Annotated in this window: 52 protein-coding genes and 1 riboswitch (2 of these 53 running past the window's edge); of the genes, 28 read left to right on the top strand and 24 right to left on the bottom strand. The window is 67.1% G+C overall.

Annotation, left to right across the window (positions count from 1 at the left end; all coding sequences use genetic code 11):
- Positions 1-207, bottom strand: the 5' end (the start) of a protein-coding gene (locus AUCHE_RS11810) for a hypothetical protein (RefSeq protein WP_006503542.1). 423 nt of this gene lie to the left of the window's left edge; 207 of the gene's 630 nt are visible here — the first part of the coding sequence; it begins with the start codon at positions 205-207; its stop codon lies beyond the left edge, outside the window.
- A 327-nt stretch (positions 208-534) separates the two neighbouring features.
- Entirely contained in the window at positions 535-1,959 is a 1,425-nt protein-coding gene (locus AUCHE_RS11805) for a YihY/virulence factor BrkB family protein (protein ID WP_143115161.1), read from the bottom strand.
- Positions 1,960-2,215: 256 nt separating this feature from the next.
- Here AUCHE_RS11805 and AUCHE_RS11800 point away from each other — a divergent pair, with 256 nt between their 5' ends.
- The 3 genes from AUCHE_RS11800 (at position 2,216) to AUCHE_RS11790 (ending at position 5,016) form a co-directional block, all read left to right on the top strand.
- Positions 2,216-3,286, top strand: coding sequence for an App1 family protein (locus AUCHE_RS11800; RefSeq protein ID WP_006503540.1), 1,071 nt, complete (start codon positions 2,216-2,218; stop codon positions 3,284-3,286).
- Between the two features lie 102 nt (positions 3,287-3,388).
- Positions 3,389-3,739 (top strand): rhodanese-like domain-containing protein, encoded by a 351-nt coding sequence (locus tag AUCHE_RS11795; protein ID WP_040322361.1) that lies wholly within the window; start codon positions 3,389-3,391, stop codon positions 3,737-3,739.
- Between the two features lie 65 nt (positions 3,740-3,804).
- Positions 3,805-5,016, top strand: a complete 1,212-nt coding sequence (locus AUCHE_RS11790; RefSeq protein WP_006503538.1) for an ATP-binding protein — start codon at positions 3,805-3,807, stop codon at positions 5,014-5,016.
- 134 nt (positions 5,017-5,150) lie between these two features.
- On the opposite strand, the gene AUCHE_RS11785 is transcribed toward AUCHE_RS11790, so the two are convergent.
- Together AUCHE_RS11785 and AUCHE_RS11780 are read right to left on the bottom strand one after the other, a co-directional pair.
- Positions 5,151-6,251: a HigA family addiction module antitoxin gene (locus AUCHE_RS11785; protein WP_006503537.1), complete on the bottom strand. Its 1,101-nt coding sequence runs from the start codon at positions 6,249-6,251 to the stop codon at positions 5,151-5,153.
- Positions 6,252-6,266: 15 nt separating this feature from the next.
- Positions 6,267-6,566, bottom strand: coding sequence for a type II toxin-antitoxin system RelE/ParE family toxin (locus tag AUCHE_RS11780; protein WP_006503536.1), 300 nt, complete (start codon positions 6,564-6,566; stop codon positions 6,267-6,269).
- Positions 6,567-6,838: 272 nt separating this feature from the next.
- On the opposite strand from AUCHE_RS11780, the gene AUCHE_RS11775 reads away from it, so the two are divergent.
- Positions 6,839-7,108, top strand: a complete 270-nt coding sequence (locus tag AUCHE_RS11775; protein ID WP_006503535.1) for a hypothetical protein — start codon at positions 6,839-6,841, stop codon at positions 7,106-7,108.
- A 249-nt stretch (positions 7,109-7,357) separates the two neighbouring features.
- On the opposite strand, the gene AUCHE_RS11770 is transcribed toward AUCHE_RS11775, so the two are convergent.
- Complete coding sequence (locus AUCHE_RS11770; RefSeq protein WP_006503534.1) at positions 7,358-7,942, bottom strand: RES family NAD+ phosphorylase; 585 nt, start codon at positions 7,940-7,942, stop codon at positions 7,358-7,360.
- 1 nt (position 7,943) lies between these two features.
- The gene (locus tag AUCHE_RS16740) at positions 7,944-8,096 is read right to left on the bottom strand and encodes a hypothetical protein (protein ID WP_155889065.1); all 153 of its coding nucleotides are present in this window, start codon (positions 8,094-8,096) and stop codon (positions 7,944-7,946) included.
- 122 nt (positions 8,097-8,218) lie between these two features.
- Between AUCHE_RS16740 and AUCHE_RS11765 the strand changes: the two genes are divergently transcribed.
- Positions 8,219-8,836, top strand: a complete 618-nt coding sequence (locus AUCHE_RS11765) for a GNAT family N-acetyltransferase (protein WP_245706862.1) — start codon at positions 8,219-8,221, stop codon at positions 8,834-8,836.
- A 161-nt stretch (positions 8,837-8,997) separates the two neighbouring features.
- Here the strand turns inward: AUCHE_RS11765 and AUCHE_RS17795 are convergent, their stop codons facing one another.
- From AUCHE_RS17795 to AUCHE_RS11750, 3 genes are all read right to left on the bottom strand, one after another.
- Entirely contained in the window at positions 8,998-9,591 is a 594-nt protein-coding gene (locus AUCHE_RS17795; RefSeq protein ID WP_006503531.1) for an MFS transporter, read from the bottom strand.
- Positions 9,588-10,262 carry an MFS transporter gene (locus AUCHE_RS17790; RefSeq protein WP_006503530.1) on the bottom strand — a complete coding sequence of 225 codons (675 nt, stop codon included), beginning with the start codon at positions 10,260-10,262 and terminating at the stop codon, positions 9,588-9,590. Before AUCHE_RS17790 ends, AUCHE_RS17795 begins: the two co-directional genes overlap by 4 nt.
- 269 nt (positions 10,263-10,531) lie before the next feature.
- Positions 10,532-11,803 (bottom strand): MFS transporter, encoded by a 1,272-nt coding sequence (locus AUCHE_RS11750; RefSeq protein ID WP_006503529.1) that lies wholly within the window; start codon positions 11,801-11,803, stop codon positions 10,532-10,534.
- 679 nt (positions 11,804-12,482) lie between these two features.
- On the opposite strand from AUCHE_RS11750, the gene AUCHE_RS11745 reads away from it, so the two are divergent.
- The 5 genes from AUCHE_RS11745 to AUCHE_RS11725 all read left to right on the top strand — a co-directional run bounded on the left by AUCHE_RS11745 (position 12,483) and on the right by AUCHE_RS11725 (position 18,732).
- The gene (locus AUCHE_RS11745; RefSeq protein WP_006503528.1) at positions 12,483-13,751 is read left to right on the top strand and encodes a hypothetical protein; all 1,269 of its coding nucleotides are present in this window, start codon (positions 12,483-12,485) and stop codon (positions 13,749-13,751) included.
- Positions 13,748-15,124 carry a DUF4041 domain-containing protein gene (locus tag AUCHE_RS11740; protein WP_006503527.1) on the top strand — a complete coding sequence of 459 codons (1,377 nt, stop codon included), beginning with the start codon at positions 13,748-13,750 and terminating at the stop codon, positions 15,122-15,124. The genes AUCHE_RS11745 and AUCHE_RS11740 overlap by 4 nt, the downstream gene beginning before the upstream one ends.
- A gap of 121 nt (positions 15,125-15,245) precedes the next feature.
- Positions 15,246-15,824: a DUF302 domain-containing protein gene (locus AUCHE_RS11735; RefSeq protein WP_006503526.1), complete on the top strand. Its 579-nt coding sequence runs from the start codon at positions 15,246-15,248 to the stop codon at positions 15,822-15,824.
- A 199-nt stretch (positions 15,825-16,023) separates the two neighbouring features.
- The gene (locus AUCHE_RS15845; protein WP_006503525.1) at positions 16,024-17,469 is read left to right on the top strand and encodes a 3'-5' exonuclease; all 1,446 of its coding nucleotides are present in this window, start codon (positions 16,024-16,026) and stop codon (positions 17,467-17,469) included.
- Positions 17,470-17,568: 99 nt separating this feature from the next.
- The gene (locus AUCHE_RS11725) at positions 17,569-18,732 is read left to right on the top strand and encodes a metallophosphoesterase (RefSeq protein ID WP_006503524.1); all 1,164 of its coding nucleotides are present in this window, start codon (positions 17,569-17,571) and stop codon (positions 18,730-18,732) included.
- Between the two features lie 283 nt (positions 18,733-19,015).
- Here AUCHE_RS11725 and AUCHE_RS11720 read toward each other — a convergent pair whose 3' ends face one another.
- The 3 genes from AUCHE_RS11720 to AUCHE_RS11710 form a co-directional block, all read right to left on the bottom strand.
- Positions 19,016-19,588, bottom strand: a complete 573-nt coding sequence (locus AUCHE_RS11720; RefSeq protein WP_006503523.1) for a DUF417 family protein — start codon at positions 19,586-19,588, stop codon at positions 19,016-19,018.
- 769 nt (positions 19,589-20,357) lie between these two features.
- Entirely contained in the window at positions 20,358-20,678 is a 321-nt protein-coding gene (locus tag AUCHE_RS11715; protein WP_217994380.1) for an ASCH domain-containing protein, read from the bottom strand.
- Between the two features lie 124 nt (positions 20,679-20,802).
- The gene (locus AUCHE_RS11710) at positions 20,803-21,591 is read right to left on the bottom strand and encodes a DUF4184 family protein (RefSeq protein ID WP_006503521.1); all 789 of its coding nucleotides are present in this window, start codon (positions 21,589-21,591) and stop codon (positions 20,803-20,805) included.
- A gap of 57 nt (positions 21,592-21,648) precedes the next feature.
- Here AUCHE_RS11710 and AUCHE_RS11705 point away from each other — a divergent pair, with 57 nt between their 5' ends.
- The 3 genes from AUCHE_RS11705 to AUCHE_RS11695 all read left to right on the top strand — a co-directional run bounded on the left by AUCHE_RS11705 (position 21,649) and on the right by AUCHE_RS11695 (position 25,975).
- Positions 21,649-23,508, top strand: coding sequence for an ABC transporter ATP-binding protein (locus tag AUCHE_RS11705; RefSeq protein WP_006503520.1), 1,860 nt, complete (start codon positions 21,649-21,651; stop codon positions 23,506-23,508).
- A gap of 24 nt (positions 23,509-23,532) precedes the next feature.
- Positions 23,533-24,153, top strand: coding sequence for a sugar O-acetyltransferase (locus AUCHE_RS11700; RefSeq protein ID WP_040322285.1), 621 nt, complete (start codon positions 23,533-23,535; stop codon positions 24,151-24,153).
- A 157-nt stretch (positions 24,154-24,310) separates the two neighbouring features.
- On the top strand, positions 24,311-25,975 hold the full coding sequence (locus AUCHE_RS11695; RefSeq protein WP_162137256.1) for an ABC transporter ATP-binding protein: 1,665 nt from the start codon (positions 24,311-24,313) through the stop codon (positions 25,973-25,975).
- 22 nt (positions 25,976-25,997) lie between these two features.
- On the opposite strand, the gene AUCHE_RS11690 is transcribed toward AUCHE_RS11695, so the two are convergent.
- Positions 25,998-26,888, bottom strand: a complete 891-nt coding sequence (locus AUCHE_RS11690; protein WP_006503517.1) for a universal stress protein — start codon at positions 26,886-26,888, stop codon at positions 25,998-26,000.
- Positions 26,889-27,064: 176 nt separating this feature from the next.
- On the opposite strand from AUCHE_RS11690, the gene AUCHE_RS11685 reads away from it, so the two are divergent.
- Positions 27,065-27,214, top strand: coding sequence for a hypothetical protein (locus AUCHE_RS11685; RefSeq protein ID WP_155889063.1), 150 nt, complete (start codon positions 27,065-27,067; stop codon positions 27,212-27,214).
- Between the two features lie 27 nt (positions 27,215-27,241).
- Here the strand turns inward: AUCHE_RS11685 and AUCHE_RS11680 are convergent, their stop codons facing one another.
- Positions 27,242-27,934 carry an aquaporin gene (locus AUCHE_RS11680; RefSeq protein WP_006503515.1) on the bottom strand — a complete coding sequence of 231 codons (693 nt, stop codon included), beginning with the start codon at positions 27,932-27,934 and terminating at the stop codon, positions 27,242-27,244.
- Between the two features lie 187 nt (positions 27,935-28,121).
- On the opposite strand from AUCHE_RS11680, the gene AUCHE_RS11675 reads away from it, so the two are divergent.
- The 5 genes from AUCHE_RS11675 to brnQ all read left to right on the top strand — a co-directional run bounded on the left by AUCHE_RS11675 (position 28,122) and on the right by brnQ (position 34,294).
- Positions 28,122-29,378 carry an AI-2E family transporter gene (locus tag AUCHE_RS11675; RefSeq protein WP_006503514.1) on the top strand — a complete coding sequence of 419 codons (1,257 nt, stop codon included), beginning with the start codon at positions 28,122-28,124 and terminating at the stop codon, positions 29,376-29,378.
- An 86-nt stretch (positions 29,379-29,464) separates the two neighbouring features.
- Entirely contained in the window at positions 29,465-30,520 is a 1,056-nt protein-coding gene (locus AUCHE_RS11670) for an acyl-CoA/acyl-ACP dehydrogenase (protein WP_006503513.1), read from the top strand.
- Positions 30,517-31,953: a PIG-L family deacetylase gene (locus tag AUCHE_RS11665; RefSeq protein ID WP_006503512.1), complete on the top strand. Its 1,437-nt coding sequence runs from the start codon at positions 30,517-30,519 to the stop codon at positions 31,951-31,953. Before AUCHE_RS11670 ends, AUCHE_RS11665 begins: the two co-directional genes overlap by 4 nt.
- Complete coding sequence (locus tag AUCHE_RS11660) at positions 31,950-32,657, top strand: glycosyltransferase family 2 protein (RefSeq protein WP_006503511.1); 708 nt, start codon at positions 31,950-31,952, stop codon at positions 32,655-32,657. Before AUCHE_RS11665 ends, AUCHE_RS11660 begins: the two co-directional genes overlap by 4 nt.
- Positions 32,658-32,731: 74 nt before the next feature.
- Positions 32,732-34,294: a branched-chain amino acid transport system II carrier protein gene (brnQ, locus tag AUCHE_RS11655; RefSeq protein WP_006503510.1), complete on the top strand. Its 1,563-nt coding sequence runs from the start codon at positions 32,732-32,734 to the stop codon at positions 34,292-34,294.
- A 58-nt stretch (positions 34,295-34,352) separates the two neighbouring features.
- On the opposite strand, the gene AUCHE_RS11650 is transcribed toward brnQ, so the two are convergent.
- From AUCHE_RS11650 to AUCHE_RS11630, 5 genes are read right to left on the bottom strand one after another with little or no spacing between them, the layout of a single operon-like run.
- Positions 34,353-35,069 carry an ABC transporter ATP-binding protein gene (locus tag AUCHE_RS11650; protein ID WP_006503509.1) on the bottom strand — a complete coding sequence of 239 codons (717 nt, stop codon included), beginning with the start codon at positions 35,067-35,069 and terminating at the stop codon, positions 34,353-34,355.
- Entirely contained in the window at positions 35,066-35,929 is an 864-nt protein-coding gene (locus tag AUCHE_RS17295) for an ATP-binding cassette domain-containing protein (protein ID WP_006503508.1), read from the bottom strand. Before AUCHE_RS17295 ends, AUCHE_RS11650 begins: the two co-directional genes overlap by 4 nt.
- Positions 35,926-36,885 (bottom strand): ABC transporter permease, encoded by a 960-nt coding sequence (locus tag AUCHE_RS17290; protein ID WP_217994379.1) that lies wholly within the window; start codon positions 36,883-36,885, stop codon positions 35,926-35,928. The genes AUCHE_RS17295 and AUCHE_RS17290 overlap by 4 nt, the downstream gene beginning before the upstream one ends.
- Positions 36,882-37,889: an ABC transporter permease gene (locus tag AUCHE_RS11635; RefSeq protein ID WP_006503506.1), complete on the bottom strand. Its 1,008-nt coding sequence runs from the start codon at positions 37,887-37,889 to the stop codon at positions 36,882-36,884. Before AUCHE_RS11635 ends, AUCHE_RS17290 begins: the two co-directional genes overlap by 4 nt.
- A complete protein-coding gene (locus AUCHE_RS11630) occupies positions 37,886-39,499 on the bottom strand; it encodes an ABC transporter substrate-binding protein (protein ID WP_006503505.1) in 1,614 nt (537 codons plus the stop codon). Before AUCHE_RS11630 ends, AUCHE_RS11635 begins: the two co-directional genes overlap by 4 nt.
- Positions 39,500-39,573: 74 nt before the next feature.
- Positions 39,574-39,698, bottom strand: a riboswitch (cobalamin riboswitch).
- 371 nt (positions 39,699-40,069) lie between these two features.
- On the opposite strand from AUCHE_RS11630, the gene AUCHE_RS11625 reads away from it, so the two are divergent.
- Entirely contained in the window at positions 40,070-40,690 is a 621-nt protein-coding gene (locus AUCHE_RS11625; protein ID WP_006503504.1) for a P-loop NTPase family protein, read from the top strand.
- A complete protein-coding gene (locus AUCHE_RS11620) occupies positions 40,687-42,699 on the top strand; it encodes a YhgE/Pip domain-containing protein (RefSeq protein ID WP_006503503.1) in 2,013 nt (670 codons plus the stop codon). Before AUCHE_RS11625 ends, AUCHE_RS11620 begins: the two co-directional genes overlap by 4 nt.
- Positions 42,700-42,765: 66 nt before the next feature.
- Here the strand turns inward: AUCHE_RS11620 and AUCHE_RS11615 are convergent, their stop codons facing one another.
- Positions 42,766-43,371 (bottom strand): hypothetical protein, encoded by a 606-nt coding sequence (locus AUCHE_RS11615; RefSeq protein ID WP_006503502.1) that lies wholly within the window; start codon positions 43,369-43,371, stop codon positions 42,766-42,768.
- A gap of 294 nt (positions 43,372-43,665) precedes the next feature.
- On the opposite strand from AUCHE_RS11615, the gene AUCHE_RS11610 reads away from it, so the two are divergent.
- Positions 43,666-47,121, top strand: a complete 3,456-nt coding sequence (locus AUCHE_RS11610; protein ID WP_006503501.1) for a S8 family serine peptidase — start codon at positions 43,666-43,668, stop codon at positions 47,119-47,121.
- 116 nt (positions 47,122-47,237) lie between these two features.
- Here the strand turns inward: AUCHE_RS11610 and AUCHE_RS11605 are convergent, their stop codons facing one another.
- A complete protein-coding gene (locus tag AUCHE_RS11605) occupies positions 47,238-47,747 on the bottom strand; it encodes a hypothetical protein (protein WP_006503500.1) in 510 nt (169 codons plus the stop codon).
- Between the two features lie 57 nt (positions 47,748-47,804).
- Here AUCHE_RS11605 and AUCHE_RS11600 point away from each other — a divergent pair, with 57 nt between their 5' ends.
- From AUCHE_RS11600 to AUCHE_RS11590, 3 genes are all read left to right on the top strand, one after another.
- Complete coding sequence (locus tag AUCHE_RS11600; RefSeq protein ID WP_006503499.1) at positions 47,805-48,575, top strand: CPBP family intramembrane glutamic endopeptidase; 771 nt, start codon at positions 47,805-47,807, stop codon at positions 48,573-48,575.
- A gap of 170 nt (positions 48,576-48,745) precedes the next feature.
- Positions 48,746-49,807 (top strand): acyltransferase family protein, encoded by a 1,062-nt coding sequence (locus AUCHE_RS11595; protein WP_162137255.1) that lies wholly within the window; start codon positions 48,746-48,748, stop codon positions 49,805-49,807.
- Positions 49,808-50,014: 207 nt separating this feature from the next.
- Positions 50,015-50,965, top strand: coding sequence for a sugar phosphate isomerase/epimerase family protein (locus tag AUCHE_RS11590; RefSeq protein WP_081578215.1), 951 nt, complete (start codon positions 50,015-50,017; stop codon positions 50,963-50,965).
- Here AUCHE_RS11590 and AUCHE_RS11585 read toward each other — a convergent pair.
- From AUCHE_RS11585 to AUCHE_RS11575, 3 genes are read right to left on the bottom strand one after another with little or no spacing between them, the layout of a single operon-like run.
- Positions 50,926-51,906: an alpha/beta hydrolase gene (locus AUCHE_RS11585; protein ID WP_006503496.1), complete on the bottom strand. Its 981-nt coding sequence runs from the start codon at positions 51,904-51,906 to the stop codon at positions 50,926-50,928. The genes AUCHE_RS11590 and AUCHE_RS11585 overlap by 40 nt on opposite strands.
- A gap of 46 nt (positions 51,907-51,952) precedes the next feature.
- Complete coding sequence (locus AUCHE_RS11580; protein WP_006503495.1) at positions 51,953-52,633, bottom strand: N-acetylmannosamine-6-phosphate 2-epimerase; 681 nt, start codon at positions 52,631-52,633, stop codon at positions 51,953-51,955.
- A 29-nt stretch (positions 52,634-52,662) separates the two neighbouring features.
- Positions 52,663-53,397, bottom strand: a complete 735-nt coding sequence (locus tag AUCHE_RS11575) for a FadR/GntR family transcriptional regulator (protein WP_006503494.1) — start codon at positions 53,395-53,397, stop codon at positions 52,663-52,665.
- A gap of 344 nt (positions 53,398-53,741) precedes the next feature.
- Here AUCHE_RS11575 and AUCHE_RS11570 point away from each other — a divergent pair, with 344 nt between their 5' ends.
- The 3 genes from AUCHE_RS11570 to AUCHE_RS11560 form a co-directional block, all read left to right on the top strand.
- Positions 53,742-55,349 (top strand): ABC transporter substrate-binding protein, encoded by a 1,608-nt coding sequence (locus AUCHE_RS11570; protein WP_006503493.1) that lies wholly within the window; start codon positions 53,742-53,744, stop codon positions 55,347-55,349.
- A 237-nt stretch (positions 55,350-55,586) separates the two neighbouring features.
- Positions 55,587-56,552 carry an ABC transporter permease gene (locus AUCHE_RS11565; protein ID WP_040322284.1) on the top strand — a complete coding sequence of 322 codons (966 nt, stop codon included), beginning with the start codon at positions 55,587-55,589 and terminating at the stop codon, positions 56,550-56,552.
- Positions 56,552-57,671 carry the 5' portion of a dipeptide/oligopeptide/nickel ABC transporter permease/ATP-binding protein gene (locus AUCHE_RS11560; protein WP_006503491.1) on the top strand. 899 nt of this gene lie beyond the right edge of the window, so the window shows 1,120 of its 2,019 coding nt (coding positions 1-1,120); it begins with the start codon at positions 56,552-56,554; its stop codon lies off the right edge, out of view. Before AUCHE_RS11565 ends, AUCHE_RS11560 begins: the two co-directional genes overlap by 1 nt.

The following is a 57,671-nucleotide window of genomic DNA, read 5'->3' as shown; positions in this document are numbered from 1 at the left end:
GGTCAACGCCACCAGCGCGGCCGAATACCAGGCCGGTGTCTCCGGCAGCAGGCAGACGGCATTCCCGACGACCAGAGCACTGGCCACCAACAAGGTCAACTGACGGGCGCGATGTTCCTCGACGGAGGCACCGGTGAGCGGGCTTCCCGCAGCCGCCGCGGCCAGAGCGCAGCAGGACGATGTCAACAGCAACAGGTGAACAGACATCCGTGTGTTCCTTCCCCCTTCACCGAAGGCATCCCCATGCCGTCGATGAATCCCCAGAACCACATCCGGGTTTTTCCCCTTACCGGATATGGCGAACGCCGTGCCATCGATACGAGGTTTCCCGACCCGGTACCGGACGAACGTTCAACAGGAGAGTACAAGGGCGTAGGACGCCCGGGCGAACTCGTGACCTGCTAGGACGAGAGGAAGGACGGGCTGTCCTGGGCCGGGCGGAAACCCGACCGGGCCCGGTCGTCCACGATGTGGATGACCGGGCCCGGCAGGAAAATCGGTGAGACCGTTCGGCGGCCCGCAGGCCGCGGAACTTCAGTTAGCTTCTGCGCGACGGGAATCCCGAGAACGGCCGCTTCCTTCACCATGAGGGTCGACCTGAGCCTGAGCCTGAGCCTCCTCCGACTCCAGACGCAACCGGCGACCCTCCTCGATGCTTCCCTCCAACTTCTCCCCACGCTTCTCGCTGCCGACCACATCCCGCGGCGGCAACTGCAGGCACTCCTCCGCGACGATCCCCGACTGCAACTGCCGGGCCCGCTCCAGCTCCGCGTCCAGCTCCGCACCGAACAACAAGGACACATTCGTCAACCAGAGCCACATCAGGAAGACGATCACACCGGCCAGAGCACCGTAGGTCTTGTTGTAACTGCCGAAGTTCGCCACGTAGAAACCGAAACCCAGGGAGACGACCACCCACGACGCCAGGGCCACCGCGGCACCCACCGAGATCCACCGGAACCGAGGCTGCTGAACGTTCGGGGTGAAGTAGTAGAGCATGGCCACCAACACCATGACGATCAACAGGACGACCGGCAGTTTCGCCAGCTCCCACGCCGTCACCGCGCTGTCGCCCACACCGATCAGATCACCCAAGGTGCGCGCCACCGGCCCGGAGACGACCATCGCCACCATCACCAAGGACACCAGCAGCAACATCACGAAGGTCAACACCAACTGGGTCGGGATCAACTTCCACCAGGGGCGACCCTCGGTGACCCCGTAGACCCGGTTCATCGCCCGGCTGAAAGCACCCACATACCCCGAGGCGGACCACAACGCACCCAACAGGCCGACCGCCAGGGCGAACCCTGCCGCCTGCGCGGTGACCATCTGCTCGATCACCGGCCGGATCAGGTCCAGAGCCTCCTTCGGAGCGAACCGGGACGCCGTCTCCAGGGCCGAGTTGACGGTCCGCTGCCCATCACCAAGCACACCCACGAGAGCCACCAGGGTCAACAACCCGGGGAAGAGCGCCAGCACCGAATAGTAGGTGAGCGCCGCAGCCTGATCCGTGCACTCGTCCTGGCTGAATTCCTGCACCGCTTTCTTCCACGCGAACATCCAGGACGGCTTCGTCAGCTTCTGCGGTGAATCGACTTTCCCGGGAGCGTCCGGAGCCGGCGCGCTCTGCGCCTTGGCCGCAGTCGCGCCCACGATCTTCTTCTCGTTGTTCATGTTCTGCACCTCCCGGTCGGCGGTGACAGTACCCGCATGGCGGGCCGACCACACATCCTCCAGACCGGCAGTGTGTCGACAGGTCGTCCCGACCGGGCGGGTCGGAGCCGTGTGCGAACGGCTCAGCGCCGGACGGTGCGGCCGACGGTCCCGCGGATCGGCCGGCGTGTACTCCCGGGGAGTGGCGTCTGAGGCGTGGCGTCCGTGCCGGTGGGTGATGGTGCAGTGCGTGGGCCGGGGACGGCGGGTGTGCGGACGGTGCACTCGCGTCGAAGGAGTCATGACGCCGTTCCTTGCTGGTCTCGCTCGTCTGGACGAGTCGTCCTCGCGGGCATCCTGCCCTGTTCCACGTCGGTTCCTTCCCGGAGAGCGAGGCCGGTGCTGGTTGCGGTGTTCCCGGCCAGCTGGTGAATCGGCAGGACATACGTCAAGTTGAGCGGGGAACCGGTGGGCTCTGATTCACATCCGGATGAGGTCAGGTCGGCGTCCCTGCTGCCGAGGCGCTCTCGTCCCAGGAAGCCCTGCTAGGTTTGCGCATATGGCTCGCCCCCATATCGCCGCGGTCGTCGAGGACGCCTGGCACAGCCAGGTCAACGGAGTTCTGCAGGTCTGCGGGTGGAAACCGCGAGTCATCGCCCATGCCGGCTACGGTTCGCGCAGCTTCCTGCGGGTCCTGTCCCGGGTGGTGCTCTCCCGGCACGCCCTGGACAGCACGGAGACCAGGGCTGACGAGCACGGGCAGACCATGTTGAAACCTCCACGCGAGTTGCGGGGGTGGCGTGCTTTCGTCACCGCGCAGGCCACCGGGATCGGGGTGCGGGTCGACGTGGGGGGCCGCACCGTGTACACGCAGACCGACCGGAGCGGTTATGTCGACGTCACCGTGGTCGATCACGGCCTGGACGCCGGTTGGCACGAGGTGGCCGTCACCCCTGAGGACGGCAAGTCGCAGAAGGTGCCGGTCATGATCGTCGGTGACGACGTCCGTTACGGGCTGGTCAGCGATATCGACGACACGGTGATGATCACGATGCTGCCGCGCATGTTCATCGCCGCGTGGAATACCTTCGTCCGGCACGAGCAGGCCCGACACATCGTGCCGGGGATGGCGCCGATGTACCGGGACCTGTTGGCGGAGCACCCGGGGTCGCCGATCTTCTACCTGTCGACCGGGGCGTGGAATACGGCGCCCACGTTGACCCGGTTCCTGAAGAGGCACGGCTACCCGTTGGGGCCGCTGCTGCTCACCGACTGGGGGCCGACGAATACGGGGTGGTTCCGTTCGGGGCAGGAGCACAAGCGGGAGAACCTGCACCGCCTGGCCCGGGAGTTCCCCGACATCCAGTGGATCCTGGTGGGCGACGACGGCCAGCACGACCCGATGATCTACGGTTCGTTCGCGCACGACCGGCCGGATGTGGTGCGGGCGATCGCGATCCGGGAGCTGACTCCGGCGGAGCAGGTGCTCAGTCACGGTCTGCCGGTGTCCAACGAGGAATTGGGTCCGCGGGTGGTGCACGGTGAGGTCCCGGTGGTGCGCGCCGGGGACGGGTACGGGTTGTTGGTGAAATTGCAGCGGGTCCTGGTCCGGCATGCGCCGAAAGGCTGAGGCGCTTATCGGTCCCTGAAGCGGGGCCGTTCACCGATCTACCTGCACCTGAGGTACTTTCGCGGGCTGTTTTGCGGCGGGCGAAGGGGCATCATGTCGTCCATGACGAAGATCCCGGCGCAGCCGCAGACCGGAGTGCCTACTGTGGGCCACGCCGAACTCGCGGACGACGTCTGCCTGATCGACGTGCGGGAAATCCACGAATGGGAGCTCGGTCACGCGCCCCGGTCGGTCTGTGTCCCGCTCGGTGAACTCGAGAGCCGGTTGGCGGAGCTGCCCGCCGGGACACGGATCGTGGTCTGCTGCCTCGACGGGGACCGGGCTTCCCGGGCGGTGGCTTTCCTGATCACGGTCGGTCGTGACGCGGTGAATCTCATCGGCGGTATGAGGGAGTGGGCTCGGAGCAACCGTCCGCTGGCGCACACCGGTCCGGGGGCGCCTGAGGTGCGTTGACCGCGACGATCGGGTCTTCTGCGCGCCTCTGCCGGAAAAGCTAGAGATGTGAATAGTGTCCGATCGTGGATCCGATCCGTAATCCTTATGCTCCCGGCGCGGGCCAGCGGCCGCCCGAACTGGCCGGGCGTGACGAACAACTCCGGACCTTCGACGTCGTCCTGGAGCGGGTCGCCAAGGGGCGGCCGGAGCGTTCCGTCGTCCTGACCGGGCTGCGCGGCGTGGGCAAGACCGTCCTGCTGAACGCCCTGCGTGGTTCGGCGGTGCGCGCCGGGTGGGGGACCGGGAAGTTCGAGGCCCGCCCGGATCAGACCCTGCGCCGCCCGGTGAGCGCGGCCTTGCATGTCGCCGTGCGGGAACTCGGCCATCCCAGTGGGGACGAGGTCGACCACGTCCTGGGCGTGTTGAAGGCTTTCGCCCTGCGGGATGCCGCGCCCACCGCGAAATTGCGGGAGCGGTGGCAGCCGGGCATCGAGGTTCCTGCGGTGACGGGCCGGGCCGATTCCGGGGATATCGAGATCGACCTGGTCGAGTTGCTCACCGATGTCGGCGGGCTCGCGCAGGACGTCGGCAAGGGGGTGGCCCTGTTCATCGACGAGATGCAGGATCTGCGTGCTGACGACGTCTCGGCGCTGTGTGCGGCCTTCCATGAGATATCGCAGAATTCGCTGCCGGTGATCGTGGTCGGGGCCGGGTTGCCTCATCTGCCGGCGGTGCTCTCCGCGTCGAAGTCGTATTCCGAACGGCTGTTCCGTTATTCCCGGATCGACCGGCTCGACCGGGGGTCTGCCGAAGCGGCCCTGCAGGTGCCGGCCCGGGACGAGGGTGCCGAGTTCGGCCCGGACGCGCTGGACGCGATGTATGCCGCCACCGGCGGGTATCCCTACTTCATTCAGGCCTACGGGAAGGTCGCCTGGGATGCGGCGCCGCAGAGCCCGGTGACTGCGGCCGATGTGGCGGTGGCGGCGCCGGAGGCGGAGGAGGAGCTCGCGGTGGGTTTCTTCGGGTCGCGTTACGAACGGGCCACCCCGGGTGAGCGTGAATATCTGCGGGCGATGGCCGATATCGCGGAGTCGATGCGGGCCGATGGTGAGGAGCTCGACGACTCGGCATCGGTGCCCACCTCGCGGGTCGCCGACCATCTGGGGCGTAAACCGCAGTCGCTCTCCCCGGCCCGGGACGGCTTGATGAAGAAGGGCCTGATCTATTCGGGAGAGCGGGGGCGCATCGCGTTCACGGTGCCGCACTTCGGGCGGTACCTGTTGACGACGGGGTGACTTGTCTGTGCCCGGGGGCGGCGGAGCGGTGCGCGTCCAGTTCGACCGGATCATCGATGCCCTCTACCTTGGCCTGAACGTCCTCGCCCGAGCCTTCGTGGAAGCGATGGGCCGCTGACAGCAGGGACACATTGCTATTGGTCGCCTCCAGCGTGCAGATTCCACCGAGCCAACTGACTGTCCACGTTCTCTGCGCCACGTACTAGCTCCGTTCGCCAGTCGAGCTTGCCTTCCTTCTGCAACCGCCCGACAAGCAGCAACGGGTGGACGCCGAGTCGCGTAGCCTCGGCCTTGACCCACGGCCTGCGGATGACAACTGGCGGGGAGATTTCCTCGGGGAGGCACCAACCGCGTGCTTTCTTGTTTGCTGCTTCCTCCCGATCACTGTGAGAGCCGCCATCTTCGTCGATGAGTGGGACGGGACCGTCGAGGTCGCCGTTGACGACATGGGCGACCTCGTGGAGCAGCGTGAACAGCACCTTGTCGAAGCGCTTGCCGCGGCCGGACAAGGCGATCACCGGCTGATTCGGGTCGCCATTGAGCAGGAAGGCCGCGCCGTCGATGCGACTTCCGGGGAGCGCCTCTTCGTAGACCAAGCGCACACCTACCTCAGCGAATAGCGACGGGAGTCCCACGAAGTCACTCCCGGCGAGGACCCGCCGACTCAGACCTTCCGCTCGGGAGATGAGACCGTCATGGTCGTATCCCTCCACGGTCATCGTCCGCGCCCGTCCGCGCGTGATCGCGACCCACGCCTGCTGTGTAGGGGTGACGGGGCTACCGTGGTTCTGCCGCTTAGCTGCGGCCGCCCACGTCGGCTCGTCAGTGAGCGACCGGATCTCCAATAGGTCGCAAAGGGCCGAAACCTGCTCCTTCAACGTGCCTTCTGGCAGTACCCCACGCCTGCGCAGGACAGCCACCGGAGCCAACTCGTTCATACGGGCGCGTGTCTTGACGTCCTCCGCACGGCTTGCCGCGGCAGGATCGCTCTGCTTGAGCTTCAGCTCAAAGAGATTCTGCAGGTTGAGCCAGTATTCCGCCGACGTATTGAAAGCCGCCGCGAAATCCAGCGCTGTATCCCGAGTGATCTCCTTTTTCCCAGACACGATGCCGGAAACAAGCTGCGCTGGCCGTCCGATGATCTCGGCGAAGTCCGCCTGCGTCCATCCCCGCGCTTCGAGTTCCTCAGCCAGGAACTCGCCCGGAGGGAACGCCATTGCGAGGTCAGTGCTCACGACGCCGCTCCTTTCTCAGTGATAGTCCAGTCCGTCGATGACGACGGTCACCCGGCCAGCCTCGTCGGATTCGAATCTGACGATGAGCCGGTATTTGTCGTTGATGCGGATGGAGGAGGTTCCCCGCCGGTTGCCCTTCAACTGCTCCAGCCTGAGTGCTTTGAGATTGCGCAGGTCGCGCTCATCGACTGCTGCCTCAATCTGTTGGATGCGCCGGCGATAGCTGCGCGTCACCTCAGCGGGCCACCTCCTCGTGCGGTAGCTCGCTTCGTAGGCAAGGCGGCACAGATCGTCGTCCTCGAAGATCAGTCGCACCGCGCCTCCCTCGTGCTGACTCGGACAACCTTATCTCATAGTGGACTTCAGTGGTGCACTGAATGCGCACATACGAGATATGGAGATGTGCGGTACTCTAGGACGAGTGAGGGGCGGTCCGCTCCAACGGCCCGCCCCTCCAGCCCGAGATCAAGATCCGGGAGACCATGCACTGGCTCTCTGATCTTACCGAAGCGCCCGCACCGGATGCTCCGTCACGAAGGCCACCGGGGAGCGCCACCCCGACACCACCATCACACAGGCGGTGTGACATGGACGTCGACATCATGATGAGCGGCGACTGGGAGCGCGAGCTGAAGAAGTTGGTCAGTGGCGCAGTTCAGGAGATCGCCGACGACTACCAGTCGATGTTCGACCGTCTGGGGCGCCAGTATCAGGGTCGACCTGTTGCTGAGGTCAAGGCGGCCCTGCGCCGCGAGTGGAAGCGCCTCGGCGGCATCATCTCCGAGCGTGAGCTGAACGAGTACGCCCAGCTGATCAGCGACGGCACCCGGATCCAGATGACGGCCAGCCATCACTGACCGATCATGTAACCGGTTCTGCCTCGGTGACCAGTCAGCGGGGCAGGACCTCCGTAATCTCGATGTACCGACTCCGGACCATGGGGCCAGTCTCATTTCTTTCGCTCAGGGGCTGTCCCCTTATCCCTCGTTCGCCCTGGTTCGCTGTCTCGTTCCGTCTCGTCGCGGACACGTGGTCGTTCCGTGCACTTCCAGGTCAGATCGATAGTGAGCCCGGTGTTACACGAGTGGTCTCATGCGGCTGGGGCGCTAATGCACTACCGGCCAATCCACTGAGGTGGCGAATTCCTGGACCAGGCCGGCCGCGAAGGGGTCACTCAGCGGCATCGAGAAGCCCGGGAATCTCGGCATCGAGTCGGCGGCGTGGTCGAAGAGCACCACCACGTGCCCGCCGCCGTGCATCGTGGACGCGGAAACGAATCCGTCCAGCGGGTCGCCCGTCAAAGGGTCGGTCAGGTCGTGGATTGCTGCAGCCCAGGTGCGGCAGACCCGTTTGGGCCGCGTGTGCAGGCTTGCAGATGCCCCGTGCCGTAGCGGCCACGGCCCGAGTAGATCCAGCAATCGCAGACCCCGCGTGGGCATCCAGACGATCAGGTAGGGGCGAGAGGTAGACAGGTGGATCGTCCGGCTGCTTTGGAACGACTCCGCAAGGCACACCTCGGGACAGGTTGCGGCGTATAGCACGCCGTACCCGGGGTGAGCACCTTCCGGCTGCGGGTGCGGATCCCACCGCATACCTGCTACGGGACCGGACTCCCGGTAGGTATTCCATGGGATTAGGAAAGCCTCGCCGAGACGGTGGACGCGCCACAACGCGTCATGCCGGGTGATCACGTCACGTCGATGTCGACCGGGGATGGTTGGGGTCGGGCAACGCAGCCAGGATGTCGCGCAGGTGGGGGAGGACGCGTCCGTCGCTCATCTGCCAGGCTGGGTAGCGGACGTCCTTGTGCGAGATCCGCCAGGCCATGAGAGTCCCGGAATTCACCCGGTGCGACACCGAGGTGGGGTTGATGCCCAGCAGAGCCGCGTAGTCATCCTCTGTGATGTGCGCTTCCGGATGTTGGTCCAGGATCCGTTGGACGGCGAACAGAGAAGGCGAGATGGGACATGCCGATCCCGCTACGCGCTGACTTGAATGGCACGAGCCGTCAGTCTGGGGAGATGCACACGACTCCTTGGCCCGCACACGTCGATGAGCTGACCCTGCGATACGCCACCGAGGACGACATTGAAATCCTGCAGTCCTTCCGGAACGACCCCGACGTCAACCGATTCATGGTCAGAACCTTTGTCGAACCGGAGCAGCTGCGCCATGAGTGGCTGTCGACCTCGACCAGCGAGACCGACTACTCATGTGTTGCCGAGCTCGATGGCCAAGTGGTGGCGATGGGCTTCCTCGACATCGTCGACGGTCCCGGACAGCCTGGAGCACCGAGAGGGACCGACGGCGTCATCGGCTACATCGTCCGGCCAGGGTGGCACAGGCGCGGCATTGCGACTCAGCTGGCGGAAGGACTGCTGCTGGCGGCTTTCGAGGTCCTCGGCCTACGGCGAGTCACGGCCACGGCGAACATCGATAACCCAGCGTCCTGTCGAGTCCTCGAGCGGGCAGGGATGCGGCGGGAGAGCCACACCGTGAAGTCTCTGTGGCATGCGGAACTCGGCTGGCTGGACGAGGCCGATTACGCGCTCCTCGCTGAGGAATGGTTTGCCGCCCATCGTTGACCACCCACCCCGAAATGTGTCTGACATGTCTGCCCACCAGTACTCGCTCATCGGCAGGAGCGCGCGACATGACCCCTCGATCAACGTCCCCGGTCGGTACGGCTGACAACTCGTCAGTCCTGAAATAGTGCGCCCGCTGACAGCGGGATCGATCGAACGTGTTATCCCCCTGCTGGAGGACGGGGCAGCAGCTCGTCAGGGCGTTGCGGACGAGGGCACAGGCCGCGGGTGCGGGCCACGAGGACGAGCACGGTCGCAAGGCCCACGGCGAGCGCGGAGAGCGACATGCCCGTGCGAACGTTCGAGGACGAGGTGACGAGCGCTCCCACGAAAGACCCGAGTGGGACGCCGAGTCCGGACGAGATCATCCGTCGCATGGTGTTGACCCGGCCCTGCATCGCCGGTGGGGTGACCGACTGCGAATAGGTCATCGTGTTGACGAGGATGACCGCGTAGGCCGCTGCCCACAGGAGGATGAGCGTCATCGCGATAGGCCAGGACCCGGCGAGGGCGACGAGGGCCGCGAGTCCGGTCGTCACGGGCAGGGTGATGACGAGCACGGACACCGCGTCCGTTGTCCGTCGGGCTCGGTGCAGGATGATGCTGCCGATGACGCCGCCGGCACTCCACGCCGTGTAAAGCAGTCCGATGCGAGCGTCGCCCTTCGGTAGCTGCAGTCCCCGGTCGGCGAAGACGACGAGCTGGCCCACGATGACACCTCCCGAGAAGGACAGGAGCGTGCCGACGGCTGTCATGACGCGCAGCACCGAGTTGTGGACGAGGAAGTCGAGTCCCTCGCGTATGGAGGCGAGGAGATGGACGCGTTTCTCTCCCCCCCCCGGGCGGCGCGATCGACCCGGATCGAGGCGATGAGCAGGGCGGACGCTCCGAAGGTGGCAGCGTCGACGAGCACCGTGAGGTTTGCCCCTATGAGTGAGGCGAGGAGGCCGGCCAGGGCGGTTCCCGAGATGCGTGCCGTCGTCTCGGCGCCGAAGAGGCTGCTGTTGGCTGCGGCCAGCCGCTCCTTGCTCACGAGGTCGACGACGAGACCGTAGGACGCGGCCTCGAAGAAGAGCGCGAAGGTGGAGGACGCCATGGCGGCGAGGACGACGAGGGGCCCGGCGAGTGCGTCGAGGGTGGCGGTGAGCGGGAGCGAGGCGAGGACGGCAAGGCAGGCGAGGTCGCAGCCCACCATGAGTCGTCGCCGGTCGACCCGGTCGGCGACCGCACCGGCGACGAGCCCGAACGCGAGGTAAGGGAGTGTGCCGCTCGCCGCCACGAGGGCGACGAGCAGAGCCGAGCGTGTCTGTTCGTAGACGAGGATCGGGAGGACGACGATGCTCACGGCGGAACCGAGCGCCGAGATGGTACGCGACAGCCAGAAGCAGACGAACCTCCGGTCGCGGGTGAGCGGTTCGGTGCTCATGCCGGGAGCGCTTCGCCGAGGGTCACCATGAGGAGCTGACGCGTCGGATGAATCCATCGACAGCATCGTGCTGTCCTTCGGAGGTGAAGGCTCCTTTTTGCTGAAGCATTCTGAAGATTTCTCACCAGCGGCTGCTGGCGGTGCCGCATGGGAAGTCCGTGCTCGAGGTGTCGGTCATCATGTGTTGACCAGACGGTGGATATCCAAGCTTTTCTGCCGTGAAAACTTCCCTTTCTCTCTTGGGGGCCGCTTTTCGTCGGACTCTTTGATTACCAGGTATCAGGAGTGTCAAGGTTGCGCAGATGTTGATTGGTCATCACCACCAGGCTGAGAGCCAGGACGGCTACGACGGGTATCAAGACGGTGGTGGTGCTGCCGAGCGTGGTCAGGAATGCGCCGGTGAGGAGGGGGCCGGCGGGCTGGGCCGCGGCGGAGATGACATAGGACGCCGCGAGGACACGGCCCTGGAGGTCCTCGGGGGTGACGACTTGGATGTAGGACATGCTCACGGCGTTGGTGGCAGGGATAGGGATCATCATCACGAATGAGGCGGTGCAGAGCAGGGTGACATTGGTTCCGGCGAATGCTGCTGGGATCCAGGTCAGTGCGGCGGTGAGTGTCATCAGGACGATGAGTCGCCAGAGGGACAGTTTGTTGACGAGTTTGGGTGCCAGGAAGGAACCCAGGAGCAGGCCGGCCGCCGCGGCAGCATCAAAGGCCCCGATGAGTCCGGGGTGGACCCCGGCTGAGACAAGGCGCAGGTTGATACTCACGTAGTAGATGGATATAGCCAGGTTCACGGTGATCGACAGCAGGACGAGGATGCGTCGGGAAGTCGCGGCCCACAGGAAACGAAGGCCTGCTGTCACCTCGTCGAGGAACTGACGTGCGCGTTGCCGGGCGTCCTCGGATCGAGCTCGCTTTTCATGAGGAGGATTGAGAGGCGTGCGGATCCCGAACAGGATCAGGATGTCAGCGGCGTAGGTCGCGACGGTGATGAAGAACGGGACCGCTGCTCCGAGGGCGTAGGCGAGACCACCGAGCGGAGGACCGGCCAGTTGCGAGGCAGATGAGGTCGCTTGCTGGACCGCAACGGCGGTGGGCAGCTGATCACGGGGGAGTACGTTGCTGACCGAGGCCATGTGAGCAGGACCGGAGACCGCTTGACGGGCACCGGCGATGGCGACGATGACCAGCAGGGACCACCACTGCGCGGCACCGTGCCACAGCAGTATCCCCATGCCGAGGAAGGCGCAGAGCGCGATGGCGTCGACGCCGATCATCAGGCGCCGACGATCGATGCGGTCGACCGCGACGCCGGCGATGGATCCGGTGAGGATGTAGGCGAAACCGCTGACCGACGCAATGACCGATGCCGCGCCGACGGAACCGGTGAGTGCGTAGGCCAGCAGGGGGAAAGCGATCCCTCCGGTGGTGGATCCGAGGGTAGTGGCCGTGTTGCCGACCAGGAGTCGCAGCCAGTCGGTGTTGCGCCATACCGACCGATCAGGCTCGGCCCTTGTCTCATCGTAGGTAGTCATCGAGGACACTTGTCGATCGAGGCGGGCCGGCTCGTGTTTTCAATCGGGCGGACTTTTGTGTGGGCGGCCCTGCCGCCGTTGAGCGGTGACTTTTCTCGGGGCGGCGAGTTTCCTTCGCCATAAGAAGGCGCCGCCGGTGGGGCGAGATGCGAAATGGCTCCCTGGTCCGAGCATGTTCGACGCGTCACCATTCATCGAACATACTCGCCAGAAAGGGGTAAAACTGCTGGATCTGTCGAGAGGGCAATACTTTGGTGTCACATGCCGAAGCATTGCCCCGCCTTTAAGGGTTGTTTTATCACGGGGCAGGCGGTGGGATTTCCCCATCGGGACGGCGGTGGCGTTCCAATCATCGATGAAGGTGTGGATCGTCGCGTTGAGGTCCCGGGATGAGGTGTAGCTGCTCCGGTGGATGGGCCGGCGTTCAATGATGCCGAACCGGACCTCGACCAGGTCGGCCCAGGAGGTCGGAGAGGTCCGCCCGAGGTGGGCGAGGAGCCGCGGGAGTGGGCTCCGAGCTTTTAGTTGAATATAGGATTCATCAATTCTCTTGATATTGAAGGTCTTTGGTTTTTCGTTCAGCGCGAACGGCCAACTAAGCCAAGGCTAAGTTCAGGTAGACATTTCTTGTCGTGTATTACGGACCCAGTTATTCCGAAATGGATTCGAGAGGTTCGTGATGGCTAGGAGACGCGGTTTCCTCGCGGAGATCAACCGGCAGGCCAAGGAAGCCGAACGGCGAGAGCACCGACAACGACTCGCCGCGGCCCGAGCACAAGCCGCCGCCGAGCGGGCCGCCGAAAAAGCACAGCGAGACTACGCACGCGCGCTCGCCGCCGCCGAACGGGCCTCACAGGCCGAGCAGAAAGCAGCCCAACGCGAAGCCGAACGGCTGCACGCCGAAGCCAGGACGGCCGAAGCCGCCGCACTGAACTCCGTGCTGGAATCGACCTACGCCGAGATCGACAGCCTGCTCGCCTCGACCCTGGAGAACGACGACTTCATCGACCTCGACGCCTTGAAAGTCGACTCGGTCGAACACCCACCTTTCACCCCGGGAGCCCTGGCCGTCCCGCCCCGCCCGGTCGGTCTGGAATACCCGCCCGAACCGCGCTACGTCGAACCACCCGCGCCGGCCGGGCTGGCGGCGATGCTCGGCGGGAAGAAGAAACACGAGACCGCGGTGGCCCAGATGCGCGCCCACCACGAAACGGTCCACCGGCAATGGTGGGACTACTGCCGTCAGATCGACACCAAACGGACGGCCTTCCAACATCTCGAAGCGGACCGCATCGCCAAACTGGAACGCGCCCGGGAGAACTACGAGGTGAAATGCCGCGTCCGGGAAGCAGAAGCCAAGAACCGGAACGAAGAGATCGAACAGCTCAAGAACAACCTGGCTTTCGACCTTCCTGAGGCCATCGAAGAATATGTCGCGCTGGTCCTGTCGAACTCGGTGTACCCGGAAGCTTTCCCCGTCCGTCACCACGGCACCTTCGACCTGCCGTCGAGGGAACTGACCCTGACCGTCACCGTGCCCCTGCCTTCGGCGGTCCCCTGCGTCAAGTCGTACCGGTACGTGAAGTCCAAGGACCTGATCCAGGAGAGCGTGCTCTCCGCCAAGGCCCAGAAGGACCGCTACGCCTCCGCGGTCTGGCAGGTCGCCGTCCGCACCCTACACGAGGTGTTCGAAGCCGACCGGGAAGGGAAGATCGACTCCATCGCGATGACGGTGGCAGCCGAACGACTGTCGCCGGCCACCGGGAACGCCGAGATCGTCCCCCTGGTCATCGCGGCCGCCGGGCGGGAGGAGTTCAATGGCTTCGACCTGGCCAATGTGGTTCCGTCGGCGACCCTCGAACATCTCGGCGCGGCCCTGTCCAAGTCGCCCTTCGACCTGGCCCCGGCGGACGCCAGCGTCGGCGTGCGGGCACGGGGCCGGAAATGAGGCTCAACTGGCCCGGATGTTGGCCGACGCCTCCGCCCGGCTGGACCCCACCGGCCGGGTGGCGTCCCCCGTCCACCTGGCCGGAACCACCGGTCGGATGGCAGCTGTGGATCGATGAGGTCGCAGCCGAACCGGTCGAGGAGCCGGCCGCCACCCAGTACGGGCCCCCGCTCGACCCGGGATCGGAGGAACACCGGCAGACTCCTGGGACACCGGACGAGACCGAGCTGCTCCGAGCCCGGATCCGCTCCCTGGAGGCGGAACTGGCAGCAGCCCGTGGACGGGGAGGCGCCGACGCGGGCGGGCTCGTGGAATTGGATGACCAGCGGGCCCTGCAGGACGTCGGCATCTACCGCTACCACCATCCGCTCGAGGACGCCCCGGCGTACAAGGAACGACTCGACGACGTGGAAGCGCGCATCGACATGATGGTCAAGGACGGCCGGGCCGTCCTGGCCGCCGACATGTTCACCTGGAACGGTTCCCTCGCCCGGGGCCGGCAGCTGGTGCGCGACCTGTCCAAGTTGATGCTGCGGGCCTACAACGCCGAAGCCGACAACTGTGTTCGCTCGTTGCGCGCCGGGAACATCGGCACTGCGACGACGAGGCTGGGCAGGTCCGTCCAGGCGGTCGAGAAACTCGGTTCGATGATGGAACTGCGGATCAACCCGGAGTACCACGCCCTGCGGGTGGAAGAACTCGAACTGGTCGCCGACTACCGCATGAAGCTCCAGGAAGAACGTGAACAGGCCCGTGAACAGCGGGAGCTTCTGCGTGAGCAGCGGAGGGTGGAAGCCGAACTCGCTGCGGAACGGGCTCGGCTGGACAAGGAACGCGCCCATTACGTCAGCGCCTTGGCCGCATTGGAGGCCAACGGGGACGCCGAGTCCACGGTGGACCTGACCGCTCGTCTCGTGGAGATCGACTCGGCCATCGAGTCGAACGACTACCGGGTGGCCAATATCCGTGCCGGGTACGTCTACGTGATCTCCAATATCGGTGCCTTCGGTCCGCAGGTGGTCAAGATCGGGATGACGCGCCGGATCGAACCGCGTGATCGGGTCCGGGAGCTCAGCGGGGCGTCGGTGCCCTTCCAGTACGACGTGCACGCGCTCTTCTTCTCCGATGACGCGGTCACCCTCGAGAACGAACTGCACAAGGCCTTCGCCGCCCGGCGGGTCAACTGTGCCAACTTCCGTCGGGAGTTCTTCTTCGCGACCCCGTCGGAGGTGCGGGCCGTGCTGGCCGAGAAGGTCGGTGGGCTCCTGGAGTACACGGAGACCCCGGATGCTTCGGAGTATCACCAGAGCTTCGGGTCGTGGCCGGCCGAGTTGACCGCCGCGCCCGGGGATCACTGGCGGGTTGCCGTGTAACCGGTTGTGGCGCAAAAGGTTCCGCATTCAGGGGAGATGCGCCGGATATTCATATATCTTGCATCATCGCCGGTTAGGGTGCGGGGGACATGTCACTCTTCGTGAGACCAGGAAACACCCCATGACCAGTCCCTCCCGCGGACGCACCCCCGCACCCGACCACGACATCTCCCGCCGGATCGCCCTCGGACTCGGCGGCGCCGCCGCACTCGCCTTCCTCACCGCCTGCACCACCGGCGGCGGCCCGTCGACCACCCCGACCACCACCGGAAAAACCACCGGAAAGGCCCCCGCCATGCCCGCCATCGAAGGCATCCGCACCGTCGACTGCGCCCACCCCGTCCCCCGCCTCGTCACCGACTTCCAACAAGCCGCCACCGGCAAAGGACTCACCGTCTTCGCCACCGTCGACCACGCAGCCGGAGCCGCCAAGGCCGGAACGACCCTGCGCCCCACCACCCTCGTCATCGTCGGCAACCCCCAGGGCGGCACCCCCTTCATGCAGGACCAACAACTCATGGGACTCGTCCTGCCCCTACGAGTGCTCTTCTGGGAGGACGACGCCGGCAAGACCCACGCCTCCTACGAGGAGATCTCCTGGTACGTGAAACGCTTCGGCCTGGGAGAGAAGAGCGCCGGAGCCCAGAAGAACGTCGCCCAGGCCCTCGACGCCCTCGTCGCCGGAGTCGCCAAAGGATGAACCGCGGCCCGCAGCACACCTACCCGTCGCATGACCGGTCACAGAGCAGGTAACCGGCCCGCACCGCCCACGGACACCGGACACCCAGGGTCCACCTGCAACGTCCACGACAAGAGGAATATCGTCGAGGACGCCCGAAGGGGGCACCGGTGCGGAAGATCTGCGCCGTCGACACCGTCGACATGTGGGGCGATACCCGATGAGAGCTACTTCGAGACGAACCAGTGGAGATCCGATCCACAAAGGTCTCCTGGCGCTGGGCGCACTGGCCTCAGGCGTGCTGGCCGGCCCCAGCCTGTACTTCGCCGTCCTCTTCCTGCTGGACGAACAGATCGGGACCTTCCTGTTCACCTCGGTGATCGCAGCCCCGTTCACCTGCCTCTTCTTCATCTTCGTCCACCGGATGTTCAGCCGACCGAGCCACCGACGGGCCCCCGACAGCGACCGGGAAGAACACCGCGCCGACGAGAACGACCCGGACGACGAACCCTGGGACGACGAGGACGAACCCCCGACCCGCAGGAACGAAACCTCCGCAGTGTTCACCGCCGCGCGCGCCAAGACCGACCGTCACGGCGACGGAAGCGGCGACATTCCCGAGCTTCCGTTCGTTGAAGCCGGTATGCGCGGTGACCTCTTCTCCTACGCCGGTCTCGTCCAAGGCCAGGAGCACGACGGCCCGTACGCGGTCGTCGACCTGGAAACCACCGGGCTGTCCCCACGTCGGGGAGACCGCATCGTCGAGATCGCCATCGCCCGGGTCGACCGTTACGGCAATATCGAGGACGAATTCGCCACCCTGATCAGGCCGGACGACCGTGACACCGGCCCGGTGTTCGTGCACGGCATCACCCGGGACGCCGTGGCCCGGGCGCCCCGGTTCGCCGAGGTCGCCGACGACGTGCTGGCGCGCCTGGACGGCGCCGTCGTCGTCGCCCACAATGCGTCCTTCGAAGAAGCCTTCCTGCACGCCGAGTTCACCGCCGCCGGGTATCAAGGGCTGGCCATGCCCGCGCTGTGCACCCTCTGGCTCGGGCAGCGCACCTTCCACGCCGCGAACTTCACCCTGGGTACCCTCGCCCAGCAGGCCGGGATCCCCTTGGTCGACAAGCACACCGCGCTGGGCGACGTCCGGGCCGTCTCCAGATTGCTCCCGCGGATGCTGGACCGTCACGAGAGCCCCCTGTTCTACAGTTGCGACCCCTACCGGTACCCCGGCCCGTCCGGGACACCCCGACCGCGCTTGGTGACCCGAGCCACCGCGCTGCGCAAAGGGCAGGACGGTTGGATGGCTTCGCTGGTCAGCAGGCTGCCCATGTCGGCCAACGACATCGACGACGCCGTGGCCGAGGCCTATTTCGAGGCTCTGGCCGCAGTGATGGAGGACGGCCGGATCAGCGGTGAGGAAGCCAAGATGCTGGCCAGATTCGCCGGACAGAGCGGATTGGGCGGCGCCCAGGTCAGGAGCCTCAACGAGCGTTTCCTGGAGAACATGCGGGAAGCGGCCTGCACCGACGGCGTGCTCACCAGGGACGGCCTGGACGAACTGGCTGAAGCCGCGGTGATGCTCGGTGCGAGTGGATACTTCGACGACCTGTATTCGGACCGTCATCGGCGCGATATGGAACCGCGCGATGAACGTTGATGAAACTTGTTGATCAGTCAATCTTTTGGCTGAGAACGGTTCAAGGAACCGTCACTGCGCGGACGCCGGGAATCCGTACCGGACTGGTGGACTCCCCCCATGCGCTCACTCACCCTGTCCGTGGCGATCGCCACGACCTGCGCCCTGTCCACCCTCACCGGCACGCCCGCGCCAGCTTCCGCACACAACCCACCACCCGCCGTCCTCCGTACCGGGAACAACACACACACCGGAAGCACCGCCCCGGACGGAGCCTTCCGCGACCCCGGCACCTACGACCTGGCCATCGCCCACATCACCGACACCCAATATCTGACCAGATGCGCCAACGGCAGCGGCATCCTCCCCACCGTCCGAGAACGCTGCCAGGACATCTACGAAGGCATGAACCGGTGGATCGTCGACAACGCCGCTCACCGCAAGATCGCCTACACCGCACACACCGGCGACCTCATCGACAGCTACATCCTGCGCACGAAAGGCTTCGCCCGCGGCGAATTCGCCCGAGCCTCCGAAGCACAGAGCATCCTCGACGAAGCCGGCATGCCCAACGGCGTCCTGCCCGGAAACCACGACAACGTCAAAGGGAAGGACTCCTCGGTCTACAACGAATTCTTCGGACCCGACCGATACGCCAAAGCCAGCGCCGCCGCCCCCCAGCCGTACTACCAGGGACCCTGGAAACCCGGCGACAACAGCAACCACGTCGACGAATTCCACGCCGGAGGAGCCGACTTCGCCGTCGTCCACCTGGGATATCAGGTGACCGACGAAGAAGCCGCCTGGGCGCGCGCGCAGATCGCCGCCCGCCCCGGCCACAACGTGATCGTCGCCACGCACGCCTACCTGAAACCCGGCCCCGGCCCCGACGGCGAAGGAGCCGAACTGTCCACCGACGGAGAACGGGTGCGCACCCAGGTGGTCGACCCCAACCCGAACGTCTTCCTGGTCATCTCCGGCCACGAACACGGAGTAGGCCGCAACATCCGACAGGGCGTCGGCCCCACCGGACGTCAGGTGATCGAACTCATGGCCGACTACCAGGCCTATGACGCCGGGGCCGACGGCAACGGACACGCCGGGTTCATCCGCATGCTCCAGCTCGACGTCCGCCACGGCGAACTGACCGTCGACACCTACTCGCCGTCGTTGAACTCCTTCCGCAGCCGCGACTTCGACACCAAAGCCGGCCGACACTACGACGGCAGCGAAGACGAATTCACCGTGCCGGTGAAACTTCTGCAATCTGCCGAGGCACGCTGAACCACGACGGGCGGGCGCAGGTGCTGACGTGGACTGTCCTCGTCACGCCTGCGCCCGCTTCGTCACAGGCCGGTCGTTCCCGGGACGCCACGCGACCAGCCAGGACGCCACGACCGGGGCGACTGTGATGGCGCAGGCCAGGGCCTTGGTGAAGGGTGCAGGCCCGATGGTGACCGTCTCGGCCGGGGGTCGGCCGGGCCGTCGTTCCGGAGGTGTGCATGAAAAAAGTCGGGCCGGGACGTGTTCACGTCCCGGCCCGACTACTCGGATGAGCGGGTGCCGATCAGGAAGCGGCGTGCCGCGGCGATCCCGAGTCCTCAGCCGACCAGCGGGCCAGGACGATGCGTGCGGAGTCGATGCCGACCACGAGGGAAGCGCCCATCATGATCGCATCCTTGATGACCAATCGCCCGACCCCGGAGAGATAGGGGAAACCGTGGTGCGCGTCGCCGAGAGCCGGAACCCAGGCCTCGGGAGTGGTGACCAGGAAGCTCAAGGTGGCGAAGCTCATGCCGAACAGGGCCAGCCCACCGAGCGCGCCGATGAGCGGTGACAGCCAGTGCAGAGCGATCATGATGCCGATGATCACGATGATCGCCCCGATGAACAATGCCGCCGGGTAGGTGCCATTCATCAGGTGCCAGTCCTTATTGGCCTGGACCAGTGCGCCCTCGGGGTTGCGGTGCTTCTTGTAGTTGCCCGGGTCCTTGTACAGCCAGCTCATGAACGGGCTGTTGGACACGAAATGGATGATCCCCTCGGCCTCGTAGGGGACAACCTTCAGCCCGCCGATCCAGACGGTCACAGTGATCAGGCCCAGCCGTGTCAGAGTCATGGCGGCCCGATCGAAGGCCATCAAGCGCTCCAGGAGCGGTTGAAGAATTTCTTTTAATTTGCCCGTCTTCATAGGTTGTATGATAACTCACGTATATGAAGCAGGAGCAGGGTGGGTCCGGAGATGGCGTGCATGGTTCCGCACAAATCGATATCCGAAGATGTCGTGTCACCTAATATTCCTTGAGGAAAAGGCGTTTTGATTTCGATCCGGCCGTGCTCTCTGGGCTTGCGCTGAGTGGGTAAAAGTGTGACAGCTGAGTGAGTGGGCTTGGCGTGCAGTGCTACTCGCCGAGATCGGCTGGTCGGAGACCTATGTTCGCCCCTGCTTCGAGGGGAAGATTTCCGGGCTGCACGAGAATGGCTCCAGAATGTGTCGATAAGGATGGGGTGAATGACCGAATCGAGTCGGTCACGAATGTCCCCTTTGCGATTTGATGATATATCATCCTTGCAGGTGTTTACTGGCAGATGCGTGCTGCGCCTGATCGCCTTTTATCTAGGTGGCGATATCAATTCTTGAGGCGTTGAATTCTTATTTTTGTCTCGGGAAAATGGCTGCTGTGTCCGGCGCTGTTTTCGTCACCTATCGCACGGAGAGAGTGCGCGCCATGTCACGGTGCCTCAGCACGGCCTTCTGCCAGCACATTTCGTGAACTGCCCCCACGGATCAACGCGGCTGCCAGAAAGGGAAAAGTGCTGTCAGACCGGCTGGACGAGAGGCTGCTGGCAGCAGACCGGCGCGTCGTCGTGGATCGGTGCGTCGTCGTGGAGCGGCGTATGGCGGCGGATCAGCTCGCCAAGCGGTAGGAGACCACCTCGACCCGGGCCTGCTCGGACAGCCCCGGATAATGCCGCGACAAAGCCGCCTGCACCTCCGCCAATGACGCGAAACCGTCCTTGCGCGCGATCTCCTCGGTGAGCTCGTCCCGGCGCATCGACACCACCGCCGTCACCACCGCCGGGATCTCCACGACCTCACCCGACGACATCTCGAAGAAGATCACCACCGGCCCCGGCACGAAAGGATCGTCCACCCGGATGGTCTGCAACTTCACGCCACCGCGTACCAAGGGCTCATAGCCCTCCCACATCGACATCCGCTGACTCACCGAAAGACCGTACCCCGCCGCCCCCGACCGTCACCGCCGACACCACGCGTCCACGCCGCGCATCCGCCCCCGGACCCAGCGCCCACCCCGGCCATCCCGCCAGGCCCCAGCGCCCACCCCGGCTTCAACCCTCCGAGGCACACCCCGCGCCCCGCACCCGCATCGAGCGCACCACCGCCACCGCCACACACACCGCGACCACCACCGCGGACAAAGCCCCCTTCGTGATCGCCAGATAAACCGCCGACCGCAGATCATGCGCCCACAACCCCGCCGCCACCGCAGCACCGACGACCCCCGCCAACGGCGTCACCCACAAGATCACCGGCGACCGCGGATGACGACGAGCCACCAACTCCCCGACCGGACGCCGACGCCACGCCACCACCAAAGCCACCAAGCACGCCGTCAACCCGAACAGACCACTCGCATACTGGGCCCAGGACACCCCCGGCAGACCCCCATGCGAATCGGCCAACCACGGAATATGCGTCGAACCCCACCGGCCCGCATGAGTGAACTCGTCCCACAGCGCATGAGTCGCCGCACCCACCACGACCGCCACCGGAACCACCCACCACCGCCGACCGGCCAGACCGGCACCGACCGCGCCCTGCCCCGACACCATCAGCCGCCCCGGCGCCACCGACGGCAACCTCCGCCGCACCACCCCCGGAGCCGCATCGGCCAGACACGGCCACAACCACGCCACCCACAACCACCAGAGCACGACACCGACCAGCAGATCCACCGTCAACAACCCCGGCACCGAATGCGTGAAACCGTAGAAGCGCTCCGCACCGACGAACAAGGGCACATCAGGGACCATGCTCCCCACCACCAGCGCGGACAACGGCAGGCCAGAACGGGACAACGGCAGCACCGCAGCAGGGTGGGCGAAAGTCACAGGCACGGCAGCCACCCTACGGACAACCCGCGAACGCGCACCAGGACACCACCGACCAGTAGGGTGGCCACGTCGCCCCGGACGACAACCGGACCCGGCCGGGGCGCGCCACCACACACCACCCGATGCACCCCGTCCTGCCTGGAGGACACGCTGACCACCGCACCACAGGACAGGCCCGGAACACCCCCCGCCCCGCACCCTGCCCCGCCCCTCGATCCGGCCGGGCTGACCGACGGGCCGCACCTCGTCAGACGCCTCGTCCGCCGCGAACACCGCCGACTCCTGACGACCGCCCTCGCCGCAGCCCTCATCAGCGGACTCACCCTCATCATCCCCCTCGCCATCGGACGCGCCATCGACACCGGCCTCGTCGCCCGCGACCCGGCCGGCGCCACCACCTGGATCGCCGTCATCCTCGCCGCATACCTCCTCCGCGCCGGAGCCACCCTCATGCGACTCATCGGCGACCGCGGCGCCAACCGGGCCGGACACGACCTACGTCTCGCCGTCCTCGACCGACTCCTCCAACCCACCGGACTCGCCGGCGGACGACGACTCCCCGGCGACCTGCTCAGCGTCGCCACCACCGACGTCACCACCAGCACCCGCGGCATGACCACACTCACCTCCGTCCCCGGACAACTCGTCACCGTCACCGGCTCCCTCATCGTCCTGAGCCTGCTCGACCTGCGCCTCGCAGCCGTCGTCGCCATCGCCACCCCCCTGCTCATCGCCCTGTCCGTCTACGGCGTCCGCCCCCTGCGCCCCTACACCCGCCGGGAACGCGCCGCCGAAGCCGCCGCCGTCGGCTCAGCCTCCGATCTCACCGCCGGACTACGCGTCGTCCAAGGACTCGAAGCCGAAAGCCGCGCCCGCGAACGTTTCGCCCACGCCAGCCGCAGAGCACTCACCGCGACCATCGCCGCCCGTCGAGCCCGCGGCATCTTCAGCTCCACCATCGCCGTCGCCGTCGGCCTCTTCGTCGCCGCCCTCACCATCACCGCAGCCCACCTCGGACTCAGCGGGCGCCTCACCGTCGGTGAAGTGGTCGCCGTCGCCGGGCTCGCCCAGACCATGGGGCCGCCCCTGCGCAGCCTCGGCGTCGACACCGCCAGCGTGCTCAGCACCGCCCACGCCTCCGCCGACCGCGTCGTCGAAGTCCTCACCGCACCCCCCGCCCGCACCTACGGATCCCACCCCCACGCCGCCGGGCCGCCGACGCTGCACCTCGACGCCGTCACCCACCCCCCACTCATCCCAGACCCGCTCACCCTGGACATCCCCGGCGAAGGACTCACCGCACTCGTCGCCCCCGGCCCCTACGCCGAAGCACTCGCCGACCTGTGCGCCCGCCGCCGCGACCCCGCGACAGGAACGATCCGGCTCGGAGACATCGAACTGGGCGAACTCACCTCGGACGCACACCAGGCCGTCCTCGTCGCGCCACCCCACCGCAGCGACCTCTTCGACGGCAGCATCCTGGAGAACATCGTCCTGGACCGTCCGCCCGCCACTGCCGCCGAACAAGCCCGACTGGACGCCGTACTCCGGGCCACCACCTGCGACGACGTCGCCGCCGGTCAACCCTCCGGCTGGAACACCCCGGTCGGGGAAGGCGGGCGCTCACTCTCCGGGGGGCAACGTCAACGGGTGGCGCTCGCCCGTGCGCTGTACGCCGACCCGCCGCTGCTGGTGTTGACCCACCCGACGACCAGCGTCGACCCGGCCACCAATGCCCGCATCGCCGCCCACCTGCCGGAACTGCGGGCCGGTCGGGGCACGTTGGTCGTCACCACGTCACCACAGCTGTTGGCCGTGGCAGATGTCGTCATCCGGCTCGACGAGGACGGACGGTTGCGCGGACGCGGACGACATGCCGAACTGCTCGCCGACGAGGAATATCGGAAGATGTTGTCCTAGAAAGTTTTTTGGCATTCTCGAGGAATGACGGAAGACATCGATCGCCGGACCATGCGCCAACGGATGGACGACGGAGACCTCTACCAGGCGGACGACCCCGAACTCGTCGAGATCCGCCTGCGCTGCGCCGACCTGCAGGAAACCTACAATGCGACCGCCGAACGACAGGAAGACCTACGCGTCGAACTCCTGCGGGCGCTGCTCGACCACTGCGGGCAGGACGTCGTGATCCGCCCGCCGCTGCTGCTCGACTACGGCATCAACGTCAGCATCGGCGCCCGAAGCTTCGTCAACTACAACCTCGTCGCCCTCGACGTCGCCCGGATCACCATCGGCGAAGACTGCTTCATCGGCCCGAACGTCCAACTGCTCACCCCCTCCCACCCCCTCGAACCAGGCCTACGCCGCGCCCGATGGGAATCCGGCGCACCCATCACCCTGGGCGACAACGTCTGGCTCGGCGGCGGCGTCATCGTGCTCCCCGGCGTGAGCATCGGGGACAACACGGTGGTCGGCTCGGGCGCCGTCGTCACCAAGGACCTCCCGGCGAACGTGGTCGCCGTGGGCAACCCGGCCCGGATCGTCCGACATGTCGAGGAAAGCGACGGCCACACCCCAGACGACGGGGCGGCCCCTGGCGCCTAGGTGCCCGGCGTGTCGAACGACTAGCGTTCCCCCTATCGCTGCCACGGACCCCACCCCCGCCCCGACCGGTACCCCCCTGCCCCTGGCCACCGGACGACGTGCCGCCGCCGTCGCCTGGACGACCGGACGGGGGCTGCGTCGTACCCTCGTGCTGGCCGTGACCGCCATGACCCTGGCCGCCCTGCTCGACCTGGTCGTGCCACGCCAGGCCGGTCGGATCGTCGACGCCGTACGGGCCGGCGCGGGGCCCGAAAGTCTCACCTCGCACGCCGTCGCCATGATCGCGGCGATCCTGGTCAGCGGGCTCGTCAGCGGCATCGGGCTCTCCCTCGCACCGGCTTTCTTCGCCGCCGTGCTGGCCCGGCTGCGGGAACAGATGCTGCAGGCCGCACTCGACCTGCCGCAGACGACCGTCGAACGGGCCGGACTGGCCGACCTGGTCTCCCGGGTCGGCGACGACGTCTCCCGCGCCCGCGACGCCGCCACCCTGGTGGTCCCCCGCATCGTGTCCACCGGAATCCTGGTCACGGTCTCCGCGGTGGGGATCGCCGCCGCCCACCCGGCCTTCCTGGCCGCGATCGCCGCCGGCGCGACCGGGCACCTGCTGTTGATCCGCTGGTACTGGCCGCGCGCCTCCCAGGCCTATGTGGCCGAACGGGCCGCCTCGGCGCATCAGGCCGGTCACGTGCTGGCCACGGTGCACGGATTGGACAGTGTGCACTCCTACGGGCTGCAGAGGATGCGTCGCCGTCTGGTGGCCGACAGCTCCAGGGAGTTGTGTCGCCGGCGGATGCACGGACGCCGCCTGGTCATCACCTTGAGCGCTGGGTTGCTGCTCGTCGAGGCGGTCACCGTGGCGCTGCTCCTGGCGGTCGGGGCTCTCCTCGTCGGGCGGGGGAGCGTCACCGTCGGGGAGACCACGGCGGCGGTGCTGATCCTCGTGCGGATCTTCGGCCCGGTGCGTTTCATCCTGTTCTTCCTCGACGACTTCCAAGCCGCGCTGGTGGCTCTGCGGCGGATCGTCGGCGTGATCGACGTGCCGCGGCGGCAACCGACGGCGGCGGCCCAAGACGGCGACGGCGGCATCGTCCTGTCCGGGGTGTCCTTCTCCTACGACGGCGTCCACCAGGTGTTGCACGAGGTGGACCTTCGGGTCGGGGCGGGGGAAGTGGTGGCCCTGGTCGGTGCGTCCGGTGCGGGCAAGTCGACCCTGTCGGGTCTGGTGGCGGGGACGCTCCGACCGGACAGCGGGCAGGTCGTCGTCGGGGGCGGGGTGCGTCGGACGGCGGGCCGTCCACGGGTGGTCCTGGTCTCCCAGGACGTGCACACCTTCTCCGGCCCGTTACGGGACGACGTCCTGTTGGCCCTGCCCCCGGGTGCGCCGGGCGCGGACGACCCGGCGGCGCGGGAGGAACTGCTGGGTCGGGCCCTGGCGGAGGTGGGTGCCGACTCGTGGGTGTCGACATTGCCCGAGGGGACCGATACGGTCATCGGCCGGATGGGTCATCGGCTCGACCCTTCCCGTGCGCAGCAGTTGGCGTTGGCGCGGGTGTTGGTCGCCGACCCGGAGGTGGTGATCCTGGACGAGGCGACCGCCGAGGCCGGGAGCGCAGGGGCCGGGGTGCTCGACCGTGCCGCGCAGGCCGTCACCCGGGGGCGGACCGCGCTGGTGGTGGCGCACCGTCTGGGTCAGGCGGTGCGCGCGGACCGGATCGTGGTGATGGCCGGGGGACGGGTCGTGGACCAGGGCACGCCCGACGAGCTCGTCTCCCGGCCGGGGCCTTTCCGGGACCTGTGGCAGGCCTGGGGTCAGCACCGGTGACCTGGCGCCGCCGGTGTCGGGCTCAGTTCCCCGGGACCACCACAGCGGGTGACTCGGTGTGCTGCAGAACCCGGCGGCTGGTGGATCCCAGGAGCAGGCCGGTGAATCCGCCGTGTCCGCGGCTGCCGACCACGACCATCGAGGCGCGGCGGGAGTGGCCGACCAACAGTTCGACCGGTGAGGTGTGTTGGACGTCGACGTGGACGTCGAGTCCGGGATGTTCTCCGACGAGGCGGGTGGCGACCTCGGACACGGTGCGGTGCAGGTTCGTGATGACTTCGTGGCTGGGTGCCGGGCCGGGCATCATCAGGCTGGATTCGGTGGTGACCGGGATCCCGAAGTCCCAGGCGGTCGCGATGTGCAGCGGACGTTTCAGGACGTCGGCCTGTTCGGCGGCGAAGTCCACGGCGCGGGTGGAGTGTTCTTCGCTGACGTAGCCCACGACGACGGGCCCTTCGGGGTGGTCGTCGTGGTCGGGATGTTCGGGGATGACCACGACGGGTCCTCGGGCGTGGGTGACGACCTGGTCGGCGACGCCGCCGAGGAAGAGCGAGGAGATGGCGCCCAGGCCGCGGGTGCCGATGACCACGATCCCTGGTTCGGCGCTGGCTTCGATGAGGGCGCGTGAGGCGGTGGGGTCGACCATGCGGTAGGTGACGTCCACCTCGGGGTGGCTGGATTTCAGGTCGGCGCAGGCTTGTTGCAGGGCGGACTCGTACGGGCCGTCGTCGACGACGAGGGGGTCGGAGATCACCCCGGTGGGTCCGAAGGGCGGCAGGGGCAGGGTTCGGGCGGTGACGACTTCGAGGGGCCATGATCGGGCTCGGGCGTAGTCGGCTGCCCAGCCGATGGCGTGTCGGGCCTGTTCGGAGTCGTCGTAGCCGATGAGAACTCGGGGACGTGGGCTGTTCATGGTGCCTCCTTCGTCGCGGTCGGGTCTCTGGATCCCACTCTGCCGTTCGGGAGGGTATATATCCGGGATGACGGGATTTTTGTGAGCGGTCTGACGTCAAAAGCTGCGCCCCAGCCGTTTTCGTTCGGAAAACGGCTGGGGCGCTCATGCCCTTCGGGGGACTTCTGGGAGCCCAATTGCTCGGTCCACTCGGACTCGCCCCCACCCTGACCGCCCTCGGCCTGGTCTACCTGGCCGTCACGCTCGCCCCGCTACTGCTGCCTTCCTTCAGGGCGATGAACGACCGCCATCCGATCGACGCGGACGCACGAACCGTCACCGGCTGACTCCGGCCGGCATCATGCCGAAGCGGATCAGTGGTCCTGCGGGCTGGTCACCCGGAAGAGCAGTGCCGCGGCTGCGCCGGCGACGAGTTGGATCAGCGCCCAGAGGGGGAGGGCTTCCCAGGTGAGCAGGTCCATGATGCCTGCGCCCAGCCCGACCGCGGGGTTGAAGACGCCGCCGCTGATGTCGCCGACGGCCACTGCGCCGACCAGCACGGTGAATCCGATGGCCAGTCCGTAGAAGCTGTTGTCCGGGTGGTCCTTGCTGGTGGCGACGTTCAGGACGACCCAGCACAGGGCGAGGGTGAACACGAATTCCGCGACGAGTGCCGCCGGGAGGTTCGCCGCGGCCTTCGCGGTGGGGTGTTGGCCGGTCACCATTGCCGCGGTGAAGGCGCCGATGGCTCCGCCGAGGAGCTGGCAGGCCCAGTAGCTGGGGAGTCTGCTGCTGGGTTGGCCTCCGCGCATGGTCACGGCCAGGGTGACGGCCGGGTTGAAGTGGGCGCCGGAGATGTGCCCGCCGGCGAAGATCATGACCATGAGGACGGCGCCGATCGCCACGGGGGCGAGGGGGTTCCGGGTGAGGACGGTGCATCCCACGGTGAGGGTCAGGAAGAAGGTCCCCAGTAGTTCCACGACGTAGTTCGCGATGGGGAGTGGGCGCCGACCGGTGCGTGGTGCGCTGGTCTCGAGGGTCTGTCCGGATGATCGCTGGGTGCTCATGACGCCTCCTGGGGTGTGTTCGACCAGTGGTGACCCTAGAATCAGGACATCTCGTGACATAAGTAATAAATGGTTGAATTCGTATGAACAGCAAGGAAATTAATGTGCTCTCCGGGCTCGTCGGAGACTGTGCAGGAAGACGGCGTACCGTGAACCGACGGCGGCCAGCAGAAGAGAGGCAACATCGGTGAGCAAGAACCGGAATCGCAATCGGGCCCGCAAAGCCGACGTCGAGGCGGCAGACCCGGTGATCTCCGCCGAACGCCACACCCCCCGCACCACCCGGCGCATCGCCGGAGCAGCCCCCACCGCCGTCGCCACCCCCGAAGAAACCACCGACCCGCCCTCACCCTCGGTCAACAGCACCGTCCGCGGGATGCCCCGCATCTTCCTCATCGGAGTCGGCGGCGCAGGCCTGGCCTACTGCATCATGTTCGTCCAAGGCCTCGGCAGCGTCATCGGACCGGTCTTCCTCGCCCTGAACCTCATGGTCACCGCCTACCCCCTGCACAGCTGGCTGGTCCGACACCGGGTCAACCGGAATATCTCCGCCATCTTCACCGGGCTCGTCGTCCTGCTCGTCCTGTGCGCCTTCTTCACCACCATCGGCTGGGCCATCACCCAACTGGTGACCTCACTACCCGAATACAACAAACAGTTCGAAACCCTGGTCAACACCGTCACCGAACGCCTCGCCTCGGTCGGCGTCACACCGGACACCATGCTCAAACAGATCCAACAGATCAGCCCGTCCAGCGTCATCGGCGTCGTCACCCCCCTGTTCGCCAACCTCTCCTCCGGGGCCGGGCTGCTCGCCGTCCTCTTCGGCGTCGTCTTCTTCATGACCATGGACACCGTCAGCATCGACGAACGGCTCGAACTCGCCCGGCGCTACCACCCCCGCTTCGTCGGCGGCCTCGAATCCTTCTCCAGCGGGGTCCGCCGCTACTGGATCGTCTCCTCCGTCTTCGGCATCATCTCCGCCGTCCTCGACGTCCTCGCCCTCCGCTGGATCGGCGTCCCCCTCGCCCCCGTCTGGGGCATCCTCGCCTTCCTGTGCAACTACATCCCCAACGTCGGCTTCTTCATCGGGCTCGTCCCCCCGGCCCTGCTCGCCCTGCTCGCCCTCGGCCCAGGGCACGCCCTGAGCGTCATCGCCGCCTACATGGTGCTGAACTTCGTCGTCCAATCGCTGATCATGCCCCGATTCACCGGGCAGGCCGTCGGGATCACCGCGACCCTGACCTTCGTCTCCCTGCTCTTCTGGTCCTGGGTACTCGGCGTGCTCGGCGCGCTGCTGGCCATCCCCGCCACCCTGCTGTGCAAGTCGCTCCTCGTCGACGCCGACCCCGAGGCCCGCTGGGCCAACGCCCTCATCGCCAGCGATCCCCTGACCTACGAAACCGACGACCAGAAGAAGACCACTCCCACGAAGCACCGGTGAATTCCACACAGAAACAACGGCATCCGCAGCCGACCCGCGCGTGTCTCCCGGTCGCGCGTCCGTAACGTCCGGAATAGTTTGGCTCTGTGCACCCCACCCGAGGAACCACCACGAGCCCACCCCCGAGCTCACCCACCCCCCACCTCGCCGAACTGACCCGACGAGCCCGGACCCTCCACACCGACCTCGACGGGGCCCTCACCCTCGCCACCGAACTCACCGACATCACCCACGGCCTCGGACGCGGCCGGACCAGCGAATATCTCCACACACTCAGTGCACTCGGACGCGGCGACCTCACCGTCGCCCGCATCGTCGAGCCACACCTCGACGCCCACGCCATCCTCCACCAGGCAGGAAGCACCCCCGCAGACCTCGAACCCGTCCACGCCACACCCCGATCCACCTGGGGGGTCTACGCAGCTCACGCACCCCACCTGGAACTGAACGCCGAAAACACCGCCCACGGATGGCGACTCACCGGCGGCAAACCCTGGTGCTCGCTCCCCGACAAGATCAGCCACGCCCTCATCACCGCCCACACCGGCCCAGACCGGCGGCGACTCTTCGCCATCGACCTACGCCACCCCGGCGTACACATCGAACCCGGCACCTGGGCCGCCCGCGGACTCACCGCGATCACCACCGCCGAACTCACCCTCACCGACGTCCCCGCCGTCCCCGTCGGCGACGACAACTGGTATCTCACCAGACCCGGATTCGCCTGGGGCGGCATCGGCGTCGCCGCCATCTGGACCGGTGGCGCCCACGGCCTGGCCGCAGCCCTCCACCACGCCGCCGCCCGACGCGAACCCGACCAGATCGCCCTCCTCCACCTCGGCCGCGTCGACGAAACACTCTGGACCGCCGACCTCGCACTCCACGAAGCCGCCCGCACCATCGACGCCGGAACGACCGACCCCCACCTCGGCCCCCGCGTCCGAGCCGTCGCCGCACGCACCGCCGAAACCGTCATCGCCGTCGTCGGACACGCCCTCGGCCCCGCACCACTCACCCACGACGAAGAACACGCCCGCCGAGTCGCCGACCTCACCGTCTACATCCGGCAACACCACGCCGAACGAGACCTCGCCGCACTGGGGCGGACACTGCTGTCCACGCCACCCGGACCGCCACGATGACCGGACCCTCCGGCAAAGAAACCCCCACCTTCCACCACGACCAACCAGGCACCCCCGAACACCGATGGCTCACCGACCCCCGATGGGCCCAGCTCCCCGCCACCACCCCCCACCGACTCGACCACCGACACGTCGTCGTCCTCTCCGCCCACCCCGACGACGAAACCCTCGGCATCGGCGCAACCCTCGCCGACCTCGCCACCACCGGCGCACGCATCGACCTGGTCATCGCCACCGACGGCGAATCCTCCCACCCCGGATCCACCCTGTGGACCCCCGGACGACTCGGGCAGACGCGACGCACCGAAGCCCGCCACGCCCTGAGCCTCCTCGCCCCCGACGCGCGCCTCCACCTGCTCGGCCTCCCCGACGGGCGACTCGCCGACGACCCCGCGAAACTCCTGGCCGCCCTGCAAACACACCTGCCCGACCTCGACAGGAACACCGTCGTCCTCGCCCCGTACCCCGACGACGGACACCCCGACCACGACCTGCTCGGCGCACTCGCCCACACCCTCGCCGCCCACACCGGCGCAGACCTCCTGCACTACCCGATCTGGCTCTGGCACCGAAGCACCCCCGACGACCTCGACTGGTCGCAGACCACCGTACTCACCCCCTCCGCCCACGCCCTGCACACCAAACGAGCCGCCCTCCTCGCCCACGCCACCCAGACCAGCCCGCTCTCCCCCCTGCCGGGCGACGAACCTCTCCTGCCCCGACACGTCCTGGCCCACTTCGAACGCGTCGTCGAAGTGCTGATCGCTCCCCGCACACCCACCCGCGACACCCCGCAACCCCACCTGCAACCCCACCCGCGGCCCACCCGGCAAGTCCCGCGCCCCGACCGCGCCGACACCTTCGACGCACTGTTCGAGAAGAACGACGACCCCTGGAACGAGAACAGCTGGTACGAAAGACGCAAACGCCGACTCACCCTGTCCGTCCTCGCCCGGGAACACTACGGCTCAGCATTGGAGATCGGCTGTGCCACCGGCGCACTGACCGCAGAACTCGTCGACCGGGCCGACCACGTCATCGCCACCGACATCTCGGCGCAAGCCCTCGCCCGCGCCCGCCGACGCGACCTCCCCCGCGTCGACTGGCGCCACGACGGACAACTCACCGACCTGCCCGATCACACCATCGACCTGGTGGTCCTCTCCGAAGTGGCCTACTTCCTCACCGGCCTCGAACTGCTCCACCTCCTCCGCCACGCCGCCCGCGTCCTCCGACCCGGCGGCGAGATCCTCCTCGTCGACTGGCGCGCCCGCACCGAAGACATCCCCCTGGACGGAGAACTCGTTCACGACCAGGCCGAACGGATGTACACCGGCCTGCTGCGGCACCGCCTGACCTATGCCGACACCGACCTGCGGATCGACTGCTGGGGAGGCCCCGGCGCACTCGGCCCCCACCAGGAGCGCCGATGAAACCGCCACCGATCCGCCAGGTCGCCGTCGTCATCCCCGTCCACGACGAGGAAGAACACCTCGGCCCCTGCCTCGACGCCGTCACCCGGGCCCGACACGCCCTACAGGAGGACTCGGCCCGGCCCGCCCGCACCGTCGTCGTCCTCGACAGATGCCGGGACCGCAGCGCCGACATCGCCCACGCCGCAGGCGCAGATATCCTGATCAGCAGGTACGGACGGGTCGGGGCGGTGCGCGCGCAGGGTATGGCGCGCGCACTGTCCGCCTTCGGCCACGAAGATCCGGGCCGGATCTGGTTGGCCTGCACCGATGCCGACGGGCAGGTGCCGGAGGACTGGCTGGTGAGGCAGCTGGAGTTCGCCGACGACGGGGCCGATTGCGTGGTCGGCACGGTCGAACCGGTCGGTCTCGGCCCGGAACTGCTCCAACGGTGGCTGCAGGAACATCGTCTGTGTGAGGACCATCCGCACGTCCACGGTGCGAACCTCGGGATCAGGGCTTCGGTCTATGCGATGACCAGTGGGTTCGGCGATATGGCCTTGCACGAGGATCGTGATCTGGTGGCCCGGGTGCGTTCTCTGGGTGCCACGGTGGTAGCCACCGATTTCACCCGGGTGTCGACATCCGGGCGAATGACTTCGAAGGTGGAAGCCGGTTTCGCCGCCTATCTTCGAAATCTCGTGCACCCCGGGGAAATGCTGTGAAAGGCGATCCGGTCCGACAGCTGAACGGTAACCCGCGTTAGCTTGGACGGGACGCGTGTGATCTGCTATGAGTCGTGTCCACAGCAGATACTGCAACGCAGTCCACGTCACCACCTGAACAGCAGCGCACGCTCCGCCCCGGCCAGAGCATCCTGATCTCCTCTCTGCTCTTCGGGCTTTTCTTCGGCGCCGGAAACCTGATTTTTCCTGTGGAAATGGGGCGCGCCGCCGGCGCGAACACCATGTGGGCAACCATGGGATTCCTGGTCACCGCGGTAGGCCTTCCCATCATCGGTGTCATCGCTTCCGCGCTTTCCCGGAGTTCGAGTGTTCTGGAGATGGCCGGCCGGGTCGGTCGACGTTTTGCGGTGGTCTTCACCTGCGTGCTCTATCTGACGATCGGGCCGCTCTTCGTCATTCCGCGGACCGCGACGGTGTCCTACGAGGTCGGTGTGCGGCCCCTGGTCTCCGACGGTGCCGCCGTCATCTCCTTGGCGCTGTTCTCGATCGTCTTCCTCGGTCTGAACCTGTATTTCGGATTGCGTCCGGGGCGTCTGATCGACTGGGTCGGTCGTTATCTGACGCCGGCGTTCCTGATCCTTCTCAGCGGAATGCTCCTGGCCTCGGTGGTGTCTCCGATGACCGACGGTCCGCTGCCCGCCCCGAAGAAGAATTACGCCGACCATGCTTTCCTCACCGGACTCATCGACGGCTACGGCACGATGGACGCCTTGGGTTCGCTGGCTTTCGCCGTCCTGATCATCGACAATCTCCGCCGGTTGAAGATCGAACGTCCCGGGCAGATCGCCGTGGAGACCGCGAAATCCGGGATCTCCGTCGCCGTGGTCATGTCGGTGCTCTACGGTCTGTTGGCCTTCGTCGGCGCGACCAGTCTCGCCGTCACCGTCGGCGCGCCCAACGGTGGCGCCGTGCTTGCCGGGGTGAGCCGGCACTACTTCGGTTCGGCCGGGCAGCTGCTGATCGCCGCGATCGTCTTCCTCGCCTGCCTCAAGACCGCCATCGGTCTGACCACCGCCTGCGCGGAGATGTTCGTCGTGATCTTCCCGCGGTCCCTGAGCTACGACCGTTGGGTCATCGTGTTCACCGGGATCTCCCTGGCCATCGCCAATGTCGGCCTGGCCACCATCGTCAAGGGATCGGTGCCGGTCCTGATGTTCCTGTACCCGTTGGCGATCGCTCTGATCCTCCTGGCGCTGTTGACGCCCGTCCTGGGGGACCGCCCGTCGGTGCACCGGTTCACCGTCGCCTTCGCGGGCGTGGCCGCCTTCTTCGACTTCCTGAACACCCTTCCGCCGCCGATGAAGTCGTCCTCGGTGGCCAAGACGCTCCTGTCCCTGGCCTCCGAATTCCTGCCCGGTTTCTCCAGCGGCATGGGATGGACGGTGCCCGCCCTGATTGGTTTCGTCCTCGGCGTGATCATCTCCCGCGGGCGAGGTGAGGCGGGGCGCCCCTCGGCGGGCCCCGAGCATCAGCCGCAGTCGGCGCCCACGGTCACGGCCCCGGTCGACCCCACGGCCCCGGCTCCCGCCCCGGCCGACGGCCCCGCTGCCGAGAGCACCACGTCGACCGGTGCTGTCCCGGCCACGAAGGGACAGGCCGCCCCCGAACGGAGCTGACCTGCACGGACGATCCGATGGTGGGGCGCCGCGGCCGAAACCGCGGGGCCCCACCGGTTCACACTGCTGAGCCGCCCAGATCGGACAGGTCACAGACCTCGTCGGCCCACGCCTCGAGGAAGGGCGCGTCATGGCTGATCGCCAGGACACCGACCCCGTCCTCGGCCAGCCCCCGCACCAGGTGAGCCACCGACGCCGCCGACGCCGCGTCGAGCATCGCCGTCGCCTCGTCACAGATCAGATAATCCGGCCGGGAGACGATCACCCGGGCCAGGCAGGCCCGCTGCAACTGCCCCAGCGACACCTGCGTCGGCAGCCGGTCCAACAGATCGTCGGTGAGCCCCACCCGGTGACAGACCGACTCCAGGTCGACCTGGTTCTGTGCCGCCCGCGACCCACGGATCGTCGTCGGCTCCAGGATGGTGCGACGCAAGGTCGCATACGGGCTGCAGGAACGCCGCGGCGACTGGAAGAGCATCGCCGTCCGACCGCCCATCGCGCCCCGACGGGTCGCCACCGGCGCACCATCCGCAGTGACCTCACCCGAACAAGGCGCCAACAGCCCGGACAACACCCTCGCCAAGGTCGACTTGCCCGTGCCCGACGGGCCACGCAGCCCGGTGATCCTCCCCGGCGGGACCGTCACCGACACCCCGTCGAGCACCAAAGGCCCCCGACGCCCGTAGCGTGCCGATACCTTCTCGGCGCGCAGACCACGGCCCTCGGGCAGCTGCCCGACCGGCTGCGGCGCCACCTGGACCGCTGTCGACGTCATGCGATGCTCCTCAACCGGTCGGCGAAGGTGACCGACGGATCCAGGTCGGTCAACGACGGTGGAGAACCCGGGATGGGGACCATCCCGTGCTCGGGCAGCGCGCCCAGCAGGGCACGCGTGTACTCCCCCTCCGGTGCAGACAGGACCCGCCCGGCCGGCCCCTGCTCCACGATCCGCCCGGCGTACATCACCGACAGGTCGTCGGCGACCCCGGTGCGTTCCAGGGAACGCAGGTCATGGGTGATGACCAGCACCGCAGCGCCCGCATCCGCGCAGGAACGCAACAGGCCGAGCACATGGTCGGTCAACTCCGGGTCCAGGCTGGCCGTGGGCTCGTCGGCGATGACGACCTGCGGGTCGCCGGCCAGGGCGAAGGCCACCGCGGCACGTTGCGCCATCCCACCGGACAACTCGTGCGGATAACAGGCCAAAGCCTCCACGGGCAGACCCACCCGGGCGCACAGATCGACCGGCCCCGACGAACCAGCCAGGGCCTCGACCGTCTCGAGCAGCTGGGAGCCCGTCGTCCGGGTCGGGGTCAACGAGGTCACCGCGGACTGCACGACCAGACCGCACATCCGACCCCGGATCTGCCGCCACCGGCTCTCCGAGGCGTCGAGAAGCTCCTCACCGGCGATACGGACGCTCCCGGAAGTCGTCGTCCCCGGCGGCAGCATCCCCATCAGGGTCGAACCCAGGATCGACTTGCCGCAACCGGATTCGCCGACCAGGGCGCGCACCCGCCCGGGGGACAAGGTCGTGGACACCTCGGTGGATGCGTGCACCCACGCCGGACGCCCGGCCAGGAACGTCGGGATCCGAACCGTCAGATCCTCCACCTGGACCAGCGGATCGCTCACGAGGACACCTCCCGGGAATCGGCCGGCGGAGCCAACCGGCGTTGCAGAGCCGCGGCCAGACCGGACGTGGCCAGGGTCACCGCCACCAGCGGCGCCGCCGGACAGACCAGGGTCCACCAGCCACCGAGCAAGACCTCCCCGCGGGACTGCGCCAGCAAGGTCCCCAACGACGGCTGGTCCGGGGACAGACCCAACCCCAGGAAGGACAACGCCGACTCGTGCCAGATCGCATGCGGCAACATCAAAGTCACCCCGATGACCGCCTGTCCGATCGCCGCCGGAAGCAGATGACGACGCAGGACGTGCCACCGGCCGGCACCGGCCAGATAGGCCGAGTCCACATACTCCATGGCGCGGGCGGTCAACGCGGCCGACCGGACCAGCCGGGCGATGAACGACCAGTGGGTGGCGACGACGGAGATCACGATCGCGGCCACCGAACCCTTGAACAAGGCGACGATCACGATGCCGAGCAGCAGATGGGGCAGGGCGTTGACCGCATCGGCCAACCGCATCAGGACGGCATCGACCCATCCGCCGCAGACCGCGGCGACCCCACCGACGAGCACGCCGATGACCGTGGCGGACACGGCGCAGACAGTGGCGATGAGCAGCGAGACCCGCAGGGCCTGGGCGATCCGGGTCACCAGGTCGTGCCCGTTCGCGTCGGTGCCGAACCAGTGCGCAGCGGAGGGCGGACGCCGGGAGTTCCCCAGATCGGCCGCCAGGTCCGGGGCGTCGGCGATCAACGGGACGACCACGGCGTAGGCGAGGACGACCACGACGGTCAGGACGGAGACGACGGTCGCCGGCCGCCAACCGGTCCGCTCCTTCACCGGGCGCGACCGGCCGAGAGGAGGACGGCCCGATGCGGCCGACGGCGAGGGAACGACCTGCTCCTGGACGGGATCGGCCGGGGACGACAACCCCGACGGCGTGGTCCGTGCGGCGGTCACGGGGTCACCCGCGGGTCGAGGAAGAGGTAGATCGCGTCGGCGAGCAGCGAACCGAGGAGGACGAGCAGCGTGGTGGCGATGGTCAAGGCGGACAGCAGCGCGAAGTCGAGCTGCTGGGCTGAGGAGACGGTCGCCTGCGCCAGACCGGGCCAGGCGAAGATCTCCTCGACGATGACGGCCCCCACGACCAGCTCGGGAAGCCGGGTGCCCAGCAGGGTCACCACCGGTGCCAGGGAGACGGGAAGGATGTGCGCGCGCACGATGGTGCGCGGGGGGATGCCCCGGGCGACGGCTCCGGCGACGGCCTCGGAACGGACGGTCTCGTGGACGGAGGCCCGCACCGACAGCAGCAGCCAGGGCACCAGGGACAGTCCGAGCACGACGGCCGGGAGGGTGACGTGCAGGGCGACCCCGGCGGCGGTGATCGGGTCGCCGGGGCGGCTGAGTCCTCCGGTGGGGAAGAGCCCCAGCCCGAGGGAGAAGATCATGATGGCGCCGAGGGAGACCACGTAGGAGGGCAGGGCGCCGAGCAGGACGGCGAAGGTGGTCGCGATCCGGTCGCTCCACGACCCGGGGCGCAGCCCGGCTCGGACGCCCATGACCACGGAGATCACCGATCCGAGCACGATGCCGACCCCGGAGAGGAGCATCGTCCAGGGCAGACGTTGGGCGAAGACCTCGGCGACGGGCTGCCGGTAGACCCGGGAGTGTCCGAGGTCGCCGCGGGCGAGTGCTTCGACCCAGATCAGCCAGGATTCCCACCAGCTCTTGTCCAGGCCGAGGGATGCGGCCATGCGGCGGCGTTCGTCGAGGCTGACGTTCTGGACCCGGTCGCCGAGGAAGGCGATGAGCGGGTCGAAGGGGGAGAAGGCGGACAGCAGGAAGACCCCGAGGGAGACCGCGACGACGATGGGGACGGCGACGGCGGTGCGACGGGCGACGAGGAGGACGGCGTCCCGGCGGCGTCGACGCCACCGGGACGGTCCGGTCGGGCAGAGGGTCATCGAGTTCTGCCGAGATTCCAGCGGGGTCCCCATCCGGCGTCGTGGACGTGTGGTTCGAGGATGGTCTTGCCGGCTCCGGGGGCGCCCTTCTTGGCGACATAGGTGTGTCGGAGGGTCAGCAGGAAGACGCTGCCGGGGTCTTTGGCGTATTCGGTCTGCAGGTCGCGGTAGGTCTTGGCGCGGGCTGCCGGGTCCTGTTCGTGGCGGGCCGTCTCGAGGAGGTTGTCCAGGGTTTCGCTGCCGTAGTTGCCCGGGTTGCTGTACGGGGAGGTCGTATTGGCGTCGCGTCGGTGCAGCGGGTTGTACAGCAGGGAGTCGATGCTGGTGGGGTGTTTTCCGCTGCCGAGGACGAGGCCGGCCTTGCCGAGTTGCGGTTCGATCTTGTCCCAGGTGCTGCCTTCGAGGGTGATGTCGACGCCGATCTTCTTCATGTCGGCGGCGAAGGCGATGGCGATCTGGCTGCGGACGGTGTCGGCGGCGGCGTACATCAGGGTGAAGCCGGCGCGTTGGCCGTCCTTGGCGCGGACGCCGTCGTCGCCTTTGACCCATCCGGCGGCGTCGAGGGCTTTCTCGGCGGCGGCGACGTCGTGGGCGATGGTGGCTCCGGGTTCGTGGGCGTCGCCCATTTCGGCCGGGACGGGGGTCGTGGCGGGGGATCCTTCACCGGCGAGGATCTTGTCGACCATGGCTTGGCGGTCGACGGCCTGGTTCATGGCCATCCGGCCGACGGGGTCCTGGGCGAAGGCGGAGGTCTTGGGCAGGGAGATGGCGCGGAAGTCGACCGAACGCACCGAGGTGTGGACGAGGTTGTCCTTGTTCTTCAAGGTGGCGGCGAGGGTCGGTGGCAGGACGGTTCCGTCGATTTCTCCGGCGGCCATCCGTTGGGCGCGGGTGTTGTCGTCGGCGACCCGGATGTAGGTGACTTTCTCGATCTCCGGTTTTCCTCGCCAATGTTTGGGGTTGGCGGTGAAGACGGCTTTTTCGGCGGAGGATTCGGCCAGGACGTAGGGGCCGGTGCCGACGGGTTTGCTGTTGAGGGGGGATTTGTCGACGGGGCTTCCGTCGAGTTTCTCCGAGGGGGCGATGCCCATGAGCATGCGGGAGCCGAATTCGGCGTAGGGCTTTTTGAGGGTGAATTTCACGGTGTGCGGGTCGACGGCTTCGACGCTTTCCATCATGGCGAGTTCGGAGGCGTAGGAGGTGGCCACTTTGGGGTCGGCGATGCTGCGGTAGGTGGCGACGACGTCGTCGGCGTCGAAGGTGGTGCCGTCGGAGAAGGTGACGTCCTTGCGCAGGCTGACGGTCCAGGTGAGTCCGTCCTCGGAGGTCTCGGGGAGTTTGTCGGCCAGGGCGGGTTTCAGTTGCGGGGGGCTGGTGTCGGCGCTGCTCTCCATCTGGAGGAGTCCGTCGTAGATGGGGCTGTTCCCGTGTTCGCCGTGTCCGTCCAGCGGGTTGTACTTGTTGACATCGCGGGAGTCCGCGATGACCAGGGATTTGCCGGCTGCGGTGCTGGGGTGGTTGGGGGATCCGCAGCCGGTGAGGGCGAGGGCGCCGGTGACGGCGAGGGAGAGGGCGATGTGGTGGCGTGGATGCGAGCGGGTGGCTGACACGGTGTCGTCTTTCAGGGAACGCGACGACTCGGTGTGTGGCTGCGCTGCCGGTCTCCGTACGCCGCGGATGGGTGGCCGATCGACCGTCCGGCGGCGACCGGGCTCGTCCCTGGGGGCAGGGCATCACCGTTGCGGGACAGCGCCGGGATCGCACCGGCTTCGCGTCGTACGGAAGCTCCCGTAGGGAGATCTTCATCTTTGCACTGAACGGTGTGAACTGCAATGGATTAGCAATAACTCGACGAGGCGGGCAGCGGACTGTGACCACCCTGCGGCCCGCAGCTTTCCCGGAGGAAGTTCTCCTGCCGGCCAGTCTGCTACCGAAGGGAGGACGACCAGCGCGGACGGACTCTATTTCCGATTTCGGAGCGGATTGGGAAAAGCCAACTGCCGCAGGCACCATGGGCAGGTGCGTCGCGAGCTGGGAGAACCTGTGGAGTTCACGGCCCCGCACCTGATACCACCGACGGACGGCCCGATCGCCCTGCTCAGAGCGACCGACCGTCTGAAGTCGAGGAAGACCGCTCAGGCGGTGGACGATCCGTATGTCTACAGGATGGAGAACGCACGATGGCATTGGTGGCCAAGGAGATCGGGCTCGACGGATTGCACGAACCCCTGCTGATGCCCACGAGCATGATCGCCGAGGCCGGACAGATCACCGTCGTCGAAGGCGAGATCGGACCCGGCAGCACCACATTCGCCCTGGCCCTGGCCGGACGGGTCAAACTCTCCCGAGGCGAGGTGGCCTGGAACCGCGACACGGACCCCGCGCTCCGGCGTCGCAAGGTCGCCGTGGTCAACCTGCCCGATGTCACCGAACCCGACGGCGGCCTGCACGTGCGCACCGTCATCGGACACGAACTGGCCCTGGCCGGGCAACCCTCCCGGCGCCGGGACATCGCCCGCTTCCTCACCGAACGCGGCGCCGCCGACCTCGTCAAATCCCGGTGGGAACAGGCCCCGCACGGCAGCCGCACCGGCTGGCTGGCCGAACTGGCCTTCATGGAGGACGGCGTCGAGGCGATCGTGGTCACCCATCCCGACCGGTGGGGCGGCGACGTCGAAGAATGGGCGGTCCCCCTCGGTGAACTGATCGCCGAGGACCGGGTCATCGTCATCGTCTGCACCCCCAGCACCGCCCGGATCCTGGGTCTGGAAGACACCTACCACATCGGAGTGTCCCTGTGAGGAGCCATCGACTCGCCCTGGCGGAACTGCTCCGCCTGACCTCGGCGCCCATGATCAGGGTCGCCCTCGTGGCGCTCGTCCTGATCCCCAGCCTCTACGCGGGCCTCTACCTGTACGCCAACCGCGACCCCTATGCGCGCCTGTCGAGCATGCCCGCGGCCATCGTCTCCGAGGACCAGGGCACCACCCTCGCGAACGGCGAACGGATCCAGATCGGCAAGGAGATCGCCGAGCAGCTCGCCAAGACGAAGAAATTCGACTGGTCGGTCATCGACCGGCAGAGCGCCACCCAGGGCGTCAAGGACGAGACCTACCACTTCGCCGTCATCATCCCCGCCGGTTTCTCCGCCGACCTGTCGTCGGTCGGCACCGGCAATCCCCGGCAGGCACACCTGGAACAGATCACCAATGACGCCAACGGTTATCTGACCCGCACCATCTCCAACCAGGTGATCGCCGAGATCACCAAGTCGATCGCCTCGAAACTGTCCTCCACCACGGCCAGCAAGATGCTCGACGGCTTCAACACCGTCCGCGTCAACCTCACCTCCGCCTCCGACGGCGCCGCCCAACTCTCCGAAGGCACCACCAAACTCCTCGACGGCCAGAAGAAACTCCGCGACGGCACCGAGAAACTCGTCGACGGCACCACCAAGGCCCACAAAGGCAGCCAGGAACTCGCCCAAGGAGCAGGGAAACTCAGCCAGGGCATGGGCAAACTCGCCGAAGGCACCGCCGAACTGCCCTCGAAGACCCGCCAACTCGCCGACGGTGCCCGCAAGGTCGCCGACGGCAACGCCCAGGTCGCCAGCGCAGGACAACAGCTCGCCGACGGCGCCAAACAGATCGACCTCTCACGGGCCTCGTTGAAGACCGACCTGGTCGCCCGGCTCGACGCCATCGACAAAGCCAACAAGGAATCCGGCAAACCTGATTCGGTGATCGCCGAGGCGACGACGGCCGCCCGCAAAGCACTCACCGATGTCGACGGGAAACTCACCACGGTCAGCGGCAAGGTGACCTCCGCCTCGGGCAAACTCAGCCAGCTGTCGGCCGGATCGACCAAACTCGCCGACGGCGCCGACAAACTGGCCACCGCGTCCGTCAAACTGTCCGCCGGCATCAAGGAAGCCCACACCGGGTCGACCAAACTCGCCGACGGCGCCCAGAAGATGACCACCGGGCTGGCGAAACTCGACGAAGGCGCCCACAAACTGCACGACGGGACGGGCAAAGCCCTCCAGGGCAGCCAGAAACTCGACGAAGGCGCCCACAAACTGGGAGACGGGCTGAAGAGCGGCGTGGAGAAGATCCCCGCCACGACCCCTGAACAACGTGCGGCCGCCGCTCAGGTGATGGGCGCCCCGGTCTCGATCGAACGCGCCGCCGCCGCCGAAGCGGAGAACTACGGAGCCGGACTGGCCCCCTTCTTCCTCGCGCTCTCCCTGTGGATCGGCGCCTACACCCTGTTCCTGGTGGTCCGGCCGGTCTCGCTGCGCGCCGTCGTGGCCAACCAGCCCGGATGGCGGATCGCCTTCAGCGGCTGGATGACCCCGGCACTGTTGGGCACCTGCCAGGCCGTCGCCGTCTTCCTGCTGATCGGTTGGGGGCTGGGATTCAAGATGGACAAACCCATCCCGACGGTGCTCTTCCTGATCGGGGTGTCCTGCGTCTACGTGTCGATCCTCCTGGCCCTGGCCGCCCGGTTCGGCGCGGTGGGCAAGTTCGTCGGCCTGGTGTTCATGGTCCTGCAGCTGGTCAGCGCCGGTGGAACCTTCCCCTGGCAGACCCTGCCCGAACCCCTGCAGGTGGTCCACCACCTGGCACCCATGAGTTACGCCGTCGAAGGACTGCGCCACCTCATGTACGGCGGCCCCCTGCACCGGATGCCGATGATCATCGCCGTCCTCTTCGCCTACTGGCTGCTCGCGATGATCGCCACCCGGTGGGCGGCCCTGCGGCTGCGGATCTGGACCGCCCGGCGGATCAAACCCGACCTGGAGCTGTGACCCGGGCCGACCTGCCTCGACGACAGGGTGCGGTGCGACGTCCCCCGCGCCGCACCCTGTCGGGGATCAGCCGACAGGACGGTCAGGGCGACCCTGCCCCTGCCCGGGACGGTCGGACTGCGGACGGACCTCGCCGTCACGGTGACGACCCTGCCCGTCCCCGGGGCCTTGCCCGTCCTGACGGGGCCCGTGTCCCCGCCCCTCGCCTCCGGGACGACGGCGCTCGCGCCCCTTCTTGTCCTTGCCGGTGCGCTCGGTCACGGTCTTCAGGTCGGAGCTGACGGCGAAGCCGATGCGTTTCCCGTCCTTCTTCGCCTTGACGCGGTAGTCGCCCTTCTGGTTCTTGACGACCCGGACGACCTCCACGGCGGAGTCCTTCGCCTTGACGGCGTCGGTCACCTTCTTGGCCTCGTCCCCGGTGACCTCGGTGCCCCGCTTCTTGCCGTGACCCTTGCCCTTGCCGTGGCCCTTGCCCTGCCCGTCTCGTCCTCGGCCGTCGCCGGGCCCGTTCTGGGCGTCGGGATTCGCCGGGGCGGACGCGCTGGTGCTCGGTGCCGGGCTGGGAGCGGGACCGGAAGAGGAGGACGCATTGGCCATGACAGCCCCGCCGGTGACGGCGAGAGCGGCGACGACGGCAGCCGCAGTGGAGATGAGATGTTTCCTGGTGGCCATGATGATTCCTTCGGTCAGCGGATGGTGGTGCCTGAGGTGATGTCTTCTCGGCTCGATATCCACTGTGGGCGCGCCGACTTGGGTGAGCCCATCAGGTTCTTGTGACCGGGCTGTGAGCCTTGGAATCGTTTCCTGGAATGTTCTTGTCGAAAATTGACGATTTGTTTGCCTGTGTCGTGTGGCGTTATCCGGGCGGCGGGCTGCCTGCAGAGTATGAATAACTCGGGCAGCCAGCGATGTCGAGCCCTGTCGACATTCGGGGATTCCTTCTGCCCCTGAAGATAAGGACAGCCAGTGAGCGTTCACACCACGAGACGCGGGCTTGCCGCGATACTCGCCGTGGGGCTTTCTGCCGTCGGGATGAATACGGCTTCGGCAGAGACGACACCGACTCCCGTGGCACCGGTCACCCTCACGGCGGAGGGCGGGAAGGACACCCCCCAGGCCGAGAAGATGAGTACCCACAGCCAGGAGCTGTTGCTGGAGGCCGAATCGTCCGGGAAGACCAAGGTCACGGTGATGACCTTGACCGACAAGGACAAGACCCAGGAAGTCGTCGGCCAGCTGAAGTCCTTGGGCGCCTCGGTGGGATACGTCCATGAGAAGACCGGCTACGTCCGGGCCACCCTGGACACCGCATCGGCGAGAAAGGTGACGAAGATCGCCCAGGTCAAGAAGGTCGACCTGGACGAGATGCTGACCGTCCCGGTCCCGGTCGCCGACCAGCCCAGCGGGAGCGCCCAGAACGTCCGCCAGTGGACAGGGCCGAACGCCTCCACACCGGACTCGAATCCGTACATGCCCACGAACGAGACCGGGGCGATCGCCTTCCGGAAGGCGCATCCGACCTTCGACGGACGCCAGGCCACCATCGGCGTGCTCGACTCCGGCGTCGACCTCGACCATCCCGCACTGCAGAAGACCACGACCGGTGAACGCAAGATCGTGAACTGGGTGACCGCCACCGACCCGCTGTCGGAAGCGGACGGCACCTGGCGCCCGATGCTCACCAAGGTGAGCGGGTCCTCCGCGAAATTCGGCGGAGCGGAATGGAAACTCCCGAACCGCCCGGGCGCGGACTTCGCGATCAACGTCTTCCGGGAATCGGCCGCCAACGGCAGCCGTGAATTCGAAGGAGATCTCGACCGCGACGGCAGCAACAGCAGCTCGTGGGGAATTCTTTACGACTACAACACCGGTGACATCTGGGTCGACGTCAATGCGAACCACGATTTCACCGACGACGCGATGATGCGCCCGTACAAGGAACGTTTCGACATCGGCCATTTCGGGAAGGACGACCCGGCGACCGACGTCCGGGAGAGCATGCCTTTCGTCGTGGAGTTCCGAAAGGACGTCGACCTCACACCGGCCGGTCCCACATTCGAAGGAAAACGGGCCGACTTCGTGAACATCGGCCTCATCGCCAGCTCCCACGGCACCCACGTCGCCGGGATCGCCGCCGGCCACAAATTGTTCGGCGGCCAGATGAACGGCGCCGCCCCGGGCGCGAAGATCGTCTCCAGCAAGGCCTGCGTCTTCGCCGGCGGCTGCACCTCGGTGGCCCTGTCCGAAGGCATGATCGACCTGGTCGCCAACCAGCGGGTGGACATCGTCAACATGTCCATCGGCGGACTCCCCGCCCTGAACGACGGCAACAACACCCGCTCCTACCTGTACCAGCGGTTGATCAACGAGTACGGCGTGCAACTGTTCGTCTCGGCCGGCAACGAAGGACCCGGGGTGAACACGGTGGGCGACCCGTCGGTGGCTCCCGACGTGATCAGCGTCGCCGCCGGCGCCTCCAAGGACACCTGGATGGCCAACTACGGCGCGAAGGTCACCGCAAGCTTCTGGGCGCAGAACTACTCCTCCCGGGGGCCACGTGAGGACGGCGGATTCAAACCGGACATCATCGCGCCCGGCTCGGCGATCAGCACCATCCCGATGGTCTTCGAGGGCGGACCGGTCCCCGAGGCCGGCTACCCGCTTCCCGCCGGGTACGCCATGTTCAACGGCACCTCGATGTCCAGCCCCCAGGCAGCCGGTGCGGCGACCCTGCTGATCTCCGGCGCCCGCCAGTCCGACGTCGCGGTGACCCCGAAACAGCTGCGCACGTCGATCTACAGCACAGCCCAGTTCATCCCGGGCCTGGAAGCAGCGGCCCAGGGCAACGGACTCATCCGGGTGGACAAGGCCTGGGACATCCTGAGCAAGTCCCCGAAGGCCGAGAACGCCTACGAGATCAGCGCCCCCGTGTGCACCCCGCTGGCAGCCTCCCTGAAGGTGAAGAACCGGGGCGAAGGCCTGTACAACCGGTGCTCCCAGGGTGAGGGCGGCCAGCGGATCGGCGAGGAGAAGACCTACGAGGTCGTCGTCAAACGAACCGCAGGCCCGGCCGACCAGTCCCGCCACCAGCTGAAATGGGTCGGCAACGACGGCACCTTCAGCGCCCCGACCCAGGTCGACCTGCCCGTCGGCACCCCCGTCAAGGTGAAGGTGACCGCCAAACCCGAGACGATGGGCGCCCACTCGGCGATCCTGAACCTCGACGTGGAGGCCACCCCCTGGCTCGACGGCCAGATGATGACCGAGATCGTCGCCGCAGCCTCGCTGAAGGAGAAGCCCTTCGTCCAGAAGATGACCGGCTCGGTCGAGCGGGTACGCACACAGAGCCTGTTCGTCGCAGTACCCAAGGGGACGAAGAACCTCCAGGTGAACCTGTCCGGTATCGCCGCCGGTTCGCTGACCCGCTTCCTGGCGGTGAACCCCTACGGGCTGCCCGTGGAGAAACCCAGCGGACGGGCGTCGTGCTACACGAACCACACCGACGCGAAACTGTGCCACCCGACGTCGCGGGCCTACCAGAACCCGATGCCGGGCGTCTGGGAGTTCCTGGTCGAATCGGCGCGGACGACCCCGACGACACAGAACCCGTTCACGCTGACCGCAGCGACCCAGGGCGTCTCGGTGGAACCGGCCGCCCAGACGGTCGAGACCGCGGTGATCGGCAAGCCGGTCCCCCTGTCCTGGACGGTCCGCAACGACATGGGTGCGGCGAAGGTCACCGCGCAGGGCGGCCCGCTGGGGTCCTCGGCGAAGGCCCGACCCACGATCAAGGCCCAGGAGAAGAAGACCTTCACCGTGGACGTCCCCGCCGGGGCGAGCCGTTTGGACGTGAAGATCGGCAATCCCTCCGACGAGACCGCCGACCTGGACCTCTTTGTGAAGAATGCCGTCGGCCGCGAGGTCGGCAAGTCGGCCAAGGCCGACTCCGAGGAGACGGTCACCCTCATCAACCCGGCGCCGGGCCCGTACACGGTCATCGTGGAGGGTTATGCGGTCAGTGCCCCGGGCGGAACCCAGTTCGACTACCTGGACGTCTACTTCGGCAGCTCCTTGGGGACCCTGCGGGTGTCCTCGACCCCGAAGGACCTGGCGACCGGTGAGCAGATGAAGGTCACCGGGGAGCTGGTCGCGAAGTCCGAGGTGGCCCAGGGGCGTCAGCTCTTCGGCGAGTTGAAGGTCGTCAACACCGAAGGGTCTGTGCTCGGCATCGGCCATGTGTTCGTCGGATCGGTGCTGAAGACGGAACCTTCCCCGTCGCCGACGAGCACGACCACCTCTCCGACGACGGCTCCGGTACCGACCCCGACCACGTCGGTTCCGACGCCTGTTCCGCCGACCACGGCACCGCCGTCGCCCTCGGGCACACCGGTGGTGACGGCTCCGCCGGCGTTGTGGTCGTGATCCGACACCGGTGAGTGACAACGGACCGGTCGTCCCGTTCCCGGGGCGACCGGTCCGCCGCGTCCCGGGGACGTCGTCACGGTCGGACAGTCCGGGTGCGCGGTCAGAGCGCGGGGTCAGGGTGCGGGGTCGACGACTCTGGCGACGACGAACGGGCTCCCTTGTTGGCAGGTGGTGGCCAGCTGCGGGCTGCGGTGCCCCTCGACGACGACCTGGGCCCCGGGAACGAGCCGGGGGCCACCCCCGACCAGCAGGACGGCCTCGCCCTGGCCGAGGTGCAACAGGGTGCACCCTCGCTCGGTGCCTTCGCCGACCACGCCGGTGAGTCTTTCCAGGGGGCCGGTCGGCGCGGCGGGGTCGGGCAGCTCCGGGATCGGCGAGGGCAGATAGGCGCTGCTCGTGTCGACCGGGCTCGGCACGGCCGTCGACGAGGCGCTCGTGGACGAGGAGCTCGTGGACGGTGCGCTCGCCGTGCTGTCTCGGCCGGTGGGATGTTGTCCGGCGTTCTCGCCGGGTCCGATGCATCCGGTGACGGTCATGAGGAGTCCTCCGCAGAGCAGGGCGGCGACGCGGGCGCCGGTGGCGGGGCACGTCCGGCCGGTGGACGGGCGGTGGTCGTGGACCATGTGTTTTGGACGCAGGATCGGGGTGGGGGGTTCCGTTCGGCTGGGTAGCCTGCGGGCATGGATGCTCAGGTGCCGCCTTCGGGCGTGGCGCGACGGACCTTGTTGGTCGAGTCCTTTCTGGTGTTGGGGGTCGGCCTGGGGGCTTCGGCGGTCTGGGCCGTGCTGTCGATCGTGCGTAGGTTGACCGATCCGGTGGCGCTCTCCCGGCAGACGTCGTCGTTGAATGCGTCGGTCACCCCGGACCGTCCGTGGCTCGATCTGGCCTATCAGTTGGCCGGGGTCGTCCTGCCGCTGTTCCCGGCGTTGTTGGCGGTGCATCTGCTGGCGCGGGACGGGGTGGGGCCGTCGCGGATCGGGGTGGATCTGCGTCGTCCTGGTGGGGATCTGTGGCGGGGCGCGCTTCTGGCGGCGGCGGTGGGTCTGCCCGGGCTGGCCTTCTACGTGGCTGCGCGGCAGTGGGGGATCAACACGACGGTGTCGGCGGCGGGCTTGGGGCAGGTGTGGTGGGCGGTGCCGGTGCTGATCCTGTCGGCGGTGAAGAACGCGGTGGTGGAGGAGGTGGTGATGGTCGGCTACCTGATGACGCGGTGGCGGCAGGCGGGCTGGTCGCTGTGCTGGGTGGTGGGGCTTTCCTCGGTCATCCGGGGCGCGTATCACCTTTATCAGGGGTTCGGTGGTTTCCTGGGGAATATCGCGATGGGGGTTCTTTTCGGGTGGGTCTTCGCCCGGTGGGGGCGGGTGATGCCGTTGGTGGTGGCGCACACCCTTCTGGATGTGGTGGCTTTCGTGGGTTATGCGCTGCTGCGGGGGCAGGTGTCCTGGTTGTGAGCGTGGATAGCGCGCGGCGGGGCTCGTCCGGGGGTGTCCGGGCGTGGTCGGGGGCAACCCTGACGTAACGGTAGAGTCGGCGGGGTCGTCCTTTCCCGCCGCCGACCCCTGGGAGTTCCATGCCCCGGCTCGACGTCCCCTCCGTCCGGGCAGTTTCGACGGACGACAGCTTGACCGCCCGTTTCGATCCGCGGGCGAACAGCTTGGACCTGCTCCGGTTGTCGTTGGCGGTCTTCGTGGCGCTGGCCCACGGGACCCAGATCGCCTACGGCCATCAGCCCCGGTTCGGGCACACCGACCTGGGTGCCCTGGCGGTCGACGGTTTCTTCGTGCTGAGTGGTTTCCTCGTGGCGGGTTCCTTCCTGCGGCTGGGGTCCCCGGCGCGTTACGCCTGGCATCGGGCGTTGCGGATCCTGCCGGGGTTCTGGCTGTGTCTGGTGTCGACCGCCCTGGTGGTGGCCCCGGTGCTGGCGGTCCTCGAAGGCGGTGGCCCCGAGGAGGTGTTCTTCGGGGAGAGGTCGTCCTTCTGGTACGCGGCGGACAACGCCTTCCTGATGATCCGGGATTACGCAGTGGCCGGTCTGCCCACCGGTACGCGGACTCCCGGGGTGATCAACGGGTCGCTGTGGACCTTGTGGTTCGAGGCGGTCTGTTACGTGCTGGTCGTCGTCTTGGGGGTGGTCGGTGCGTTGCGGCCGGGGCGTCGACGGCTGCTGGTGGTGCTGGCCTGCGTGGGCCCTGGCCTCTTCCTGGTGGCGCAGGAGATCTGGGGTGTCGAGCTGTCGGGCGGCCGGTACATGCGTTTCTTCTTCATGTTCCTGTTGGGCACCTTGGCCCTGCTGTACGGGAGACGGCTCCCGATGCGTGGCGGGTATGCGTGGGGTGCGCTGGCGGTGGTGGTTCTGTCGGTGTTCCTGCTGCGGGACTACCGTCCGCTCGGCGGGGTGGCTTTCGCGTATCTGATGCTGTGGGCGGTGGTGGGTACGCCGTGGCTGCGTAGACCGTTGCCCTGGGATCTCTCCTACGGGGTGTACGTCTATCACTGGCCGATCGCGACGATCCTGACGACAGCCGGTACGGGGGCGCTGCCGGTGCCGGTGCATCTGCTCCTGCTCATGGTGGTGACCGGGGCGGTGGCGGTGATGTCCTGGCTGCTGGTGGAGCGTCCGGCGCTGCAGCATAAGGATGCCGTCCTGCCGTTCGTCCGTGTCGCGAAGGCTGCTGCCGATTGAGTTCCTGCGCAGGTCACCGGGAGGCTCCGCGGGCCGGTCGGTGGCTGATCCGTCGGGTGTTTCGTCCTGAGGGGGTGGGGCCCAGGGGCTGCGTGGCGATGTGGGGAACCAGGTTGTACGTCCGACCCAGGGGGCGCGTACCGTGTGGCAGATCGGGTGGAGGAGTCTGTTTCGAAGGTGAGATCGCCGCTCACGGAATCCGAAGGAATGACGTTGGGTAAAAACAGTTTTGGTGTCCGTTCGGAGAAGATTCCGGTGAGGAGAGCGCTCGGTCTGGCCCCGTTGTCGGTGTTGGGTGAGGCACCCCACCGCATCGTGGAGGCTGCCGCCGGGGCCGGTTTCGACTTCGTGGGGCTACGGGTGCAGCGGGTCTCACCGGACGAACCCTTCTTCGCGTTGAACCCGGGCGGTTCTGAGCTGAGGCGGACCCGTAAGGCTCTGGCCGACACCGGGTTGAACGTGTTGGACGTCGAATGTCTGGTCTTCGACGGGTGTCTCGGAGCGGAGACCTGGCTGCCGGCCCTGGAGGCCGGAGCGGCTCTGGGAGCTCGGGTCTTCACGGTGGCCGCATCGGATGCCGACCGGTCCCGGATCGCCGACACCCTCTGTGAGTTCACCCAGGACGCGATGGACTTCGGCATCGTGCCGATGTTCGAACCGATGGCCTACCGTACGGTGTCGACGCTGGCCGAGGCGGCCGCGTTGGCCCGGACCGCGGGATGTCTCGTACTGCCGGACACCTTGCACTTCCACCGGGCGGGCAGCACCGTGGCCGAGGCGCAGGCGGTGGCCGACCTGGTCGTGATGGTGCAGCTATGTGATGCCCCGGACTCGCCGCCTGTCGATCTGGACGGATATGTCGAGGAGTCCCGCTCACACCGGTTGCTCCCCGGTGCAGGCGATGCCGATGTGTACGGCTTCCTGAACGCCTTCCTGGACGGGGTGCCGGTCAGCGTGGAGGTCCCGCACCCCTCCCGGTACGAGATCGGCGTGGAGGCCTTCGTCCGGGAGTTGGCGGTGGCGGGTCGGGCCGGGGTGGACGGCGCGGTGTTGCGGCGTGTGGCCGAGGCCGGTTTCGACGCCGGGCCGTCCCCCCGTCGGGGTCGGTTCGGCCCGGTTCAGGCCTTGAGTTTGCCCACCAGGAATTGCACGGCCTGACGGCGCAGGTTGTCGTCGGTGTAGAAGACGGGCTGGGCGTGTGCGGCGTCGATCAGGACGACCTGCTGTTCCACTCCGGCTTGTTTCAGTTTCTCGCCGAGGTCGATCGACTGTTTGGCCGGGGCGGTGCAGTCCTGCTTGCCGTGGATCAGGAGACTGGGCGGTGAGGTCTTGTGGACGTGGCTGATCGGGCTGGCCTTCTCGGCGGCCATCCGTCCCTCGGAGGATTCGGGGTCAGCGCCGATCAGTCGTCCGTGTGAGCTCTCCACCCCGGAGCGTCCCGGTTTGCAGCCTTGCGCACGCTGTTGGGCGAGTCTGGTGGTGAATTCGTAGATGCCGTAGTACCCGAGGAAGGCTTTCACCCCGGGGTCGGTCTGGGGGCCGATGGTGCCGTGGAGGGCGTGTTCCTTGGGGGTCATGGCGACCATCCCGGCCAGGTGTGCTCCGGCGGATTCTCCGCCGATGGCGACCCGGTCGGGGTCGAGGCCTAGTTTCGACGATTCGGCCTTGAGATAGCGCACGGCGGCGGAGACGTCCTGCATCGGCTGGGGGAACCTGGTCTGGGGCAGCAGGTGGTAGTTGACGCTGGCGACGGCGATGCCCTGGTTGAGCAGGTCGTCGCGGAGCCGGCCGACTTTGAGGATGTGTTCGTCGATGTCGGCTTTGTCGCCGCCGCGCCAGCCACCGCCGTGGACCCAGACGAACAGCGGGGCCGGGCCGTCCGTTTTCTCCGGGAGGAAGAGGTCCAGGGCGTGTACCGGGTCGCCGCTCTCCACGTAGGCCAGGTCGCGGCGTTCGCGTCCGTCCTTGGAGGACGAGGCGGATCTGCTGGTGGCGGGGGAGTTCGAGGTTCTGCCCGTGTTGCCGAGGCCGCAGGCCGTGAGGATGCCGAGGACGAAGGTGGCGGCGACGGCGATCGTGATCCGGCGTCGTAAGGTCATGCGTGTTCTCCCCTTGTGGGTGCTGAGCGTGGTCTCACGTGTCTCGTCAGTGCCGAAGTGCTTGGGCGAACCACCCGGTGATCGTGGTGGGGTGGGTGATGGCGGTGCCCACGACCACGGCGTGGGCACCGGCAGCGAGTGCTGTGCGGGCCTGGGCCGGGGTGTGGATGCGCCCTTCGGCGATGAGGGGGAGACGGGGGAGTGCGTGGGCGATCTCGGTGACGAGGTCGAGGTCGGGCCCGTCGGTCTTGGGCCGTTCGTCGGTGTATCCGGCGAGGGTGGTGCCGAGGATGTCGACGCCTGCGTCGGCGGCGGCCTGGGCGTCGCCGAGGGATCCGCAGTCGGCCATGACGAGGGAGTCGGGGTGGCTGGCGCGTAGGGCGGCGACGGTCTCGGCGAGGGTGCGTCCGTCGGGTCGGGGCCGTCGGGTGCCGTCGAGGGCGACGATCTGGGCTCCGGCGTCCAGGACGGCTCGGGCGTGGCGGAGGGTGGGGGTGATGAAGACTCCGTCGTGTCCGGATTTCCACAGGCCGATGACGGGGACGTCGACCCGGCCGGTGATGGCGGAGATGTCGGCGAGTCCTTGGGCGCGGATGGCGACGGCTCCGCCGGTGACGGCGGCCTCGGCCATCTGGGCCATGGTCTCGGGGTGGCGTAGGGGTTCGCCGGGGTAGGCCTGGCAGGACACGACCAGTTGTCCTCGCAGGGCGGCTATGAGGGGATGCATCCGTGCTCTTTCCGTGCGGGTGTCGGCGGTCAGGAAGGGTCTTCCGCGGGTGGGGTCTGGGCTTCGACGGCGCGTTCGATGGCGCGTTGCAGGGGGGCGTAGTGGGCGCGTACCGCTGCGCGATATCCGTCCACGTCTCCGGTTTCGAGGGCGCGCAGCATGTCGTGGTGGGTGCGGACGGTCTGGGCGATGTCCTCCTGGGGGGTGACGCCGAGTTGGGGGAGGGCCCGGGTGTAGATCTCGAGGAAGGCGCTGGCGAGTTCGCCCATGATCGTGTTGTCGACGTCTTTGAACAGCAGGGCGTGGAAGGCGAAGTCTTCTTCCATGAATTCTCCGCCTGCGGCGCCGCGTCGTTCCATCTCGTCGAGCAGGGAGTGCAGTTCTCGGCGGTATTTCCCGTGGTTTCGAGCGATGAGTTCGTCGGCGACGGTGAGGTCGAGGGCCATTCGGGTGTGTACGACGTCGCGCAGGGAGTTGAGGGTCTGTTCGGCGTCGAGGGAGAGCCGGAAGACCAGGCCGTTGACGAGGGGGGCGAGGGACATCTGGCCGACGTAGGTGCCGTGGCCGTGTCGGACTTCGACGATGTCGAGCGAGGCCAGGGTGCGCACGGCTTCGCGGACGGAGGAACGGGAGACTCCGAGTGCGACGCACAGGTCGGCTTCGGTGGGCATGAGGTCGCCCGGTCTCAGACCGTATTCGATGATGTACGCCTTGATCCCGTCTGCCGTGGACCAGGTGCTCGAGCGCCGGTCTGCGATAGCCATGGAGACCTCGATTCGTGAAGGGCCGCCCCGAGGTACGGGTGGATGGTGTCAAATCCCATCTTGCGGTGGATTGTGTGAAGAAGGTGAGGCGAGAAGAACTTTCGTGCTGGTGTGTCGACGGGGTGGATCGACGGACGGTTGGGGAGGGTGCAGGGAAGGTGATCTGTCGGTATTAGAAACTTCAAGAAGTCGCTTGACCCCTCCGAGGAAGTCACCTAATGTCACGTTACATCATCGGACGTCGGATGTCCGATGTCAGGTCTTAAATTGTCTGAACAATATGTCGGGCAATCAGGCCACCAAGAGCGGTAACGGACCACCGCTACTCAGGAAAGGTGTCCATCTTGAACCTCCTCGCGCACAATTCCTCACGGCGCGGATTTCTCAAGCTGGCAGGTGCGGTGGGCCTCGCAGCAGGATTCTCGGCGTCACTGTCCGCCTGCGGGCCCAAGAATTCCGGCTCCGGCGCCGTCGACGCCAAGGTCGACGCCAAGAAGGACGGCACCATCGTCGGTGCCATCTCCTACGAACTCGGCACCAACGGCTACGACCCCATGACCACCTCCGCCGCACTGACCATCGCGGTGAACTGGCACACCATGGAAGGTCTCACCGAGATCGACCCAGCCACCCGGAAGACCTACGCCGCACTCGCCAAGGAGCTGCCCACGGCGACGGACACCAGCGTCGACATCGCGCTGCGTGAGGGGGCCACCTTCCACGACGGTTCCCCGGTCACCGCGGACGACGTGGTCTTCTCCTTCGAGCGGGTCCAGGACCCGGCGAACAAGTCGCTGTACGCCCAGTTCATCCCCTTCGTGGACAAGGTCACCAAGAAGGACGAGAAGACGGTCACCATCACCCTGAAGCACGCCACCGGGCTGCTGGCCTCCCGGCTTTCGGTCGTGAAGATCGTGCCGAAGGCTGCGGCTGCAGACCGTAAGGCCTTCGACGCCAACCCGATCGGGTCAGGACCGTGGAAGATGACGGACAATGGCGCAAGCTCCAAGCAGATCACCTTCGAGCGCCACGAGGCCTACAACGGCCCGGTGCCGGCGCGGGCCAAGTCGATGAAGTGGCAGATCATCCCGGACGCGGCCACCCGCACCAATGCCATGCAGTCGAAGAGCGTCCAGGCCATCGACTCGGTGCCCTACCTGTCGATCGACCAGCTCAAGGGCACCTCCCGGGTGGAATCGGTGCAGGGCTTCGGTCTGCTCTTCGCGATGTTCAACCACTCGGCCGACAACCCCTTCGCCAAGAAGGAGAACCGGCAGGCCTTCTTCTACGCGATCGACATGGACAAGGTCGTCAAGACCGGTCTGCTCGGGCAGGCCACTCCGGCGACCTGCTTCCTGCACTCGGAGCACCCGCAGTACCGCAAGGCCTCGATGGTGTACACCCACGACCAGGCCAAGGCGAAGGAGCTCTTCGCCAAGACGGGGCTGACGAAGCTGCGCCTGCTGTGCACCGATCACGATTGGGTGAAGAAATGCACGCCGGTGATCGCCGAATCGTTGAAGGCGGCGGGTGTCGAAGTCGATTTCATCGAGAAGAAATCAGCCGACGTGTACAACACTATCGACGGCAAGCCTGCTGCTTATGACGTGGTCATCGCGCCGGGCGACCCTTCGGTCTTCGGAAATGACCCCGATATGTTGATGCGTTGGTGGTACGGGGGAGACACCTGGACCGAGCAGCGTATGCACTGGAAGGGGCAGCCTTCTTATACGCAGGTGCAGAGCCTGCTCGACGAGGGAGTGAAGGCGACCAGCGAAGATGCCCAGAAAGAGGTGTGGGGCAAGCTTTACGACCTCATCTCGGAGGAGCTCCCGCTGTATCCGCTGTTCCACCGAAAGTCACCGATGGCGTGGGACGGTTCCTCCTTGGCGGACTTCAAGCCGATCGCTCTGACCGGGCTGTCTTTCATCGGAGTGGGCTCCGGTAAATAGGCTGTATCGGGGATGCTGCATCCTGCATGAAGTTGGGTGAGATATAGCCGTAAAGCTTGGGTGACATTGGTCCCTGTACGAGGGTTCAGTACTATCCCTAACGGCTTTAGTAATAAGCCGATGATGTCGTGTCATTCAGACATCATCGGCTTATTCACGGCGGTACCCACGGCCTGCGCCACGAGCGCCGCCTCGCCGTCCTCTGTCTCACCTATCTGCTGCACGAAGGAGCAGACCGTGTCCAACCTGATGCGCCTCATCGGGCGTCGGCTGGTCGCGTTGCCGGTGATGATTCTCGGCGTGACGTTCTTGGTGTTCGTCGTCATGTCGTTCTCACCGGCCGACCCGGCCCGCCTCGCACTCGGCGAATCCGCGTCCCCCGACGCCCTCGCCGCCTATCGCACCGAACACGGGCTCGACAAGCCCCTCCTGGTCCGATACGGACTCTTCCTCCTCGGCATGCTCCAAGGAGACCTCGGCACCACCAGCGGAAACACCCCCGTCATCGGGATGGTCGCCGAAGCCTTCCCGATCACCATGCAACTGGCCATCCTCGGCCTGATCGTCGCCGTGGTCATCGCCGTCGTCTTCGGCGTCCTCGCCGCCCTGCACCGCGGACGCTGGCCCGACCAGCTCATCCGCGTGCTCTCGATCATGGCCCTGGCCACCCCGTCCTTCTGGCTGGCGATCCTGCTCATCCAGAACCTCGGCGCCGTCCCCGGCGGAGCAGGACTCTTCCCCGCGCTCATCCTCACCTGGGTGCCCTTCCTGCAGGACCCGGCCACCTACCTGAACAACACCTTCCTCCCGGTGTTCGCGCTGGCCACCCCCGTCGCCGGATCACTGATCCGCGTCGTCCGCACCTCCATGGTCCAGGAACTCGACAAGGACTACGTGCGCACCGCCATCGGCTCCGGAGTGCCCTACTCCGAGGTCGTCGCGATCAACGTCCTCCGCAACGCCCTGATCACCCCGATCACCGTCCTCGGCCTGCGCATCGGCTACCTGATGGGCGGGGCGGTCATCATCGAGATCATCTTCAACATCAAGGCCATGGGACAGCTGATCCTCGACGGCGTCACCCGTAACGACGTCTTCCTCGTCCAAGGGGTCACCCTCACCGTGGCCATCGCCTTCATAGTCATCAATATCCTCGTCGACCTGCTGTACGTACTGGTCAACCCGCGGATCAGGAGCATCTGATGCGATCCGAACTCACCTCACGGCTCGAATCGTCCCCGGGAGCACGACTCGGTGCACTGCGCACCCTGCCCCGATCCACCCAGATCGCCCTCGGACTGATCAGCCTCATCGTCCTGATGGCCCTGGCCGCACCCCTCGTCGCCGGGGACCCCCTGGCCACCGGCACCCCGGTCCAGGCACCTGGCGGGGAACACCTCTTCGGCACCGACGCCATCGGCCGGGACGTCTTCGCCCGCGTCATCTGGGGCGCCCGATCCTCACTGATCATCGGCATCTTCGCCACCCTGGTCGCCCTCGTCGTCGCCGCCGTCCTCGGCTCCGTCGCCGCCACCGGCAACCGGATCGTCTCCGAAATCCTCATGCGACTGCTCGACATCGTCATGAGCTTCCCCGGAGTCGCCCTCGCCGCGGTCTTCGTCGCCGTCTTCGGCAACTCCGTCCCCGTGCTCGTCCTGGCCATCGGCTTCCTGTACGTGCCCCAACTCTCCCGAGTCATCCGGGCCAACGTCCTCGACCAGTTCGGCGAGGACTACGTCGCCGCCAGCCGGGTGATGGGCGCCCGCGTGCCCTACATCCTCGCCAAGCACGTCGCCCGCAACTGCATCGCCCCGATCCTGGTGTTCGCCACCGTCCTGGTCGCCGACGCCATCGTCTTCGAGGCCTCACTGTCCTTCATCAACGCCGGAGTGAAACCCCCGGAGCCCAGCTGGGGCAACATCCTCTCCGACGGCAAACAGGTGCTCCTCGGCGGGCACTGGTGGCCCACCTTCTTCCCCGGTCTGATGATCCTGATCACCGTCCTGGCGCTGAACGTCCTCGCCGAAGGGCTCACCGACGCCATGGCCAGCCCGGTGACCCGGAAAGCCGCCGCCATCGACGCCGAGGAGAAAGCACTGGAGGAGGCCGCCGCCGACGCCAACGGCGTACGCATGCTCGGCGTGACCGACGAACGCACCGCCAAGGACCTGCTCTCGGTCAGCCTCAGCGCCCTGCGCACCTCCGAGATGGTGCGCACCGACCGCCTCCAGTACACGGACAAGGCCGAACCGATCCTGCGGGTCGAGAACCTGTCGATCTCCTTCCCCTCCGCCCACGGCGACGTCAACATCGTCGACAATG

Source organism: Austwickia chelonae NBRC 105200, assembly GCF_000298175.1.
Taxonomy (GTDB): Bacteria; Actinomycetota; Actinomycetes; order Actinomycetales; family Dermatophilaceae; genus Austwickia; species Austwickia chelonae.
This window is presented reverse-complemented; position numbering and strand designations above follow the sequence as displayed.

Excerpts from the sequence above, each read along its gene's own strand:
- AUCHE_RS11805 (WP_143115161.1), bottom strand. The coding sequence starts at position 1,959 with ATGACTCCTTCGACGCGAGTGCACCGTCCGCACACCCGCCGTCCCCGG.
- AUCHE_RS11800 (WP_006503540.1), top strand. The coding sequence starts at position 2,216 with ATGGCTCGCCCCCATATCGCCGCGGTCGTCGAGGACGCCTGGCACAGC.
- AUCHE_RS11795 (WP_040322361.1), top strand. The coding sequence starts at position 3,389 with ATGACGAAGATCCCGGCGCAGCCGCAGACCGGAGTGCCTACTGTGGGC.
- AUCHE_RS11775 (WP_006503535.1), top strand. The coding sequence starts at position 6,839 with ATGGACGTCGACATCATGATGAGCGGCGACTGGGAGCGCGAGCTGAAG.
- AUCHE_RS11765 (WP_245706862.1), top strand. The coding sequence starts at position 8,219 with ATGCCGATCCCGCTACGCGCTGACTTGAATGGCACGAGCCGTCAGTCT.
- AUCHE_RS17795 (WP_006503531.1), bottom strand. The coding sequence starts at position 9,591 with ATGACAGCCGTCGGCACGCTCCTGTCCTTCTCGGGAGGTGTCATCGTG.
- AUCHE_RS17790 (WP_006503530.1), bottom strand. The coding sequence starts at position 10,262 with ATGAGCACCGAACCGCTCACCCGCGACCGGAGGTTCGTCTGCTTCTGG.
- AUCHE_RS11750 (WP_006503529.1), bottom strand. The coding sequence starts at position 11,803 with ATGACTACCTACGATGAGACAAGGGCCGAGCCTGATCGGTCGGTATGG.
- AUCHE_RS11745 (WP_006503528.1), top strand. The coding sequence starts at position 12,483 with ATGGCTAGGAGACGCGGTTTCCTCGCGGAGATCAACCGGCAGGCCAAG.
- AUCHE_RS11740 (WP_006503527.1), top strand. The coding sequence starts at position 13,748 with ATGAGGCTCAACTGGCCCGGATGTTGGCCGACGCCTCCGCCCGGCTGG.
- AUCHE_RS11735 (WP_006503526.1), top strand. The coding sequence starts at position 15,246 with ATGACCAGTCCCTCCCGCGGACGCACCCCCGCACCCGACCACGACATC.
- AUCHE_RS15845 (WP_006503525.1), top strand. The coding sequence starts at position 16,024 with ATGAGAGCTACTTCGAGACGAACCAGTGGAGATCCGATCCACAAAGGT.
- AUCHE_RS11725 (WP_006503524.1), top strand. The coding sequence starts at position 17,569 with ATGCGCTCACTCACCCTGTCCGTGGCGATCGCCACGACCTGCGCCCTG.
- AUCHE_RS11720 (WP_006503523.1), bottom strand. The coding sequence starts at position 19,588 with ATGGCCTTCGATCGGGCCGCCATGACTCTGACACGGCTGGGCCTGATC.
- AUCHE_RS11700 (WP_040322285.1), top strand. The coding sequence starts at position 23,533 with ATGACGGAAGACATCGATCGCCGGACCATGCGCCAACGGATGGACGAC.
- AUCHE_RS11690 (WP_006503517.1), bottom strand. The coding sequence starts at position 26,888 with ATGAACAGCCCACGTCCCCGAGTTCTCATCGGCTACGACGACTCCGAA.
- AUCHE_RS11680 (WP_006503515.1), bottom strand. The coding sequence starts at position 27,934 with ATGAGCACCCAGCGATCATCCGGACAGACCCTCGAGACCAGCGCACCA.
- AUCHE_RS11665 (WP_006503512.1), top strand. The coding sequence starts at position 30,517 with ATGACCGGACCCTCCGGCAAAGAAACCCCCACCTTCCACCACGACCAA.
- AUCHE_RS11660 (WP_006503511.1), top strand. The coding sequence starts at position 31,950 with ATGAAACCGCCACCGATCCGCCAGGTCGCCGTCGTCATCCCCGTCCAC.
- AUCHE_RS11650 (WP_006503509.1), bottom strand. The coding sequence starts at position 35,069 with ATGACGTCGACAGCGGTCCAGGTGGCGCCGCAGCCGGTCGGGCAGCTG.
- AUCHE_RS11635 (WP_006503506.1), bottom strand. The coding sequence starts at position 37,889 with ATGACCCTCTGCCCGACCGGACCGTCCCGGTGGCGTCGACGCCGCCGG.
- AUCHE_RS11625 (WP_006503504.1), top strand. The coding sequence starts at position 40,070 with ATGGCATTGGTGGCCAAGGAGATCGGGCTCGACGGATTGCACGAACCC.
- AUCHE_RS11615 (WP_006503502.1), bottom strand. The coding sequence starts at position 43,371 with ATGGCCACCAGGAAACATCTCATCTCCACTGCGGCTGCCGTCGTCGCC.
- AUCHE_RS11605 (WP_006503500.1), bottom strand. The coding sequence starts at position 47,747 with ATGGTCCACGACCACCGCCCGTCCACCGGCCGGACGTGCCCCGCCACC.
- AUCHE_RS11600 (WP_006503499.1), top strand. The coding sequence starts at position 47,805 with ATGGATGCTCAGGTGCCGCCTTCGGGCGTGGCGCGACGGACCTTGTTG.
- AUCHE_RS11590 (WP_081578215.1), top strand. The coding sequence starts at position 50,015 with ATGACGTTGGGTAAAAACAGTTTTGGTGTCCGTTCGGAGAAGATTCCG.
- AUCHE_RS11585 (WP_006503496.1), bottom strand. The coding sequence starts at position 51,906 with ATGACCTTACGACGCCGGATCACGATCGCCGTCGCCGCCACCTTCGTC.
- AUCHE_RS11580 (WP_006503495.1), bottom strand. The coding sequence starts at position 52,633 with ATGCATCCCCTCATAGCCGCCCTGCGAGGACAACTGGTCGTGTCCTGC.
- AUCHE_RS11575 (WP_006503494.1), bottom strand. The coding sequence starts at position 53,397 with ATGGCTATCGCAGACCGGCGCTCGAGCACCTGGTCCACGGCAGACGGG.